The 55858-nt window shown below is 66.1% G+C and carries 54 protein-coding genes, 1 other RNA gene and 1 pseudogene (2 of these 56 only partly in view); 36 read left to right on the top strand and 20 right to left on the bottom strand.

Annotated elements, in window-relative coordinates:
- Both F7R26_RS03020 and F7R26_RS03015 read right to left on the bottom strand, forming a co-directional pair.
- Positions 1-455, bottom strand: partial view of a serine/threonine protein kinase gene (locus tag F7R26_RS03020; RefSeq protein WP_193692122.1) — the start only. Its footprint begins 607 nt before the window's first position; only the first 455 of its 1062 coding nucleotides appear in the window; the start codon lies at positions 453-455; its stop codon lies off the left edge, out of view.
- Between the two features lie 33 nt (positions 456-488).
- A complete protein-coding gene (locus F7R26_RS03015) occupies positions 489-2156 on the bottom strand; it encodes a DEAD/DEAH box helicase (protein ID WP_193692121.1) in 1668 nt (555 codons plus the stop codon).
- Positions 2157-2464: 308 nt separating this feature from the next.
- Between F7R26_RS03015 and F7R26_RS03010 the strand changes: the two genes are divergently transcribed.
- The 16 genes and pseudogenes from F7R26_RS03010 (at position 2465) to F7R26_RS02935 (ending at position 19938) form a co-directional block, all read left to right on the top strand.
- The gene (locus tag F7R26_RS03010) at positions 2465-4153 is read left to right on the top strand and encodes a ClcB-like voltage-gated chloride channel protein (RefSeq protein ID WP_150993545.1); all 1689 of its coding nucleotides are present in this window, start codon (positions 2465-2467) and stop codon (positions 4151-4153) included.
- Positions 4154-4277: 124 nt separating this feature from the next.
- On the top strand, positions 4278-4658 hold the full coding sequence (locus F7R26_RS03005; RefSeq protein ID WP_150993543.1) for a hypothetical protein: 381 nt from the start codon (positions 4278-4280) through the stop codon (positions 4656-4658).
- Positions 4659-4752: 94 nt separating this feature from the next.
- Complete coding sequence (miaB, locus tag F7R26_RS03000; RefSeq protein WP_150993541.1) at positions 4753-6105, top strand: tRNA (N6-isopentenyl adenosine(37)-C2)-methylthiotransferase MiaB; 1353 nt, start codon at positions 4753-4755, stop codon at positions 6103-6105.
- A gap of 40 nt (positions 6106-6145) precedes the next feature.
- Positions 6146-7141, top strand: coding sequence for a PhoH family protein (locus F7R26_RS02995; protein WP_043343789.1), 996 nt, complete (start codon positions 6146-6148; stop codon positions 7139-7141).
- Between the two features lie 14 nt (positions 7142-7155).
- On the top strand, positions 7156-7908 hold the full coding sequence (gene ybeY / locus F7R26_RS02990) for an rRNA maturation RNase YbeY (RefSeq protein ID WP_416351297.1): 753 nt from the start codon (positions 7156-7158) through the stop codon (positions 7906-7908).
- A 209-nt stretch (positions 7909-8117) separates the two neighbouring features.
- Complete coding sequence (locus F7R26_RS02985; RefSeq protein ID WP_150993652.1) at positions 8118-9080, top strand: IS5 family transposase; 963 nt, start codon at positions 8118-8120, stop codon at positions 9078-9080.
- 444 nt (positions 9081-9524) lie between these two features.
- Complete coding sequence (locus F7R26_RS02980; RefSeq protein WP_150988072.1) at positions 9525-10397, top strand: HlyC/CorC family transporter; 873 nt, start codon at positions 9525-9527, stop codon at positions 10395-10397.
- Entirely contained in the window at positions 10394-12001 is a 1608-nt protein-coding gene (lnt, locus tag F7R26_RS02975) for an apolipoprotein N-acyltransferase (protein WP_150988069.1), read from the top strand. Before F7R26_RS02980 ends, lnt begins: the two co-directional genes overlap by 4 nt.
- Before the next feature lie 480 nt (positions 12002-12481).
- On the top strand, positions 12482-13432 hold the full coding sequence (glyQ, locus tag F7R26_RS02970; protein WP_150988066.1) for a glycine--tRNA ligase subunit alpha: 951 nt from the start codon (positions 12482-12484) through the stop codon (positions 13430-13432).
- Positions 13429-14076 carry a hypothetical protein gene (locus F7R26_RS02965; RefSeq protein WP_150988063.1) on the top strand — a complete coding sequence of 216 codons (648 nt, stop codon included), beginning with the start codon at positions 13429-13431 and terminating at the stop codon, positions 14074-14076. The genes glyQ and F7R26_RS02965 overlap by 4 nt, the downstream gene beginning before the upstream one ends.
- A gap of 36 nt (positions 14077-14112) precedes the next feature.
- Positions 14113-16245, top strand: coding sequence for a glycine--tRNA ligase subunit beta (gene glyS, locus F7R26_RS02960; RefSeq protein ID WP_150988060.1), 2133 nt, complete (start codon positions 14113-14115; stop codon positions 16243-16245).
- An 11-nt stretch (positions 16246-16256) separates the two neighbouring features.
- Positions 16257-16853: pseudogene (gene gmhB, locus F7R26_RS02955) on the top strand (D-glycero-beta-D-manno-heptose 1,7-bisphosphate 7-phosphatase); the annotation flags it as partial.
- A 17-nt stretch (positions 16854-16870) separates the two neighbouring features.
- Positions 16871-17623, top strand: coding sequence for a lysophospholipid acyltransferase family protein (locus tag F7R26_RS02950; RefSeq protein ID WP_150988057.1), 753 nt, complete (start codon positions 16871-16873; stop codon positions 17621-17623).
- Positions 17620-18504, top strand: a complete 885-nt coding sequence (locus tag F7R26_RS02945) for a M48 family metallopeptidase (protein ID WP_170301931.1) — start codon at positions 17620-17622, stop codon at positions 18502-18504. Before F7R26_RS02950 ends, F7R26_RS02945 begins: the two co-directional genes overlap by 4 nt.
- Before the next feature lie 116 nt (positions 18505-18620).
- Positions 18621-19028 carry a lactoylglutathione lyase gene (gene gloA, locus F7R26_RS02940; RefSeq protein ID WP_006162781.1) on the top strand — a complete coding sequence of 136 codons (408 nt, stop codon included), beginning with the start codon at positions 18621-18623 and terminating at the stop codon, positions 19026-19028.
- A gap of 55 nt (positions 19029-19083) precedes the next feature.
- Positions 19084-19938, top strand: coding sequence for a DMT family transporter (locus F7R26_RS02935; protein ID WP_150988087.1), 855 nt, complete (start codon positions 19084-19086; stop codon positions 19936-19938).
- A gap of 746 nt (positions 19939-20684) precedes the next feature.
- Here F7R26_RS02935 and trpS read toward each other — a convergent pair.
- The 5 genes from trpS to F7R26_RS02910 all read right to left on the bottom strand — a co-directional run bounded on the left by trpS (position 20685) and on the right by F7R26_RS02910 (position 27684).
- Positions 20685-21707 (bottom strand): tryptophan--tRNA ligase, encoded by a 1023-nt coding sequence (gene trpS, locus F7R26_RS02930; RefSeq protein ID WP_150988054.1) that lies wholly within the window; start codon positions 21705-21707, stop codon positions 20685-20687.
- A gap of 161 nt (positions 21708-21868) precedes the next feature.
- Complete coding sequence (gene rsmA / locus F7R26_RS02925; RefSeq protein ID WP_150988051.1) at positions 21869-22690, bottom strand: 16S rRNA (adenine(1518)-N(6)/adenine(1519)-N(6))-dimethyltransferase RsmA; 822 nt, start codon at positions 22688-22690, stop codon at positions 21869-21871.
- Between the two features lie 20 nt (positions 22691-22710).
- Positions 22711-23760, bottom strand: coding sequence for a 4-hydroxythreonine-4-phosphate dehydrogenase PdxA (gene pdxA, locus F7R26_RS02920; RefSeq protein WP_150988048.1), 1050 nt, complete (start codon positions 23758-23760; stop codon positions 22711-22713).
- Positions 23761-23778: 18 nt separating this feature from the next.
- The gene (locus tag F7R26_RS02915; protein WP_150988085.1) at positions 23779-25269 is read right to left on the bottom strand and encodes a peptidylprolyl isomerase; all 1491 of its coding nucleotides are present in this window, start codon (positions 25267-25269) and stop codon (positions 23779-23781) included.
- A gap of 9 nt (positions 25270-25278) precedes the next feature.
- Positions 25279-27684 carry an LPS-assembly protein LptD gene (locus F7R26_RS02910; protein ID WP_150988045.1) on the bottom strand — a complete coding sequence of 802 codons (2406 nt, stop codon included), beginning with the start codon at positions 27682-27684 and terminating at the stop codon, positions 25279-25281.
- A gap of 156 nt (positions 27685-27840) precedes the next feature.
- On the opposite strand from F7R26_RS02910, the gene F7R26_RS02905 reads away from it, so the two are divergent.
- From F7R26_RS02905 to F7R26_RS02830, 16 genes are all read left to right on the top strand, one after another.
- Positions 27841-28875: an aminoglycoside phosphotransferase family protein gene (locus F7R26_RS02905; RefSeq protein ID WP_150988042.1), complete on the top strand. Its 1035-nt coding sequence runs from the start codon at positions 27841-27843 to the stop codon at positions 28873-28875.
- 31 nt (positions 28876-28906) lie between these two features.
- Positions 28907-29659, top strand: a complete 753-nt coding sequence (locus F7R26_RS02900; RefSeq protein ID WP_150988039.1) for an AzlC family ABC transporter permease — start codon at positions 28907-28909, stop codon at positions 29657-29659.
- Entirely contained in the window at positions 29656-29994 is a 339-nt protein-coding gene (locus tag F7R26_RS02895; protein WP_043343742.1) for an AzlD domain-containing protein, read from the top strand. The genes F7R26_RS02900 and F7R26_RS02895 overlap by 4 nt, the downstream gene beginning before the upstream one ends.
- Positions 29995-30011: 17 nt before the next feature.
- Positions 30012-30752, top strand: a complete 741-nt coding sequence (gene murU / locus F7R26_RS02890) for an N-acetylmuramate alpha-1-phosphate uridylyltransferase MurU (protein WP_150988036.1) — start codon at positions 30012-30014, stop codon at positions 30750-30752.
- Positions 30753-30833: 81 nt separating this feature from the next.
- Entirely contained in the window at positions 30834-32216 is a 1383-nt protein-coding gene (locus F7R26_RS02885) for an aminopeptidase P N-terminal domain-containing protein (RefSeq protein WP_150988034.1), read from the top strand.
- A complete protein-coding gene (locus tag F7R26_RS02880) occupies positions 32213-32722 on the top strand; it encodes a hypothetical protein (RefSeq protein WP_241754408.1) in 510 nt (169 codons plus the stop codon). Before F7R26_RS02885 ends, F7R26_RS02880 begins: the two co-directional genes overlap by 4 nt.
- Positions 32703-33950 carry a UbiH/UbiF/VisC/COQ6 family ubiquinone biosynthesis hydroxylase gene (locus F7R26_RS02875; protein WP_150988030.1) on the top strand — a complete coding sequence of 416 codons (1248 nt, stop codon included), beginning with the start codon at positions 32703-32705 and terminating at the stop codon, positions 33948-33950. The genes F7R26_RS02880 and F7R26_RS02875 overlap by 20 nt, the downstream gene beginning before the upstream one ends.
- A 229-nt stretch (positions 33951-34179) precedes the next feature.
- Positions 34180-35274, top strand: coding sequence for a tRNA dihydrouridine synthase DusB (dusB, locus tag F7R26_RS02870; protein WP_150988027.1), 1095 nt, complete (start codon positions 34180-34182; stop codon positions 35272-35274).
- Positions 35271-35504: a Fis family transcriptional regulator gene (locus tag F7R26_RS02865; RefSeq protein ID WP_006156396.1), complete on the top strand. Its 234-nt coding sequence runs from the start codon at positions 35271-35273 to the stop codon at positions 35502-35504. The genes dusB and F7R26_RS02865 overlap by 4 nt, the downstream gene beginning before the upstream one ends.
- 17 nt (positions 35505-35521) lie before the next feature.
- Positions 35522-37096, top strand: coding sequence for a bifunctional phosphoribosylaminoimidazolecarboxamide formyltransferase/IMP cyclohydrolase (gene purH / locus F7R26_RS02860; RefSeq protein ID WP_150988024.1), 1575 nt, complete (start codon positions 35522-35524; stop codon positions 37094-37096).
- Positions 37097-37610: 514 nt separating this feature from the next.
- Positions 37611-38156 carry a crossover junction endodeoxyribonuclease RuvC gene (gene ruvC, locus F7R26_RS02855; RefSeq protein WP_150988021.1) on the top strand — a complete coding sequence of 182 codons (546 nt, stop codon included), beginning with the start codon at positions 37611-37613 and terminating at the stop codon, positions 38154-38156.
- 78 nt (positions 38157-38234) lie between these two features.
- The gene (locus F7R26_RS02850) at positions 38235-39434 is read left to right on the top strand and encodes a glycerophosphodiester phosphodiesterase (protein WP_193692120.1); all 1200 of its coding nucleotides are present in this window, start codon (positions 38235-38237) and stop codon (positions 39432-39434) included.
- A 165-nt stretch (positions 39435-39599) separates the two neighbouring features.
- Complete coding sequence (ruvA, locus tag F7R26_RS02845; RefSeq protein ID WP_150988018.1) at positions 39600-40181, top strand: Holliday junction branch migration protein RuvA; 582 nt, start codon at positions 39600-39602, stop codon at positions 40179-40181.
- 127 nt (positions 40182-40308) lie between these two features.
- Positions 40309-41364, top strand: a complete 1056-nt coding sequence (ruvB, locus tag F7R26_RS02840) for a Holliday junction branch migration DNA helicase RuvB (RefSeq protein ID WP_043343714.1) — start codon at positions 40309-40311, stop codon at positions 41362-41364.
- A gap of 189 nt (positions 41365-41553) precedes the next feature.
- Positions 41554-42138 carry a BPSL1445 family SYLF domain-containing lipoprotein gene (locus tag F7R26_RS02835; protein ID WP_150988016.1) on the top strand — a complete coding sequence of 195 codons (585 nt, stop codon included), beginning with the start codon at positions 41554-41556 and terminating at the stop codon, positions 42136-42138.
- A 128-nt stretch (positions 42139-42266) separates the two neighbouring features.
- A complete protein-coding gene (locus F7R26_RS02830) occupies positions 42267-42992 on the top strand; it encodes a queuosine precursor transporter (RefSeq protein WP_150988014.1) in 726 nt (241 codons plus the stop codon).
- A 26-nt stretch (positions 42993-43018) separates the two neighbouring features.
- On the opposite strand, the gene F7R26_RS02825 is transcribed toward F7R26_RS02830, so the two are convergent.
- From F7R26_RS02825 to tyrS, 5 genes are all read right to left on the bottom strand, one after another.
- On the bottom strand, positions 43019-43693 hold the full coding sequence (locus tag F7R26_RS02825) for a histidine phosphatase family protein (protein WP_150988011.1): 675 nt from the start codon (positions 43691-43693) through the stop codon (positions 43019-43021).
- A gap of 89 nt (positions 43694-43782) precedes the next feature.
- Positions 43783-44442, bottom strand: coding sequence for a YbhB/YbcL family Raf kinase inhibitor-like protein (locus tag F7R26_RS02820; RefSeq protein WP_150988008.1), 660 nt, complete (start codon positions 44440-44442; stop codon positions 43783-43785).
- 47 nt (positions 44443-44489) lie between these two features.
- A complete protein-coding gene (locus F7R26_RS02815) occupies positions 44490-44657 on the bottom strand; it encodes a hypothetical protein (protein ID WP_170301930.1) in 168 nt (55 codons plus the stop codon).
- 6 nt (positions 44658-44663) lie between these two features.
- Positions 44664-45185 (bottom strand): D-aminoacyl-tRNA deacylase, encoded by a 522-nt coding sequence (gene dtd, locus F7R26_RS02810; protein WP_150988005.1) that lies wholly within the window; start codon positions 45183-45185, stop codon positions 44664-44666.
- Positions 45186-45204: 19 nt separating this feature from the next.
- Positions 45205-46446 (bottom strand): tyrosine--tRNA ligase, encoded by a 1242-nt coding sequence (gene tyrS / locus F7R26_RS02805; protein WP_150988003.1) that lies wholly within the window; start codon positions 46444-46446, stop codon positions 45205-45207.
- A 228-nt stretch (positions 46447-46674) separates the two neighbouring features.
- Between tyrS and F7R26_RS02800 the strand changes: the two genes are divergently transcribed.
- Positions 46675-48054 (top strand): M23 family metallopeptidase, encoded by a 1380-nt coding sequence (locus F7R26_RS02800; RefSeq protein ID WP_150988000.1) that lies wholly within the window; start codon positions 46675-46677, stop codon positions 48052-48054.
- Positions 48055-48073: 19 nt separating this feature from the next.
- Positions 48074-49216, top strand: coding sequence for an anhydro-N-acetylmuramic acid kinase (locus F7R26_RS02795; protein ID WP_150987997.1), 1143 nt, complete (start codon positions 48074-48076; stop codon positions 49214-49216).
- Positions 49217-49232: 16 nt separating this feature from the next.
- Here F7R26_RS02795 and F7R26_RS02790 read toward each other — a convergent pair whose 3' ends face one another.
- Entirely contained in the window at positions 49233-50147 is a 915-nt protein-coding gene (locus F7R26_RS02790) for a LysR family transcriptional regulator (protein ID WP_150987994.1), read from the bottom strand.
- A 92-nt stretch (positions 50148-50239) separates the two neighbouring features.
- Between F7R26_RS02790 and F7R26_RS02785 the strand changes: the two genes are divergently transcribed.
- Entirely contained in the window at positions 50240-51031 is a 792-nt protein-coding gene (locus F7R26_RS02785; protein ID WP_150987991.1) for a phytanoyl-CoA dioxygenase family protein, read from the top strand.
- Positions 51032-51107: 76 nt separating this feature from the next.
- Here the strand turns inward: F7R26_RS02785 and erpA are convergent, their stop codons facing one another.
- The 5 genes from erpA to rplM all read right to left on the bottom strand — a co-directional run bounded on the left by erpA (position 51108) and on the right by rplM (position 53887).
- A complete protein-coding gene (gene erpA / locus F7R26_RS02780) occupies positions 51108-51476 on the bottom strand; it encodes an iron-sulfur cluster insertion protein ErpA (RefSeq protein ID WP_150987988.1) in 369 nt (122 codons plus the stop codon).
- Positions 51477-51586: 110 nt separating this feature from the next.
- A complete protein-coding gene (locus tag F7R26_RS02775; RefSeq protein WP_150987984.1) occupies positions 51587-52000 on the bottom strand; it encodes a bactofilin family protein in 414 nt (137 codons plus the stop codon).
- A 34-nt stretch (positions 52001-52034) separates the two neighbouring features.
- A complete protein-coding gene (locus F7R26_RS02770; RefSeq protein ID WP_150987981.1) occupies positions 52035-52784 on the bottom strand; it encodes a DUF6776 family protein in 750 nt (249 codons plus the stop codon).
- A 270-nt stretch (positions 52785-53054) separates the two neighbouring features.
- Complete coding sequence (rpsI, locus tag F7R26_RS02765; RefSeq protein ID WP_006156414.1) at positions 53055-53447, bottom strand: 30S ribosomal protein S9; 393 nt, start codon at positions 53445-53447, stop codon at positions 53055-53057.
- 11 nt (positions 53448-53458) lie between these two features.
- A complete protein-coding gene (rplM, locus tag F7R26_RS02760) occupies positions 53459-53887 on the bottom strand; it encodes a 50S ribosomal protein L13 (RefSeq protein WP_006156415.1) in 429 nt (142 codons plus the stop codon).
- A 765-nt stretch (positions 53888-54652) separates the two neighbouring features.
- Between rplM and F7R26_RS02755 the strand changes: the two genes are divergently transcribed.
- Positions 54653-55075, top strand: coding sequence for an OsmC family protein (locus F7R26_RS02755; protein ID WP_150987978.1), 423 nt, complete (start codon positions 54653-54655; stop codon positions 55073-55075).
- An 82-nt stretch (positions 55076-55157) separates the two neighbouring features.
- On the opposite strand, the gene rnpB is transcribed toward F7R26_RS02755, so the two are convergent.
- Positions 55158-55499: RNase P RNA component class A (rnpB, locus tag F7R26_RS02750), an RNA gene on the bottom strand.
- A gap of 43 nt (positions 55500-55542) precedes the next feature.
- Positions 55543-55858, bottom strand: the end of a protein-coding gene (locus F7R26_RS02745; protein ID WP_150987975.1) for a DUF3025 domain-containing protein. 545 nt of this gene lie beyond the right edge of the window; 316 of the gene's 861 nt are visible here — the last part of the coding sequence; its start codon lies beyond the right edge, outside the window; it ends in the stop codon at positions 55543-55545.

Raw genomic sequence — 55858 nt, 5'->3', positions numbered from 1 at the left:
AGCGCATGGATGCGGCCGATGAAACGGCCGAGCCAGGTCAGGGTATCGGCACGATCCAGCTCCGGCTCGCGCCCGCCGCAGCGGGGAAACACCGCGAAGCGAAAACCCGCGTGCGCCAGCAGCGTGGCACCGTCGCGCGCGATGGCCGGCACCGCCGGAATCTCGGCGTCGGCCAGTTGCCGCACGAAAGCATGCTCTTCCAGGATGGCGGCGTCGCTCCAGCGGCCGGGGCGGTAGAACTTGACCACCACCGGCGCGCTGCCTTCGATCCCCACCTGCCAGACCCGGTTCTCATAGCTATTGAGCGCCAGCAGGCGGCCATCCGGCTCGAAACCGGCCGCCTCCATCGCATCCAGCATCAAGTCCGGCGTGAGGCTGGCGTAGGGCACGCCATCGCCATCGGCGGGCGTGCCGCCGTCGCCGGGCACCTGAAGGTCAAACCCTGAACTGGACATGGCGCGTGGCAGCCGTTGGGGAACGTTATGGAGTTAGCGCGTGGGCTTGGCGCGCTGGCCGCCCAGCAGCGCGGCTTGCGGCGCCGGACGGCGGCCGCGTGCCGCCGGATCCTGCCCGGTGCGCGGCCGCGCGACATGGGTATCGGCACCGGCGCGGTTGCCGTTGACATCGCCATTGCGATCGCGGTTGCCATTGCCAGCGGCACGGTTGCCGTTAGCCTCGCCAGTGCGGTTGCCATTGGCCTGACCGTTACGCGGGTTGCCTTGCCCGGCCGAAGCCGGCCGTCCGCTGCCCTGCGCCGGGCGCTGGCCCGGTGCCTGCGGCGCGCGGCGCTGGCCTTGCCCATCGGCAGCGGCCGGAGCCTGGCCGCGGCCTTGCGGCGCGCGTGCCGGACGTTGCTGGCGCTCGCCAGCGTCCGCGGCCGGTGCACGGCCGCGCGGCTGGCCGCCGGCGGGCGCCTGGCTGCGGCCACGGCCACCACCATTGCCCTGGCCCTGGCCCTGGCCGCGTGCCTGCCGGCCCTTCTGGATCGGCTCGGCCGGAATGCTCGGATCGACCTCGAAGCCCGGCAGGATGGTTTGCTCGATCTGGCGCTTGATCAGCCGCTCGATATCGCGCATCAGCGAGATTTCATCCACGCAGACCAGCGAGATTGCCTCGCCCTCGGCGCCGGCGCGGCCGGTACGGCCGATACGGTGCACGTAGTCTTCGGGCACGTTGGGGAGGTCGTAGTTGACCACGTGGGGCAGTTGGTCGATGTCGATGCCGCGCGCGGCGATATCGGTCGCCACCAGCAGGCGCAGCGTGCCGGCCTTGAACTCGGTCAGCGCGCGCGTGCGGGCTGACTGGCTCTTGTTGCCGTGGATCGCCAATGCCGACAGGCCGTCCTTGTCGAGCTGCTCGGCCAGGCGGTTGGCGCCGTGCTTGGTGCGGGTGAACACCAGCACCTGGTGCCAGTCGTTCTCGCGCACCAGGTGGGCCAGCAGTTCGCGCTTGCGCTCGCGGTCCACCGGGTAGACGCGCTGCGCCACGGTTTCGGCCGTGGTATTGCGGCGCGCCACTTCAATGGAAGCGGGGTTGTCCAGCAGTCGGTCGGCCAGGCCACGGATCTCGTCGGAGAAGGTGGCCGAGAACAGCAGGTTCTGGCGCTTCGGCGGCAAGACGTTGAGGATCTTGCGGATGTCGTGGATGAAGCCCATGTCGAGCATGCGGTCGGCTTCGTCCAGCACCAGCATTTCCACGTGCGACAGGTCGATGGTGCGCTGGGACAGGTGATCGAGCAGGCGGCCGGGCGTGGCCACCACGATATCGACACCGCGCTTGAGCTGTTCGATCTGCGGGTTGATGCCCACGCCGCCGAACATCACCATGGAGCGCAGCTTGAGGTACTTGCCGTAGTTACGGACGCTTTCTTCCACCTGCGCGGCCAGTTCGCGGGTCGGGGTCAGGACAAGTGCGCGCACCGGCAGGCGCTGTCCACGCGCGGGTTCGCGGCCGGCCGAGGATTCGGACAGCAGTTGCAGCAGCGGCAGCGTGAAGCCGGCCGTCTTGCCGGTGCCGGTCTGTGCGCCGGCAAGCAGGTCGCCCCCTTTCAGGATGGCGGGAATCGCCTGCGCTTGAATCGGAGTCGGCGTGGTATAGCCCTGTTCGGCCACGGCACGCATAAGCTTGTCGGACAAGCCAAGTTCGGAAAAAGACATGAATTGACGCTTCGGCCGCCCTTTGCGCATGTGGTGCGCCAATCGCGGGGGCGACGTGAGTGAGAAAACCGAAAACCGGAAATACCGACCGGCGAAGCGAGGCGACTGCCCCCGCTTCTTTAGGAGGAAAGACCGCTAGTGTACCAGCCTGGCGCTTTTGCGCGCGCGCGGCGCCCCGAGGGACGCGCGCGCCGCTGCGCTATGATGGCGGCCATCCCCCGCCTGGCCCCTGCCTGGGTGAGCCCACGCACCGCGCGGGCGCGCGCCAGCCCGGCCCAGCCCATCCCAGCCCCCCGGATGCCGACACGATGCGGTTCAGGTTCATCGAAGACCAGGAAGTCACCCTCTTTACTGCCATCCCGGTAGGGATTGCCGCGGCCATCGTCACCACCCTGTTCAAGGAGGCGCTCGACGCTAGCGGCTACGTGATGTTTGGCACGCATGCCGATATCGTCACGGTATTCGCGGGCCTCGCCCTGATCTGGCGGGTGGCGATCCCGACGCTTGGCGGCGTGATCGCGGGCTTGCTGCTGACGGCGGCGGCCAAGCTCAATGCCGCGCAGCCAGGCGTCTCCGACTATATGGAAGCCGTTGCCAGCGGCACCGGACGCCTGCCGGTGCGCATCACCTTGCTGCGCGCGCTGTCTTCGTTCTGCTCCATCGTCACCGGCAGCTCGGTGGGCAAGGAAGGCGCGATGATCCAGCTCGCGGCCCTGTGCGGATCGGTGTTTCCGTCCGCGCGCGGCGGCAGCGGGCCGGACGGCGACACCAACCTGCGGCGCATGCTCACGGCTTGCGCGGCCGCCGCCGGGCTGGCCTCGGTGTATCACACGCCGCTGTCGGCGGCGGTCTTCGTGGCCGAGGTGGTCTTCGGCGCAGTGGCAGTGCAGCGCCTGATGCCGCTGTTCCTGGCTTCCGTGGCGGGCACCGTGGTCAGCCAGTTACATGGCGGCCTGCAGCCGCTCTATCCCGGCCTGACCGTGCCCGCCGACCTGCTGCATCCGCCCATGCTGCTGGCGGCGGTCTTGCTCGGCGTGCTGGCCGGCGTGTCCGGCGCCCTCTTCATGCGCGCCTCCAGCCTGGCCAAGGGCGCCTTTGCCCGGGTGCCGGGCGGCCTGGTGCCGCGCCTGGCGCTGGGCGGTGCCATGGTGGGCGTGCTGGCAATCTGGGTGCCCGAGGTGGTCGGCAACGGCTACTACACCATCCAGTCGATCTTGCAGGCGCACCCCTTGAGCGTATCGCTGGCGGCAGTGTTGCTGGCCAAGCTGCTGGCCACCGTGCTCAGCATGGGCTCGGGCGCGGTGGGCGGCGTGTTTACGCCTTCGCTGTTCGTCGGCGCCGCGCTCGGGCAGTTGCTGGCTCCCGCCGTGCCGGGTGGCAGCGGCGCGCCGCTGCTGCCGCTGGTGGGCATGGCCGCCTTCCTGGCCGCCACCAGCCAGGCGCCGCTGATGTCGGTGCTGATGGTGTTCGAGATGACGCTGGCGCCGGCGCTGCTGCTGCCGGGCATGATCGGCGCGGCGGCGGCCTACTACACCGCATCGCGCTGCCAGACCTTGTCCTTGTACAGCGTGGTGGCAGAGCGCACCCAGGCATCCGCCGCCGCGGAACGCGCGCGGGCCCAGACGCTGGCCGGGCTGTGCGACGCCACCGACACCGTCATCGGCCCCGAGGCCACGCTGGAGCAGGCCAGCGACAAGTTCGCCGAGACCGGCACGCGCTATCTTTATCTGGTTGGGCCGGATGGCTGCCTGCTGGGCGCGCTGTCGATCCATGCGGTGCATCGCGCACTACGCGAGCAGCCGGACGCGGGCCTGCTGGCACTGTGCGAGCGCGATTTCCCCACCCTGACGCCGGAGTCGCGGCTGCCCGACGCGCTGCGGCTGTTCACCCACCACGCGCTCAACCGGATCCCGCTGATCCGCGACACGGCCGGGCGCGAACTGATGGGCACGGTCTCCAAGCAGCGTGTGCTGCAGGAAGCATCCGGGCTGTTCTAGCGCCGCGCAGCCGGCGGGCGACCGGGTAGAATATCAGGTTGCCCGGCCCGCGCCGCCGGGGAGTAGACCCGAAGCGCTTTCGTTTTCCGCTTTCGTTTTCCGAACCGTTTCCGCCGGAGCCTCCATGCCAGCCAACCGCGCCGCGCGCCCTGCCCTTTTCGCTTTGGTCCGGGCCACCTTGCTAGCTGCATCGCTTGTTTTGCCCGCCGCGCTGCTGCCGGCAACGGCGTATGCGCAGCAGGCGTTGCGCGTGATCCCCGCGGACGCGGCCAAGGCCAAGCTGGTGCTCGCCGCGCCGTCGCCCAGCGCGCCACAGTCGGCCACGCTGGACGGCAAGACCGTTGGCGTGGCGCCGGGCCTGCGGCTGTTCGGCACGGACAATCAGTTGCTGCCCATCGGGGTGGTGGCCGGCCAGAAGCTGCCGGTACGGTTCAAGCTTGACCTCTACGGCCAGTTGCTGACGGCCTGGGTGCTGACCGAGCAGGAACAAAAAGCAGCGCAATAGTCGTAGTCCGGGGCGCGGCGACGCGCCGAGGCCCGGATGCCTTTCGTCCCCATCAAACCCTGATGCCCCCAGGTCAACCACTGAGATCGGCACCATGAAAAAAGTCTTCGTCAAAACCTACGGCTGTCAGATGAACGAGTACGACTCGGACAAGATGGTCGATATGCTCCATGCCACCCAGGGCATGGAGAAGACAGACACGCTGGAAGAAGCGGACGTCATCCTCTTCAACACCTGCTCCGTGCGCGAGAAGGCGCAAGAGAAAGTGTTCTCCGAACTGGGCCGCCTGAAGGCACTCAAGGCCGTCAAGCCGGACCTGGTGATCGGCGTGGGCGGCTGCGTGGCGAGCCAGGAAGGCGCCGCCATCGTCAAGCGCGCGCCCTATGTCGACGTGGTGTTCGGCCCGCAGACGCTGCACCGCCTGCCTGACATGATCAACCGCCGCCAGCAGACCGGCCACTCGCAGGTGGACATTTCCTTTCCCGAAATCGAAAAGTTCGACCACCTGCCGCCGGCACGCGTGGAAGGCCCGAGCGCCTTTGTCTCCATCATGGAAGGCTGCTCCAAGTACTGCAGCTACTGCGTGGTGCCCTACACCCGTGGCGAGGAAGTCTCCCGCCCGTTCGAGGACGTACTGGCGGAAGTCGCCGGGCTGGCCGGGCAAGGCGTGCGCGAAGTCACGTTGCTGGGCCAGAACGTCAACGCGTATCGCGGCGCCATGGGCGGCACCAGCGAGATCGCCGACTTCGCGCTGCTGATCGAATACGTGGCCGAGATCCCCGGCATCGAGCGCATCCGCTACACCACCAGCCACCCGAAGGAATTCACGCCGCGCCTGATCGAGATGTACGAGCGCTGCCCGAAGCTGGTCAACCACCTGCACCTGCCGGTGCAGCACGCTTCAGACCGCATCCTGATGGCGATGAAGCGCGGCTACAGCGTGCTGGAATACAAGAGCATCATCCGCAAGTTGCGCGCGCTGCGCCCGGACATGTCGCTGTCATCCGACTTCATCATCGGCTTCCCCGGCGAGACCGAGGCGGACTTCGACAAGCTGATGGCGATGATCGAGGAGATCGGCTACGACACTTCGTTCTCGTTTATCTTCAGCCCGCGCCCCGGCACGCCGGCGGCCAACCTGGCCGACGACACGCCGCACGAGGTCAAGCTGCGGCGCCTGCAGCATCTGCAGGCCACCATCGAGGAAAACGTGCAGCGCATCAGCAAAGGCATGGTCGGCTCGGTGCAGCGCATCCTGGTGGAAGGCCCGGCACGCAAGGATCCGACCGAGCTGCACGGCCGCACCGAGAACAACCGCGTGGTGAACTTCGCGCTGCCCGGCGTGCCCCAGGCCAGGCGCGAGCGCATGGTCGGCGAAATGATGGACGTGGCCATTACCGAAGCCTTCCCGCATTCGCTGCGCGGCGAAATCGTCGTGCGCCAGTAACCCGCGCCCGATGCAGCCTGTTGCAGCCACTCGTACCCAGATGAAAATCCCTTCAGCCGAATTCGTCGCCCCCAAGGACGACAACGCCCGCCTGCAGAACCTGTGCGGGCCGCTTGACGAGAACCTGCGCCAGATCGAACAGGCGCTCGACGTCACCATCCAGCGCCGCGGCCATCGCATGACCGTGCGCGGCGCCTACGCCCGCGACGCCGCGGCGGCCCTTGAGCGCTTCTACAACAACGCCCGCACCGCCCTGTCGATCGACGACGTGCAGCTCGGCCTGGTCGAGGCACGCCAAGTCGCCGCGCACGGCGGCTATGTGCCCGACGGCGCGAGCGCGGATACCGGCAGCGACGATGACGAATCCCCCGTGCTGCACACGCGCCGCGCGGGCCTGCACGGGCGCACGCCCATGCAGCGCGACTACCTGCGCAACGTGCTGGCGCACGACCTGACTCTGGGCATCGGGCCGGCCGGCACCGGCAAGACCTATCTGGCGGTGGCCTGCGCCGTGGACGCGCTCGAGCGCGACTCGGTCAAGCGCATCGTGCTGACGCGTCCGGCGGTGGAAGCCGGCGAGCGCCTGGGCTTCCTGCCCGGCGACCTGGCCCAGAAGATCGATCCTTACCTGCGGCCGCTGTACGACGCGCTCTACGACCTGCTCGGCTTCGACCGCACGCAGAAGATGTTCGAGCGCCAGATGATCGAGGTCGCGCCGCTGGCCTATATGCGTGGCCGCACGTTGAACCATGCCTTCATCATCCTGGACGAGGCGCAGAACACCACGCCCGAGCAGATGAAGATGTTCCTGACCCGGATCGGCTTTGGCTCCAAGGCGGTCATCACCGGCGACACCACCCAGATCGACCTGCCACGCGGGCAGAAGAGCGGGCTGGTGGAAGCCCAGCACGTGCTGCGTGAAGTGCGCGGCGTGGCCATGACCCGCTTTACCAGCACCGACGTGGTGCGACACCCGCTGGTGGCGCGCATCGTCGATGCCTATGACGAATATCACGCTCAACACCGAGACGCTTAATCCAACGCCCAATCGTGAACGCAAAGTCCTCCTCCCCCGCCAGCCTGATCCTGTTCGACGCCGAAGGCCGCGCGCGCAAGACCCAGGCACACGCCCTGCGCGTGCAGCTGCCTGACGGCCGCAGCATCACCGTGGACCTGTCGCAAGCCGCCGACGGCGTAGTCGCGCTGCTGGCCGAGCACACCGACGACCGCCAGCAGGCCGGCCTGCTGGTGCGCCCGGACAACCACGACGCCTTGTCGGTCGCCGTTACCGCCACGCCTGCGGTCACCACCACCGGCACACCCGCCACGCCGCCATCCCTGGAACTGGCATTGCAATATGGCGAAGGCATCAAGGGGCAGCGCGGCCTGCCGACCCAGCGCAAGGTCCAGACCTGGGCCAAGTCCGCGCTGTACGCCGATGCCACGCTGACCATCCGCTTCGTCGGCGAGGAAGAAGGCCGCAGCCTGAACCGCAGCTACCGCGGCAAGGACTACGCGACCAACGTGCTGACCTTCGCCTATGCCGAGCACGAGTCCGACCCGGTCAGCGGCGACATCGTCCTGTGTTGCCCGGTAGTGGAACAGGAAGCCCGCGAGCAGAAAAAGTCGCTTGAAGCACACTACGCCCACCTGATCGTGCACGGCGTCCTGCATGCGCAAGGCTACGAGCACGAGGAAGATGGCGAAGCGGAAGAAATGGAAGCCATCGAGACGGAAACGCTGCAAGCCCTAGGCTACCCGGACCCGTACCTGGCCAACGGCAGCACCAAAATCAAAGACTAGGTGTAGCAGTGTGACCCGCCCCCGGCGAACACCCCAGCGCGATGCGAAGCGAGCCGTGAAGGTGTACCAGGCCGTATGGGGCGCCTCGGGATTCGGCGAAAAGAGCGGAAAAGAGGGACCCATGTCTGAGTATCGCCTTAAGGATTCTCTGCAAAACGTGTCAGCGAGTGGCGCTTCCCCTACGTTGCACTAGTCAGGAGGAAGCTGCCATGAAGCAAGGAGAATTGGGATTGAACCTGTCGACAAAGCGCACGCGTAAGCGCGAGTTCTTGGATGAGATGAGTCAGGTGGTCCCCTGGGCAGACCTGGTTGCCCTGATCGAACCCCATTGCCCCAAGAAGAAGACCGGACGCCCACCATTTCCGGTCGGGACGATGTTGCGCGTTCACTTCCTGCAGCAGTGGTTCGGCCTGTCAGATCCGGCCATGGAAGAAGCGCTTCATGATGTGCCGCTCTATCGCGAGTTCGCTGGCCTGGACGGCGCCATGGCGCGGTTGCCAGACGAAAGCACGATCTTGAGATTTCGTCACTTGCTGGAGCGGCACGACTTGGCTGCCCAGATATTGACGGTCGTGAACGGGATGCTGGCAGGCAAAGGCCTGATGTTGAAAGCGGGAACGGTGGTCGATGCCACATTGATCAGTGCACCGACCTCGACGAAGAACAGCAGTGGAGAGCGTGATCCTGAGATGCACTCCACGCGTAAGGGCAAGCAGTATTACTTCGGCATGAAGGCGCATATTGGCGTGGATGCGGATTCCGGACTGGTGCACACCGTGATCGGCACGGCTGCCCATGTGAGTGAGATCAGCCAAGCACACAGCTTGCTGCATGGCAATGAAACAGATGTCTTTGGCGATGCCGGCTTCGTTGGCGTGCACAAGCGGCCCGAGGCTGCACCGGGGGTGAGGTGGCACGTGAGCATGCTGCCCGGCAAGCGCCGCAGACTCGATCTCAGCGATCGTGCTCAAGCGATGCTCAATGAGATCGAATCGATCAAAGCGAAGATCCGGGGGAAGGTGGAACATCCATTCCGGGTGCTGAAGCAGCAGTTCGGCATGGCCAAGGTCCGTTACCGAGGTCTCGCGAAGAACACGGCACAACTGAAGACGCTGTTTGCACTAAGCAATCTCTGGATGGCTCGCAGAGCGCTGCTTGCGTACGGCGTGTGACGCCGATTGAGGGGCCGAATGGCCTCCCAACCGGGTAGAGAACGGGATTGCGCTGACGCAACCAGCCGGAGAGCCGCGGAGATCCAAACCGCGACGGTGTCGATAAGACGCCCGGGTCACGAAACTGAGTTTTTCAGGCGATCCTTAAGGCGATGCGAGTTTGGGTCCCGGCCGCTCTTTTCGTCGAATCCCGAGGAGGTAGTCGCCCCATCCGGCGCGCCTTTTTTGCCTACTTTCTTGGCCGTTGGCAAGACAAGAAAGTAGGTCGCCGCCCCACAGGGGTGGTGAAACCGAAGTTGCAGTTAAGCAGTTGACGTCAAGCCAGCGCAAGCCAGTTTTCCTGTCGCAGTTGCCATTCCAAACCCCACCAAACCTCCCCCATCACAGCCCCCAAACCCTTTTAGTGTATCCTTCAACCGATATCCACCCCGCGCTCGTCGCGCCATGAACGACCCTTATCCCAGTTCGAAGTCAGCCGACCGTCCCCGATCCCTGCTCGAACGGCTCTCGGATTTCATCTCTCCGGAGCCCGACTCCCGTGCCGAATTGCTTGAGGTGCTCCAGGATGCGCATGCGCGCAACCTGATCGACGCCGACTCGCTTTCCATGATCGAAGGCGTGTTCCAGGTATCCGAACTCACCGCGCGCGACATCATGGTCCCCCGTGGCCAGATGGACACCGTCAATATCGCCGATGCGCCGGAGAGCTTCATTCCCTTCATGCGGCAGACAGCGCACTCGCGCTTTCCGGTCTATGAAGGCAGCCGCGACAACATCATCGGCATCCTGCTCGCCAAGGACCTCTTGCGGTATTACACCGATGAAGAGTTCGACCTGCGCGAGACCTTGCGCCCGGCGGTGTTCATTCCCGAGTCCAAGCGCCTCAATATCCTGTTGCGCGACTTCCGCATCAACCGCAACCACATCGCCATGGTGGTGGACGAGTACGGCGGCGTCGCCGGCCTGGTCACCATCGAGGACGTGCTGGAGCAGATCGTGGGCGACATCGAGGATGAGTTCGACCTCGACGAAGACCACGACAACATCGTGCAGCTGCCCGATGGCAGCTGGCGCGTGCATGGACTGACCGAAATCGAGCAGTTCAACGAAACCTTTGGCACGCAATTCTCGGATCACGACGTCGATACCGTGGGCGGCTTGCTGAGCAACCACCTGGGTCACGTGCCGCATCGTGGCGAAGTGGTGGTGTTGCCGCCGATGCGCTTCGAGGTCCTGCGTGCCGACGCCCGCCAGGCGCACCTGATGCTGGTGCGCCGCGAGGCACCGCTCACCCCACCCGACATGGACGGCGCATGAAGCGCCTTGTCCAGGCATGGTCCGGCGCCGCCAGCGCCGGACGCGACGACGCGCGCGGCGTGAGCCTGCCCCGCCTGCTGCTGGCTGCCGTGCTGGGCGTGGCCCATACCCAGGCCTACGCGCCGCACACCTGGTGGTGGCTGCAACTACTGGCGCTGGCGGGGCTGGTGGCACTGGTCGCCGATGCGCCGCGCACCCGTGGCGCGGCCGCCACCGGCTATGCATTCGGCCTCGGCTGGTTCCTCTCCGGCATCTGGTGGCTCTATATCAGCATGCACGTCTATGGCGAGATGCCGGCGTGGATGGCGATGCTTGCCGTGCTGCTGTTCGGTGCCTTCCTCTCGCTCTATCCGGCACTGGCCGCCGCCACGTGGCACTGGCTGACTGCCCGCCGTACGCGGACAACCTCATTGGCACGGCTCGCGCCACTCGCCTTTGGGGCAGCCTGGGGGCTGTCGGAATGGCTGCGCGGCGTGGTCTTCACCGGCTTTCCGTGGCTGTCCAGCGGCTACGCCCATACCGATGGCCCGCTGGCCGGCTTCGCGCCGCTGGTGGGCGTCTATGGCATCGGCGCGCTGGCCGCGACCGTGGCCGCCTTGCTGGTGACCGCGGTGCGTGGCTTTGGCCGTGGTCGCGATGCGCACGCCAACCCGCATGGCATGCGGGCCGGCGCGATCGCCCTGGCGGCCGCCGTGGCGCTGCCGCTGGCCGGCGCCGCGCTGGTGCCGATCGCCTGGACCACGCCTGCCGGCAAGCCCATTTCGGTGCGGCTGCTGCAAGGCAACGTGGCGCAGGACATCAAGTTCGAGCCGGTCGGCGTGCAGCGCTCGCTTGAGCTCTATCGTGACCTGATCACCGCCGCCCCGGCCGATCTGGTCGTGACGCCGGAGACGGCGTTCCCGGTGATCTTGCAGGACCTGCCGGTGGACATCGCCATCGCGGTGCGCGACTTCACCGTGGCTAGCGGCACCACCGTGCTGTTCGGCGCCGCCGGCGCGGATTCACCGGTCGATTTCACCAACAGCGTCTTTGGCCTGGGCCCGCTGACCGAACGGCTGTACCGCTACAACAAGCACCACCTGGTGCCGTTCGGCGAGTTCATTCCCTTCGGCTTTCATTGGTTCGTCAACATGATGAAGATGCCGCTGGGGGATTTCCGCCGCGGCGGGCTGGACCAGGCGCCGCTGCCCGTGCGCGGCATCCTGGTGGCGCCCAATATCTGCTACGAGGATCTGTTCGGCGAAGAAATCGCCGAGACCCTGCGCAGCCAGAAGGTGCCGGCCAATATCCTGGCCAACGTGACCAACCTGGCGTGGTTCGGCGACACCATCGCGCTAGACCAGCATCTGCAGATCTCGCGCATGCGCGCACTGGAAACGCGCCGGCCGATGCTGCGCTCGACCAATACCGGCATGACAGCCGTAGTGACGCCGGACGGCGTGGTGGCGGGACAACTGCCGACCTTCACCGTCGGCACGCTTACCGCCAATGTGCAGGGCACGCAGGGTTTCACCCCTTACGTGCGTTGGGGCAATGTACCGGCGCTGGCGGCATGCCTGCTGGTGCTGGCGCTGGCGGCCTGGCACCGCCGCCGGCAGGGCTGACGATAGCCCGGGCCGGCCTGCGCCGGCCCCATCGCGAGGCCTGTCGTCAGGTCGACGCCGCTACGGCCGAGACCAGGGCGGCGGCAATCATCACTGCAATGGCGACGAGATAAGGCTTGCGAGAAAGTAGCGACATGACCGGTGTCCCCGTAACTGGATTGATTCAAACGGTTGCGGCTGTTATGCACAGCTCTGCCTAATACTGTATACAAAAACACTAACGACCAGTATCCGGCAGGCCTTTAGCACCCTTCGGTGTTTACCCGATTCGTTGCAAAACGCCGACACCCCATGCCAGCCCCGCGGGCGGGATTGGACGCCCTGACGCATGCAAGGGGCGTGCCGATGGCTGGCGGCGGCAAAAAAACCGATAGAATTCAGGGTTTGGCACGATCTTCGTGAGGCGCCGCGGCAACTTTGCCGCCTCGCCGTCCGCCCTTGCTTGCTGGCCTGCGTGCAGGCCCTTACTAGTCTTCGCCTATGCTGACCTTCCAACAAATGATCCTCACCCTGCAGGCCTACTGGGACCGGCAGGGTTGTGCACTCTTGCAACCTATCGATCTGGAGGTCGGCGCCGGCACCTCGCACGTGCACACCTTCCTGCGCGCGATCGGCCCGGAACCGTGGCGAGCCGCCTATGTGCAGCCGTCGCGCCGCCCCAAGGACGGGCGCTATGGCGAGAACCCCAACCGCCTGCAGCACTACTACCAGTACCAGGTGGTACTCAAGCCGGCACCCGAGAACATCCTGGAGCTATACCTTGGCTCGCTGGAAGCGCTGGGCCTGGACCTGAAGCAAAACGACATCCGCTTCGTCGAGGACGACTGGGAGAACCCCACCCTCGGCGCCTGGGGCCTGGGCTGGGAAGTCTGGCTCAACGGCATGGAAGTCACTCAATTCACCTACTTCCAGCAGGTTGGCGGCATCGACTGCAAGCCCATTACCGGCGAGATCACCTACGGCATCGAGCGCCTGGCGATGTACCTGCAGAAGGTCGAGAACATCTATGACCTGGTGTGGACCGAGTGGGAAGAAAACGGCAAGACGCGCCGCCTGACCTACGGCGACGTCTATCACCAGAACGAAGTGGAGCAATCCACCTACAACTTCGAGCAGAGCAACACCGAGATCCTGTTCCGCCACTTCGCCGAGTACGAGTCCGAGGCCAAGCGCCTGATGGGTGCCGCCGAAGCCACGCAACAGGACGCACCGGCCGAAGCCGCCAAGCGCCTGGCGCTGCCGGCCTACGAGCAACTGCTCAAGGCCGCACACACCTTCAACCTGCTGGATGCGCGCGGCGCGATCTCGGTCACCGAGCGCGCGGCCTACATCGGCCGCATCCGCAACCTGTCGCGGCTGGTGGCCCAGGCCTACTACGACTCGCGCGAGTCGCTGGGCTTCCCGATGTGCGAGCGCGAGGCCGCCGCATGACCCGCGCAGCGCGCAGCGCGCTATGCCGAGGCGCTGCCCTGGCACTGCTGGCCTTGGGGGCGCAGGGTGCCGCCCAGGCCACCGCGCCGATGCCGAGCCCGCAGGTGCTGTACCTGCCGGCCGACCTGTCCAATGTGTGCGAGGCCAATCCGCAGGCCCTGCAGCAGGCGATCGACCGGCACTGGCATGGCGCTTTCGGCCCGAACAACTCGCTGGACCAATGGACCCAGCTGGTGCGCACGTTCTCGTGCGATCTCTCGGGCTCCAAGGACCTGGGCTGGCACCGCGTGCCCCTGCGCGCCTATGAAAGCGCGATCCGCTACCCGCTCTCGTGGATTGAGACCGAGACGGTCAACGGGCGGGTGCGCAGGCAGATCAAGACGTATTACTCGGCCGCGCAGCTGCCGCCCAGGATCGACTTCTGGGTGAGCGGCCGCATCGACGAGATCCGCTACGACAAGCGGCTGCGCCGCCTCGATGCCCGCTTCTTCGCGCCCCGTCCCGCCCCCGGCGGCCGTGGCGGCAGCGCAAGCAACGGCACCAGCGCAGACACGCAGTGCGTAGCAACCACACTGCAATTCCGCCAGCAAAACGGCCTGTGGCTGTTGTCCGGCGTAGAACCTACTATTGCACCGCGCTGCTAGAACGCAGCGCGTGCCACAACTTGTTGGAAACGATTCATGTCGCAACTCCTGACCGATTCGAACGATACGCTGCTGATCGAGCTGCTCACCGAAGAGCTGCCGCCCAAGGCGCTGGCACGCTTGGGCGACGCCTTCGCGCAGGGCCTCTTCGCCGGCCTCTCCGAGCGTGGCCTGGTAGGTGACGGCGCCGCCGTGACCGCGTTCGCCACGCCGCGCCGGCTGGCTGCGCTGGTCACCAAAGTGCGCCGTAACGCGCCCGATCGCGAGCAGCGCGAGAAAGTGCTGCCACTGACCGTCGCGCTGGACGCCAGCGGCCAGCCCACCGCCCCGCTGGCCAAGAAACTGGCCGCCCTGGCTAAATCGGTGGGCGTCGAGGCGATCGACTGGCAAACCCTGGAGCGCGCCTCCGACGGCAAGGCCGACGCCTTCTTCTACTGCTACACCGCGCGCGGCGCCGAACTGGGCGCCGGGCTGCAGGCAGCGCTGGACGACACCATCGCCAAGCTGCCCATCCCCAAGGTGATGAGCTACCAGCGCCCGGACGGCAGCACGGTGCATTTCGTGCGCCCCGCGCACGGTTTGATCGCACTGCTTGGCACCGAGGTGGTGCCGCTCAGCGTGCTGGGGCTGCAGTCGGGCCGGACCACGCGCGGCCACCGCTTCCTCTCCAGCGGCGAGATCGAGATCCCGCATGCAGGCGAATACGCCGCCGTGCTGGCGTCGCAAGGCCACGTGCTGGCCAGCTACGCGGATCGCCGCGAACGCATCCGCACCGCGCTGCTGGAGCAGGCGGGCGCCGACCAGGTCGTGATGCCCGATGCGCTGCTCGACGAAGTCAACTCGCTGGTGGAATGGCCGGTGGTCTATCCTTGCCACTTCGAGGAGGTCTTCCTCGAAGTACCGCAGGAATGCCTGATCCTGACCATGCAGACCAACCAGAAATACTTCGCGCTGACCGATGCCGCCGGCCACCTGCGCAACCGCTTCCTGGTGGTTTCCAACCTGGCCACCGATACGCCGGAGTCCATCATCAGCGGCAACGAGCGCGTGGTGCGCCCGCGCCTGGCGGACGCCAAGTTCTTCTTCGACCAGGACCGCAAGAAGACCCTCGCCTCGCGCGTGCCGCAGCTGGCCAACGTGGTCTATCACAACAAGATCGGCACGCAACTCGACCGCGTGCAGCGCCTGCAGCAGATCGCCGGCCACATCGCCGACGCGCTGGCCGCAGCCGGCATTGCCGTGGAAAAGGCGGCCGCCATGCGTGGCGCCGAACTCGCCAAGGCCGACCTGCTGACCGATATGGTGGGCGAATTCCCGGAACTGCAAGGCACCATGGGCACGTACTACGCGCGCCATGACGACGAAGCGCAGAGCGTGGCGCTGGCCTGCTCAGAGCACTACCGCCCGCGCTTTGCCGGCGACGCCCTGCCGGGCAGCCCGGTGAGCCTGGCCGTGGCGCTGGCCGACAAACTGGAAACGCTGGTCGGCATCTGGGGCATCGGCCTGTCGCCCACCGGCGAGAAGGACCCGTTCGCGCTGCGCCGCCATGCGCTGGGCATCCTGCGCATGCTCGTCGAAACCCCGCTGCCACTGTCGATCGACGCGCTGCTGGAACTCACCCAGCAAGCCTTCGCCGGCATTGCCGCGGTCAAGCCCGCGCAAGCCGCGATTGCAGATTTCCTCTACGACCGCCTGCGCGGCTACCTGAAGGACAAGGGCTACACCACCCATGAGGTCGAAGCCGTGGTTAGCCTGCGCCCGCAACGCCTGGACGACATCCTGGCTCGCCTGGAAGCAGTGCGCACCTTTGCCGCCCTGCCCCAGGCCGAGGCGCTGGCCGCGGCCAACAAGCGCATCACCAACATCCTGCGCAAGAACACCGAGCCCGTAGGCACGGTGCAGCCGGCCCTGCTCCAGGAAGCCGCCGAAAGCGCGCTGCACAAGGCGGTGGAAAGCGTGCGTCCGCAAGTGGATGCCGCCTTCGCCAATGGCGACTTCGCCACCGCGCTGCGCGACCTGGCGCAGCTGCGCGAAGCGGTCGACCAGTTCTTCAACGATGTCATGGTGATGGCCGAAGACCCGCAGCTGCGCGCCAACCGGCTCGCGCTGCTGGCCTCGCTGCACGTGCTGGCCAATCGCGTGGCCGACATCTCCAAGCTGGCCGCGTAAGCGCCCAGGCACCACAACGGGAAGCCATCATGCCGCAGACACCGCCCAAGCTTGTCGTGCTCGATCGCGACGGGGTCGTCAACCTCGACAGCGACCAGTTCATCAAGACGCCGGACGAATGGATCCCCATCGATGGCAGCCTGGAAGCGATTGCAGCGCTCAACCAGGCCGGCTATCGCGTGGTGATCGTCAGCAACCAGTCCGGCATCGGCCGCGGCCTGTTCGAGATGAGCGCGCTCAACGCCATGCACGAGAAGATGCACAAGGCGCTGGCCAACCTGGGCGGGCGCGTCGACGCGGTCTTCTTCTGCCCGCATACGGCGGCCGACGGCTGCGATTGCCGCAAACCCAAGCCCGGCATGCTTGAGCAGCTGGCGGAGCGCTTCGGCGTCGAGCTCAAGGGCGTGCCGCTGGTGGGCGACTCCCTGCGCGACCTCGAAGCCGGGCTGGCGGTAGGCTGCGCCCCGCACCTGGTGCTGACCGGCAAAGGCCCCAAGACCGAGAAAAAAGGCGGCCTGCCGCCCGGCACGCTGATCCACGACGACCTGCGCGCCTTTGCGCGCTGGCTGCTCACCGGCGATGGCGCCCCGCGCCAGGCCGGCTCCTGAACCCAACTCCCGTACCGATGATTTTTCTCCGCTCCTTGCTGTTCGCGTTGTTCCTCCTGGTACTGACGCCGCCCTATGCCTGCGCGTGCTTCATCGTCTTTCCGTTCATGAACGCCGAGCGCCGCTACCGCTTCGTGCGCGGCTGGCCGCGGCTGGTGACCGGTGCGGCCGCGCTGATCTGCGGCATCCGCTACCGCTATGAAGGCCGCGAGCATTTCGATGCCATGCTCGACAAGCCGGTGGTGGTGCTGTCCAAGCACCAGTCGGCGTGGGAAACCGTAGCCTACCTGGCCACCATGCCCAAGCCGATGTGCTTCGTGTTCAAGCGTGAACTGCTGATGGTGCCCTTCTTCGGCTGGGCGCTGGGCATGCTCAAGATGGTGCACATCAACCGCAAGGAAGGCACCCGTGCCTTCGCCTCGGCGGTACGCCAGGGCCGTGAGCGGCTGGCCGAAGGGGCCTGGATCATCATGTTCCCGGAAGGCACGCGCACCCCGCCGGGCCTGGAGAAAACGCGCTACAAGAGCGGCGGCGCCCGCCTTGCTGTCGAGACCGGCGCATGGGTGATCCCGATGGCGGTCAACTCCGGCCGCCTGTGGCCGCGCAACTCGTTCCTCAAGTACCCGGGCTTGATCACGGTCTCCGTCGGCGCGCCGATTTCGTCGGCCAACAAGACGGCCGACCAGCTCAATCAAGAGGTTGAGGCGTGGATCGAACAAGATATGCGTAGAATCGACGCCGAGAGCTACCGGAGCAGAACGCCCGCATGAAATTGCTGCGCCCGACCCCCGACTCCCCCGGTTCCCAGATGGAGCTGCCGCTGTCCGACGCCCTCGCGGGCGAAGACAGGGCGCCCGGCATGGTGCCAGGCGGGTTGGCGCCGGCGCAGCCCAACTCCCCGACGGCGCAGCCCTGGCCCCAGCCGCAGCCCAATGCACGACGGCTGCTGGTGGGCGAGCGCGCCGTGCACTACACGCTCAAGCGCTCGTCGCGCCGTACCATCGGCTTCACCGTGGACGACCGCGGCCTGTCCATCACGGCGCCGCGCTGGGTCACGCTGGCCGACATCGAGTCGGCCATTCTGGAAAAACAGCGCTGGATCTTCAACAAGCTGGGGGAATGGCAGCACCGCGAAGCCCGCCGCGTGCTGCCCACCGTGCAATGGCGCGACGGCGCCAGCCTGCCCTTCCTGGGCAAGCCCATCACCCTGCAACTGGAGTCTCCCGCCGGCGTGCTGCTGTTCGATGCCGAGACCTGCATTCTTCATCTCGCGCTGCCCGTGCATGCCGACGAGCAGCAGATCAAGGATCGCGTGCAAGGGTGGCTGCAACACCAGGCACGGCGCCTGCTGGCGCAGCGGCTCGATATCTACGCGGAAAAGCTCGGCGTGCGCCATAGCGCGTTTTCGCTGACCTCCGCCGCCACGCGCTGGGGCAGTTGCACCGCCGACGGCAAGATCCGCCTGAACTGGCGTTTGATGCATTTTCCGCTGTCGATGATCGACTACGTGGCCGCCCATGAGCTGGCGCATCTCAAGGAGATGAACCACAGCCCGAGGTTCTGGGATACGGTGGCATCGATCTTTCCGGAGTTCCGTGATGCCCGCGCGCAATTGCGGGCCCATCCACCCGAGTTGCTGCCCACGTTCTAGGCTGGGCCTTTGATTTAAAACGGGGAAATGGCACACCTGGGCCAAGGCAAACCGATTACTGCCATCCCGTTTAGAATGATCGACCTATCCCAAAACAAGATCAGGGCTCTCCCAAAATGCGACTCCTCCACACCATGCTCCGCGTCGGCGACCTGCAACGCTCGATCGACTTCTACACCCGCATCCTCGGCATGCAGCTGCTGCGCGAGAGCGACAACACCGAATACAAGTACCGCCTAGCCTTCGTCGGCTACGGCCCGGAATCCGAAACCGCCGTGCTCGAGCTGACCTATAACTACGGCGTGGAAAAGTACGAGATGGGCACGGCCTACGGCCATATCGCACTGGAGACCGATAACGCGGCAGCCACCTGCGAGCGCATCCGCGCCGCCGGCGGCAACGTCGTGCGCGAGGCCGGCCCGGTCAAGGGCGGCACCACGGTGATCGCTTTCGTCGAAGACCCGGACGGCTACAAGATCGAGCTGATCGAGCGCAATTCCACGCGCGACGCCAGCCGTCCTTGAGGTGAGCGCGTCACTGCCAAGCCGGCGCCCGCTCGACGGCACGGCCGTCACGCTGATGGTGGTGCTGTGCGTGGCCTGGGGACTGCAGCAAGTGGTCATCAAGGCGACGGCGCCACTGATGGGCGCCGTGCTCCAGGCCGGCGTGCGCTCGGCGGTGGCAGCCGTGCTGGTGTTCGGCTTTGCCGCCTGGCGCCGCACGCCGCTGTGGCAACACGACGGCACGCTGGGCGCCGGGCTGCTGGCTGGCCTGCTGTTCGGCGCCGAGTTCTTCTGCATCTTCGTCGGGCTCGGCCACACCACGGCTTCGCGCATGGCGGTGTTCCTCTACACCGCGCCCATCTTTACCGCACTCGGCCTGCACCTGAGCGTCGCCGGCGAACGCCTGCGGCGTGGGCAATGGCTGGGCGTCGGGCTGGCCTTTTGCGGCATGGCACTGGCTTTTGCCGATGGCATCGCCACGCCGGCCGCGCATGGCGGCAGCACATTACTGGGCGATGCGCTCGGGATCCTGGCCGGCTTGCTCTGGGCCGCGACCACGGTGGTGGTACGCGCCAGCCGGCTGGCTTCGGCAGCGCCCAGCAAGACGCTGCTCTATCAACTCGCGGTGTCTGCGGTGATGCTGCTGTCCATGGCGCTTGCAGCCGGGCAGCATCTGCAGGCGCGCGTCGACGGCATGGTGATCGCCAGCCTGTTCTACCAGTCGGTGCTGATTGCGTTCGCCAGCTACCTGACGTGGTTCTGGCTATTGCGGCAGTACCTGGCTTCGCGCTTGTCGGTGTTTTCGTTTTTGACGCCGCTGTTCGGGGTGGCGTTTGGCGTGGTGCTGATGCATGACGCCGTGGGCATACGGTTTGCTGTTGCCGCGATGCTGGTGTTGGGGGGGATTGGGTTGGTGAATCGGCGGGAATAAAGGGGATGGGGGGATGTGGCTTGCAACTGCAACTACTAAATCAGCTTTAGATTCAATGGCTTAACTGAAAATTCAACTGCAGTTTCACCACCCCTGCGGGGCGGCGACCTACTTTCTTGTCTTGCCAAGAAAGTAGGCAAAGAAGGCGCGCCGGATGGGGCGACACCCCCTCGGGATTTCATGAAAAGAGCGGCCGGGACCCAAACTCGCATCGCCTTAAGGCGATACTCAGACATGGGTCCCTCTTCTCCGCTCTTTTCATGAAATCCCGAGGCGCCCCATACGGCCTTGGTACACCTCCACGGCTCGCTTCGCATCGCCATGGGTGTTTCCCGCCCCCAGGCGGGAAACACGGCTTACCCCAACGGGATCAAATTTCGATTCGGTGTAGCCGTGATTGCCGCCCCCAGGCGGCAATCACCCGCCCGCGATGCGAAGCGAGCCGTCAAGGTTTACCTAGCCCGTATGGGGCGCCTCGTCGGCAGGCAAAAAGAGCGGAAAAGAGGGGGCCATGTTTGAGTATCGCCTTAAGGCGATGCGAGTTTGGCCCCCGGCCGCTCTTTTTGCCTGCCGACGAGGAGGGAGTCGCCCCATCCGGGTCGCCTTCTTTGCCTACTTTCTTGGCGAGACAAGAAAGTAGGTCGCCTCCCCGCAGGGGAGGTGAAACGGCAGTTGAAGTTGAAGTTAAAGCTACCCTTGACGTTAAGCCGTTGCAACTGAAGCTTCAGCCCCCACCAACCCTACCCTCAAAATCTAAACGTCCCCAACGCCTCGCGTACCTCATCCAACGTAGCCTGCGTCACCAACCGTGCCTGCGCCGTCCCCTGCTTCAAAATATCAAACACAGAGGCCGGATCCTTGGCCAGCTCCTCGCGCCGCTCGCGAATCGGCGCCAGCAGCCCTTGCAGCACGCCATCGAGCCTGCGCTTGAGCACCATGTCGCCCAAGCCGCCGCGCCGATAGTGTGCCTTCAACTCAGCCACTTCATCGACCGCCTCATCGAACGCGTCGAGGTAGGTAAACACCACATTGCCTTCCACCTGGCCCGGATCGGACACCTTGAGGTGGTTGGCGTCGGTGTACATGCGCATGACCGCTTCCTTGACCTGCTCGGGCGATGCTGCCAGCGAGATCGCGTTGCCTTGCGACTTGCTCATCTTGGCCTTGCCGTCGACGCCGGGCAACCGGCCAAAGCGCGGGATCAGCGCGGCGGCTTCCGGCAGCACTTCACGGCCAACCTGATGGTTGATTCGGCGCGCGATCTCGTTGGTCTGCTCGATCAGGGGGGCCTGGTCCTCGCCGACCGGCACCACGGTGGCCTTGAAGCCGGTGATGTCGGCAGCTTGCGAAGCCGGGTAGCACAGGAAGCCCGCCGGGATATCGCGGCCGAAGCCGCGCGCCTGGATCTCTTCCTTGATGGTCGGGTTGCGCTCAAGCCTGGCGACCGTGACGAAGTTCAGGTACATCAGGGTCAGCTCGGCCAGCGCGGGCAGGTGCGACTGCACGGTGATGGCGGTCTTGGCCGGGTCGATGCCGACCGCGAGGTAGTCGAGCGCCACCTCCAGCACGTTGCGCCTCACCTTGTCCGGATCGTGCGCATTGTCGGTCATGGCCTGGGTGTCGGCCAGCAACAGATACTGCTTGTGGGTATCCTGCAGCGCCACGCGGCTCTTGAGCGAGCCAACGTAGTGGCCCAGGTGAAGCTGGCCGGTGGGGCGGTCGCCGGTGAGGATGACCTTGCGCTGGGGCGCCTGCGTTTCGCTAGTCATGGCATTTCCTTGGGTAAGAGAAGCGCCGCGGTGCCGGTCAGCGCAGGCAGAATGCTGCCAACCGGGCTGCGGCGGCTGGAGTCGGGATCAGGGGATGACGACGTGCCGCTGCGTTCAGCAGCGCCACCAATGGGAACGAGAGCCGGTAGCGCGCATCAGCATCATGTAGCCGGGGTTTCAAGCTGGCGCGCCAGGCCAACGTACTCGGCCACGGGGACTTCCTCGGCGCGCCGCGCCAGGTCGAAGCCAAGCGCCTCAAAATCAACCTGGTCGCGCAGCATCGACAGTGTATTGCGCAGGACCTTGCGCCGCTGCGAGAACGCCGCGGCCACCACGTCGCCCAGCACCGTCAGGTTGCACGCGGGATACGGCGAGCGCAACTGGCCATCGGGCTGGCGCGGCCAGGGGATCATGCGCACCACGGCGGAGTCGACCTTGGGCGGCGGGTTGAACGAGGTCGGCGGCACGTCGAGCACATGCTCCATGTGATAGCGCACCTGCAGCATGATCGACAGCCGCCCGAAGGCTTTGCTGCCCGGCTCGGCCACCATGCGCTCGACCACTTCCTTTTGCAGCATGAAGTGCTGGTCGCGCACCTGGTCGGCAAACTCGGCCAGGTGGAACAGCAGCGGGCTGGAGATGTTGTAGGGCAGGTTGCCGACGATGCGCAGCGGCTTGCCGGCTTCGCACAGCTTGCCGAAATCGAAGGCCAGCGCGTCGCCGGCGTGGATCACCAGCCGCTCGCCGTAGCGGCGGCGCAGGCGCTCCACCAGGTCGCGGTCAAGCTCGACCACCTGCATCTGCGGCAAGCGTTCCAGCAGCGGCTGGGTCAGCGCGCCAAGGCCGGGGCCGATTTCGACCAGGGTGTCGCCTTGCTGCGGGTCGATGGCACTGACGATGCCGTGGATGATGCCGTCATCGACCAGGAAGTTCTGTCCGAATCGTTTGCGGGCCACATGGCCCTGGTGTACGTTGGAACGCATAGTTAGGTCTCGCTCGGGCGTCAGCGTGTTGCCACCAGCGGCGCGGCGCGCGGCCGGCCGTTGGCGTGGCCGGCCATGGCGATGGCGTTGCGGATCGCCTCGATCATGCTGCCGTGCTCGGCCTGGCCACTTGCGGCCAGGTCGAGCGCAGTGCCATGGTCGACCGAGGTGCGGATAAAAGGCAGCCCCAGCGTGATGTTCACGCCGTGGCCAAATGTGCCGTACTTGAGCGGGGCCAGGCCCTGGTCGTGGTACATCGCCAGCACGCAGTCGGCCCCATCGAGATGGCGGGGCTGGAACAGCGTGTCGGCCGGGTACGGGCCGCGGGCATCGATGCCCGCGTCCACGGCATGGGCCAGCGCGGGAATGATCACATCGATCTCCTCGTGGCCCATATGCCCGCTTTCGCCGGCATGCGGGTTCAGGCCGGTCACCAGGATACGCGGCCGGGCGATGCCGAAATGCCGGCGCAGGTCGTGGTCGACGATGGCCAGCGTTTCTTCCAGCATGGACACGGTCAGCGCATCGGGCACCGCGCGCAATGGCAGGTGGGTGGTGGCCAGCGCCACGCGCAGCATGGCGTTGCCATGCGCGGGCTGCGGGCCGGCCAGCATCATCACCACGCGCGGCACGTCGGCGCGCTCGGCCAGGTATTCGGTGTGCCCGGTGAAGGGCACGCCGGCATCGTTGATGGTGCTCTTCTGCACGGGCGCGGTCACCATGCCGGCAAAACGCCGCGTGCCGCTGGGCCCGCCCATGCAGCCATCGATGGCGGCATCGAGCAAGGCGAGCACATAGCCGCCGTTGCGCGCATCGAGCCGGCCAGCATCGCAAGGCACGGCCAGAGGGATGTCGTCGCACACCACGCTGCCATCCGCAAGCCGGTGCGCCCAGGCTTGCGCGACACCCAGCGCGGCGGCGCGCGCCGCCAGCAGGCCCGCGTCGCCAAGCACGTGAAAACGCACCTGCGGATGCTCGCCGGCAAGTTGCAGCAAAGCGCCGACGGTAATGTCGGGGCCAATGCCGGCGGGTTCCCCGGTGGTGATGGCTAGCGCGAGCGGCTCGGACATGGTGGCGATGCGTTCCGGTTAGCGCTGGCGGTTGACGCGGTATTCCACGTAGGCGGCCTGGCGCAACTGGCGCTGCCAGTCTTCATACGCCGCACGCACCTTCTGCTCGCGAATCTCCGCGCGGGCAAAGTCGCGCTGCTTCTCCGGCGTGATCTCGGTCTCGCGGCGGTTGAGCACCTGGATCAGATGCACGCCAAACTGCGTGACGACGGGCTCGGACACTTCGCCCGGGCGCAGGCGGCTCATGGCCTGCTCGAACTCCGGCACCAGCTCGCCCGGCGATACCCAGCCGAGATCGCCGCCGTTCTGCGCCGACCCATCCTGGGAGAAGCGCTTGGCCGCGTCGGCGAAGTCGCCGCCGTGGGTGATCCGGTCGCGCAGCGTGGCCAGCTGGCGGCGTGCCTCGGCCTCTGGCATGTTGGGGCCGGTGCGGATCAGGATATGGCGCACCTGGGTCTGCGTGATGCGATCGCTGGCCGCCGGGTTCGACGCTGCCGGCGGCGCGGTACGCTTGGCCACCAGCTTGAGCACATGGAACCCGTTGGCGCTCTCGATGACCTGGGGCGCCACGCCGCCAGGCTGCAGGTCAAGCACGGCATTGGCAAACAGCGCCGGCAGCCGGCCGATTTCACGGAAGCCGAGCGAGCCGCCCTGAGCGGCCTCAGGGCCGTCGGAGCCCTGCGCCAGCTGGGCGAAATCCGCACCGCCCTGGGCCTGCTTGAGCAAGCCTTCGGCCTTGGCGCGCAAGGTGGCCTTCTGCGCTTCGGAGGCATCCTCAGGCACACGCACCAGGATCTGGGCCACGTTGTATTCGGTGGGGCCGGTGGCGGCCGCGCCCGATACGCCGTTCGCCGCGAGATAGTTGTCGATCTCGCCGTCGTAGACCTGGATCTTGGAGTCGACTTCGCGCTCGCGCAGGCGAATCACCTGGACCTGCTTGCGCAGCTCGTCGCGGTACTTGGTCCAGGTCATGCCGGTGCGCTCGACCTGGCTGCGCAGGTCGGTCGCATTGATGTGGTTTTGCTGCGCGACCGACTCAATGGCGCGATCGACTTCCTGGTCGGTCACCTTGATGCCGGCATCCTGCGCCGCCTGCGTCTGCACCCGCTCCATCACCAGCCGCTCGAGCACTTCGCCCAGCAGGTCGGCGCGCGCCGGCACCGGCCGGTTGGCCTGGCGCAACTGCGATTCGATCTCGTCGGCGCGGTCCAGCAATTCGCGCCGCGTGATCACGCTGTTGTTGACGATCGCCACCACCTCGTCCACCAGTTGCGAGCGCTGCGCGCTGGTACCCGGCTGCGTCACGCCCAGGCGCGGCTGGCTGGGCGAAGCGGCAGCGCTGTCACCGGCCTGGGGCAGGAAGATGCCGGTAGCCTTCTGCCCGGGCGCCTTCAGCTGTGCCGAAGCCGGCAGCGCGAAGGCGGCCAGCAGTGCGGTCAACAGCAGGCTTTGCCAGCCGGTCAGGCGGGAAGACATCGAGGGGCGCGCGTTGAATTCTTGACGTTTCATCATGGTCCGTCATTCATAGTGGTCGAGCTGGGATGGGATAACAGGCTTGGCGAGGACGGGCTCATAACCCGGCACGTTCAGCCGCAGCACATCCAGCGGATTGGAACCGATCTTGGACAACCCGCGGAACTCCACCTGGAAGAAGATGCGTCCGGTGTAGCCCTGCGTGGTATTGCGGAAGCGCTGGTAGACCACACGGCCGACCCAGCAATCCGCTGCGTATTCGAAGCCGGCCAGCGCGTCGACCAGCTGGCTTGCGCTCAGGTCGAATGCGACCCGGCCGATGCCGTAGGTGCGCTGTGTCAGCGGCCACTGGCTCGACACCTCGAACTGGTCGATGGCGGTATTGTCCGTCACTGAGGTGGGGCGCCGGTAGCGATAGCCGATATTCAGCGTCTTGCGCGCCTCGGGCCGCCACGAGAAAGCGATATTCGAGTAGATCACCCGATCGCTGTCCGGGTTGTACTGCACGCCAGCATCAAGGTAGTAGCCCTTGAACATCTGGATCGTGGTCGCTGCCAGCAAATCAGAATAGCCTGCCTTGGCTGGATCGGTGCCATTGAGCTGCACCCGCTGGCCTGTGAAGTCAAAGCGCTGCGCAATTGTGCCGCGGAAACGTTCGATGCCGCTGCTAGCCTCGATCAGGCGCGTGGTCACGCCGCCAGTCAGCTTGTTGTTGTCGGCAATGCGATCATAGCCCGTGAACGGATTCTCGCTGAAAATCTGGCCATAGCCAAAGTCCGACTGCACCGTGTCAAAGATCGGGAACTGGCTCTGGTCGCGGAACGGCGTGTAGACATAAAAAAGGCGCGGCTCCAGCGTCTGCACGTAATTGACGCCGAACAGCCGGCTTACGGTCGGCGCCTCGCGCTCGAACGTCATGCCCGAATCCACGCTCACGGTCGGCAAGGCCCGGTTCAGCGTATTGGGCGTGCCCGCGGTGTTGGTGGAGGACTCCATCTGATACTGCGTGGCATTGAACGTCGCCTTGGGCGTGACGAACCAGCCTGGCCGGATGATCGGATAGCTGATCGACGGCTGGATGAAGACACGTTCACCCTGCGGCAGTTGCGTACCTGTCGTGCCCAGAGGAATGCGGAAGCGCGTGTAGTCGGCTTCCACCTGGATATCGAAGCCACCCAGGTCATAGCGCGTGTACTTGCCATTGAGCTGAGGCACACGCTCATACGAAGGCTGGCTAGGCGCGAGCGTCTGGAATTTCTGCACCCGCGCCAGCAGGGCAAAATCCTGCCAGTTGTAGGTGACGCCGCCTTCCTGCGTGTACTGGCGCAGCGTCGCCTGTGTCACCGAGCGGGTCAGGTCGTCGGGATACTGGGCGTCCGACACCTTGTTCAGGTTAACGTACGCATTCAGTCCCGGCGCTATGTTCTGGGCATGCTGGATCGAATACGCCCAGCGGTTGGTCTTGGTCTTCTGGTCGTCCGGCAGGAATTCGCCGCGGATACGCCCGGAATAGCCGCTGCCGATATAGCGGTAGTCGGTGCCAAGCTGCACCCCGCGCGAACTCAGCACCCGCGGGAAGATCGTCAGGTCCCGGTTGGGCGCGATATTGAAGTAATACGGGACCGTGAGGTCCATGCCCGAGCGCGAACTGTAGCCGAACAGCGGCGGTAGCACCCCACTGCGGCGCTCGCTGTTCAGGGGGAAGCTGAACACCGGTGCCGCCATGATCGGCACGTCGAAAAAGCGCAGCACGCCGCCATAGGCGGTGCCCACCTGGCGGTCGCTGTCGATATCGAGCTCGCGCGCGCTGAAATACCAGTCCGCGTTGTCCGGCGAACAGGTCGTGTAGGTGGCGCGCTTGATCGTGCTGAGGTTCTTGTCGATGAAATCGATGCGCTCGGCCTTGCCCGAGCCGCCGGTCTGCTGGAAATAGTAGTCCGGGGACAGCATGTAGCCTTCGTTGGCCTCGACCCGCAGCCGGGCTTCCGGCCCGACCGAGAGCGATCCATCGCGGGCGACGCGGGCATTGCCGTGGACAAAGGCCTCGTCGCTGTCCTGGTCGTAGGTAAGCTTGTCGCCCTTGACCACGCCGCCATTGCGGCGCAGCTCGGCGTTGCCCTCGAGCTCCACGCCACGCTGGTTATAGCCGGTCATGCGATCGCCCGAGACAAAGGTGGGCGGGTTGTCGTCCGGCTCGGCCGTCTTGGTCTTGGCCGTGCCCGGCTCGGCCAGGCGCGGCACCAGTTCGCCGGCTACCGGCGGGGCCTCGGGTGCCGCCTCGACCGTCGGCTCGGCCACCGGCAGGTCGGGAATGGCGGAGCTTACGGCCTGCGCGTGCGCACCCACCGACCAGCCGGCCATGGCCAACACGAGCGGGCGCAAAGCGCTGCCGGGAAGTCGTGCCGGTGTCTTGCTAGCCTTCTGGTTCGGTGATCGTCGTTGTTCGGTCATGCGAGCGGGTCATGAGTCAGAGCGGCGGCGGCGGCCCAGCAACCGCCAGCCACCGCCGAAGCAGGCTGTCGGGCTGTAGGAGGCCCGCCTGGGAGCCGCCCCGGGGCCCGGGTCTGGTCGGGTATTATACGGGGCATCCTATTCTCCCTTTCCGGCATGGCAGCACATCCTCTCGACCCGCGTCTCGACCAGCTCAAAGTCTGGGTGTCCGGACTCGGTCCGGCCTGGTCCGTTAACCCTGACTCCTGTACCCCCGCTTCGGCCGACGCCAGCTTCCGGCGGTACTTCCGGGCCAGCACCAGCCACCCCGACCATCCGAGCGTGATCGTGATGGATGCGCCTCCCGCGCAGGAGGACTGCCGCCCCTTCATCCATGTCGCGGAACTGTTCGGCGCCGCCGGCGTGACCGTTCCAAAGGTACTGGCGCAGAACCTCGAGCAAGGCTTCCTGCTGCTCAGCGACCTGGGCAACACCACGTATCTGTCCCGGCTGGACGCGGCCAGCGCGCGCGGCCTCTATGGCGATGCCGCCGCCGCGCTTGTGAAGATCCAGCTCGCGACCCGCCCCGGCACCCTGCCCGCCTACGACCGCGCGCTGCTGCAGCGCGAAGTCGACCTGTTCCCGCAGTGGTACGTGGCCCGGCACCTGGGCGTGAAACTGACGCCCGAACAGGAATCCGGGCTGGCCGAAGTGATGCAGACGCTGCTGGCCAACAACCTGGCCCAGCCACAGGTGTATGTCCATCGCGACTATCACTCGCGCAACCTGATGGTGCTTGAGGGCGAGGCCAATCCCGGCATCCTGGATTTCCAGGACGCGGTTATCGGTCCCATTACCTATGATGCGGTGTCGCTGTGGCGCGATGCCTATATTGAATGGGACGAGCAGGAGCAGCTCGACTGGCTGATTCGCTACTGGGAGCGCGCGCGCAAGGCCGGGCTGCCGGTGGCGCCGGACTTTGGCGACTTCTACCGGGATTTCGAGTGGATGGGCCTGCAGCGCCACCTCAAGGTGCTTGGCATCTTTGCCCGCCTGTACCATCGCGACGGCAAGGAAGGCTACCTGGCCAACCTGCCGCTGGTGCTCAAGTACGCACGCCAGGTGGCGGGCCGCTACATCGAGCTGCGCAGGCTGGTACGGCTGTTCGACGCCCTCGACGGCGTCGAGCGCCCGGTCGGCTACACGTTCTGATGCCGGCGCAAGCCATGCCGGGCGCACAGCCATGACATCCGGCGGCGATCCCACGGTCACGCTCACCCGCGGCGGCGAGTGGTGGGCAGGCGTGCGGGCGCTGGCGCCGATGCTGCTCGGCGTGGCACCGTTCGGCCTGATCTATGGCGTGCTGGCGGTCAACGCCGGCATGCCCGCCTGGCTGGCCTGCGCCATGAGCGCGATCGTGTTCGGCGGCGCCTCGCAGATGATCCTGACGCAACTGTGGGCGGCGGGCACGCCGGCGGTGCTGATCGCCGTGACGGTCGCCATGGTCAACCTGCGCCATGCGCTGTACTCGGCCACCATGGCCCCGGCGCTGGCACACCTGCCGGGCCGCTGGAAGGCACTCATCTCCTACCTGCTGACCGACGAGGCCTTCGCCGCCATGACGCGGCGCCTCAGCGACGACGACGAACACAAGCGCTACCGCCACTGGTTCTTCTTTGGCGCCGGCTTCGCGCTGTGGGCCAGCTGGCAGGTCGCGACGCTGGCGGGTGTGCTGGTTGGCGCCCAGATTCCGCGCGACTGGCCGCTCGATTTCTTCCTGCCGCTCACCTTCATCGCCATCATCGTGCCCGGCATCAAGCACCGCTCGCACGCCGCGGCGGCGCTGGCGGCCACGGCGCTGGCGGTGGCCTGCTACGGCATGCCGCACAAGCTTGGCCTGATGGTCGCGGCGCTGGGCGGAATCGCCGCGGGCATGCTGCTGCTTGGCAAGGACCGCAGGCAGCGCAAGCCGGCCGCGACGGAGCCCGCCGCATGAGCCAGCTGACCCTGCTGCTGGTGTTTATCGGCGCCGGCCTCGCCACCTTCCTGATCCGCCTGTCCTTCATTGCCGTGGAAGGCCGGGTGCGGCTGCCGTCGTGGTTCCGCACCGCGCTGCAGTTCGTGCCGGCGGCCATGCTGTCGGCGTTGATCGCGCCCGACCTGCTGATGCGCGATGGGCACGTCGACATCGGTCCCGGCAATGCGCGCCTGGTAGCCGGGCTGGTGGCCATTGTCATCGCCGCCAGGACGCGCAGCATTGGCTGGACCATCGCTGGCGGCATGGGCACCCTGATCGCGCTGACATACCTGCTGAACCACGCGCTGAAATAAGCGCCGGAGACCCTGCATTGAAAGCCATGATTTTTGCAGCCGGGCGCGGCGAGCGCATGCGCCCGCTGACCGATGCCCATCCGAAGCCGCTGCTGCCGGTGGGCGGCAAGCCGCTGATCGTCTGGAAGATCGAGGCGCTGGCGCGCGCCGGCTTCAAGGACATCGTGATCAACCACGCCTGGCTTGGCGAGCAGATTGAGCAGGCGCTCGGTGATGGCAACCGCTTCGGCGTGCGCCTGGCGTACTCGGCCGAGCCCAGCGCACTGGAAACCGCCGGCGGCATCGCCAAGGCGCTGCCGCTGCTGTCGGCCGCACCCGAGCGCGGCGAGATCTTCCTGGCGGTATCCGGCGACATCTTCACCGATTACGACTTCCGCGCCCTGCTGCCGCGCGCGCGCGCCATGGCCGGCGCACCCGAGCCACGCATGCACCTGGTGATGGTGCCCAATCCGCCGTTCCATCCGGACGGCGATTTTGCGCTCGGCGCCGACGGCCTGTTGTTACCCAGCCCCACGGCGACGGCGCCGAGCCTGACCTTCGGCAATATCGGCCTGTACGACACCCGGCTGTTTACCGCCATCGCGCCCGGCCAGAAAGTTGCCATGACGCCCTACTACCGCGCCGCCGTGGCAGCCGGGCTGGCCAGCGGCGAGCGCTTCGACGGCGCCTGGGAGAACGTCGGCACGCCGGCCCAGCTGGCGGCCCTCGATGCCCTGGTGCTAGCGCGAGCCGGCACCGCTTGCGCACCCTTGCCCTGAACGGGCCCGGCCAGTCCAGCCCCGCGCCGGCAATCCGGCGGCGTTAGAATCGCCCTATTCCCCATCCACGTGGCCCAACACATGTCCGCACCCGACTCCGCCCTCCTTCTCGCCTGTCGCGACCGGCGCGCCCGCGTGCTGCAGCAATTGCGCGCCGCCGGCGGCGGCGTGGCGATCCTGCCCACCGCGCCGGAAGCCATGCGCAACCGCGATAGCGACTATCCCTATCGCCACGACAGCTATTTCTATTACCTGACCGGCTTTACCGAGCCAGAGGCCGTGCTGGTCCTGGTGGCGCAAGCGGGCGGCGCCGAACGCAGCATCCTGTTCTGCCGCCCCAAGCACGAGGAGCGCGAGATCTGGGATGGCTTCCGCTATGGCCCGGAAGGCGCACAGGCGGCCTTCGGCTTCGACGAGGCACATTCGGTCGAGGAAATCGACGCGGTGCTGCCCTCGCTGCTGGCCAACCACGCCGTGGTGGCCTACCCGCTGGCCGCCAACACCCGCACCGACATGCAGGTGCGGCGCTGGCTCGAAACGGTGCGCATGCAAGGCCGTGCCGGCGTGACCGCGCCATCGACGGCGATCGATATCCGCACCATCCTCGACGAGATGCGCTTGTTCAAGGACGCCGGCGAGATCGCCACCATGCGCCGCGCCGCCGAGATCTCGGCCCAGGCCCATGTGCGCGCCATGCGCGCTTCGCGCGAGGGCCTGCGCGAATACCACCTGGAAGCCGAGCTGCTCTACGAATTCCGCCGCCACGGTGCGCAAAGCGTCGCCTACAACTCGATCGTCGCCACCGGCCCCAATGCCTGCGTGCTGCACTACCGTGCCGGCCCCGCCGAGCTGCGCGACGGCGACCTGTGCCTGATCGACGCCGGCTGCGAACTCGATGGCTACGCGTCCGACATCACCCGCACCTTCCCCGTCTCCGGCCGCTTCTCGCCAGCCCAGCGCGAGCTGTACGACCTGGTGCTGGCCGCGCAGGAAGCCGCCATCGCCGAGACCCGCCCCGGCGTGCCCTACAACGTGCCGCACGACGCCGCCACGCGGGTGCTGGCGCAAGGCATGCTTGATACCGGCCTGCTCGACGCGAACCGTTGCGGCGGCCTGGACGAGGTACTCGCCAGCGGCAGCTACCGCCAGTTCTACATGCACCGCACCGGCCACTGGCTGGGCATGGACGTGCATGACGTGGGCGAGTACCGCGTGCCCGGCGCCGCGCCGGCCGAGGGCGAACGCGCCTGGCGTCCGCTCGCGCCCGGCATGGTGCTGACGGTGGAGCCCGGCATCTACGTGCGCCCGGCACCGGAAGTGCCGGAGCGCTTCTGGCATATCGGCATCCGCATCGAAGACGATGCGGTTGTCACCGAGGGCGGCTGCGAGCTGATGACGCGCGGCGTGCCGGTCAAGGCGGACGAAATCGAGGCGCTGATGCGCGACGCGGGAGGTACACGATGATCAGTTGGCTACGCAAGATACTTCCGAGCGGCGAGCGCCCACAGACCAGCCGCGCACGCGCCGTCGATCCCGCGCAACCGTTCGTGGTCAACCTCTACGATGACCGCCTGGTCGTGCATCGCCCCGATGGCCAGCGCGAAGAACTCGAATGGGACGTGATCGAACGCGTGGTGGTGCGGGTCTCGAACCGCGAGCCATGGGCCGGGAAGGCCTGGCTGATCCTGGTGGGAGACCCCAAGGCCGACGGCACGCCCCGGGGCTGCGTGGTACCGCTCGACGCGGCTAACCATGCGGCGCTGGTGGAACGCCTGCAGGCATTTCCCGGCTTCAACCAGCAGAAGCTGGACAACGCCCTGAGCGACGCGGCGGCGGGCAAGCACCGCACCGACGCCAATTGCTGGAAACGCGGCGCACTGCCGGTGGACTCCGGCGCCATGGGCGATGCGAGCAACGATAGCAACCCCGTCGCCCAGCCAGGCAGCGCGCATGAGCCCGGCAAGCACTGAAGCCTGCGCGGACACGGATATCGCCATCGTCGGCGCAGGGCCGGTCGGCCTAGCGCTGGCCTGCCTGTTGCTGCGCAAGAGTCCGTGGCGCCTGACCTTGATCGACGCCGCCACGCCGGCGCGCGCATCCCGCGATCCGCGCGCCATCGCGCTGTCCTACGGCAGCCGCCAGCTGCTCGAGCAGATCGGCGCGTGGCCCCGCGCGGTCACCCCGATCGAGCATATCCATGTGTCGCAACGCGGGCGGTTCGGCCATGTCAAGCTCCACAGCCACGACTACGACGTACCCGCGCTGGGCTATGTGGTGCGCTACGGCGAATTGTGCGAGGCACTCGAGCGTGCGCTGGCCCAGGCCGTCCAGGCCAGCCCCGCCCCCGCTGGCGAACGCCTGATACGGGTCTACGAAACGCGCATCGATCACCTGGAGCAATCTGGCCCCGATACGGCTGCAGCCAGCCTGGTGCGCCTTTCCGGCCATGGGCATGACCAGCTGCCCGCCGCCTTCGGCGCGCGCCTGGTGGTGCAGGCCGAAGGCGGCCTGTTCCACCAGCAGTCCACCCGCGCGCAGCGTGGCGTGCAGGGCCGGAAATACCGGCGTGACTATGGGCAGACCGCCATCGTGGCCCACGTGGCCTGCTCGCGCCCGCAGCCCGGCTGGGCCTGGGAGCGCTTTACCGAGGAGGGGCCGCTGGCGCTGCTGCCGCATGAAGAGCACGGCACGCCCGGCTACGCCCTGGTCTGGTGCTGCCCGCCGGAACAAGCGGCCCGCCGGCTCGCGCTGCCCGACGGCGAGTTCCTTGCCGAACTGGAACAAGCCTTCGGCCCGCGCATGGGCCGCTTCACCGGCATTGGCAAGCGCCATGCCTTCCCGCTCGGGCTGAACGCGGCGCCCGTCACCGTGCAGGGCCGCGTGGTAGCGGTCGGCAATGCGGCGCAGACGCTACATCCGGTAGCCGGCCAGGGCCTCAACCTCGGCCTGCGCGACGCCTTTGCCCTGGCGCTCGCGCTGCGTGCCGACTGCAGCCCGCAGGCCTTGCAGGCGTTTGCGGCGCAACAAAAGCTGGATCGGGCCGTCACCATCGGCGTGACCGACCTGCTGCCGCGCGTGTTTGGCGTCTCCTACCCGCTCGCTGCCCACGCGCGTGGGGCGTCCCTGGCGGCGCTCGCTTGCCTGGGGCCGCTCAAGGACGCGCTGGCGCGCCAGATGATGTACGGCATGCGCCGCTAAAGGCTGCCAAGGGCCGCCGGCGGCCCCGTTGTCAACATGGTTTGCAAGCCAGCCCGGTGCAATATTTGCTCAAATCTTGAGCAACCCGGGTCGTTTGGCGGTAAAATCCTGCCCTCACACATGCCCACTGAATGGCGCCGAGCACTGTTTCGGCAGGGCATGCCATTTTCATTTTTGTCTAGTTGCGGGGCCGCCTTGCGGCCCCTCGTCAGTCGCTACAGTCGCTATCGTGCAAATCGGACCGCACCAACTCCGCAACAACCTGTTCGTCGCGCCCATGGCCGGTGTGACGGACCGGCCATTCCGCCAGCTGTGCAAACGGCTGGGCGCGGGCTATGCGGTGTCCGAAATGGTCGCCTCCAACGCACAGCTGTGGAAGAGCGAGAAGACCATGCGGCGCGCCAACCACACGGGCGAAGTCGAACCCATCGCGGTGCAGATCGCCGGCGCCGAGCCGGCCATGATGGCGGAGGCTGCACGCCACAACGTGGAGCGCGGCGCGCAGATCATCGACATCAACATGGGCTGCCCGGCCAAGAAGGTGTGCAATGTGGCCGCCGGCTCGGCGCTGCTGCAAAACGAGCCGCTGGTTGTGCGCATCGTCCAGGCGGTGGTCGCCGCCGTGGCCGAGGTCGATCCGCGCGTGCCCGTCACGCTCAAGATCCGTACCGGCTGGGACCGCCAGAACCGCAATGCGCTTCGCATCGCGCGCATGGTGGAAGACGCCGGCATCAGCATGCTCACCGTGCATGGGCGCACGCGCGCCGACCTGTACAAGGGCGAAGCCGAGTACGAGACCATTGCCGCGGTCAAGGCAGCGCTGTCCATCCCCGTGGTCGCCAACGGCGACGTCACCACACCGCAAAAAGCCAAGCATGTGCTGGCCGTGACCGGCGCCGACGCCATCATGATCGGCCGCGCGGCGCAGGGCCGGCCCTGGCTGTTCCGCGAGATCGAGCACTACCTGGCCACCGGCGAGCTGCTGCCGTCGCCGGAAGTGGCCGAGATCCGCGCCATCATGAACGCGCACCTGGAAGACCACTACGACTTCTACGGCGAGTTCACCGGCGTGCGCACCGCGCGCAAGCACATTGCCTGGTACACGCGCGGCCTGGCCGGCGCCAACCTGTTCCGCCACCGCATGAACACGCTGGACAGCACCACGGCCCAGCTCGCCGCGGTCAACGAATACTTCGATGAGCAGGCGCTGCTGTCCGAGCGCCTGGTCTATGTGGAAGACGGCGCGGACGGCACGGATGATGCCGACGACGAGAAACGCAACAAGTCGAACAACAACAATAACGGGGAGTTGCTTGCCGCATGAGCCGCAACGCTATCGACCAGTGCATCCGGGACAGCCTGGGTGCCTACTTTCGCGACCTGGACGGTGAAGAGCCGTCGAATATGTACAACATGGTGCTCGAAGCCGTGGAACGGCCACTGCTGGAAGCAGTGATGGCGCGCGCCGAGCGCAACCAGTCGCTCGCGGCAGCCTACCTGGGCATCAATCGCAATACGCTGCGCAAGAAGTTGCAGCAGCACGGTTTACTTTGAAGCGTCTCCCCATAGCCATGATCAAGCAAGCCCTCCTCTCCGTATCCGACAAGACCGGCATCGTCGAATTTGCCCGCGAGCTCAACTCGCTCGGCGTCGCGCTGCTCTCCACCGGCGGCACCGCCAAGCTGCTGGCCGATGCCGGCCTGCCCGTCACGGAGGTGGCCGACTACACCGGTTTCCCCGAAATGCTCGATGGCCGCGTCAAGACCCTGCACCCGAAAGTGCACGGCGGCATCCTGGCCCGCCGCGACCTGCCCGAGCACATGGCGGCGCTCGCCGAGCACAACATCCCCACCATCGACCTGCTGGTCGTGAACCTGTACCCGTTCCAGCAAACCGTGGCCAAGGATGACTGCTCGCTGCCGGACGCCATCGAGAACATCGACATCGGTGGCCCCACCATGCTGCGCTCGGCCGCCAAGAACCACCGCGACGTCACCGTCATCGTGGACCCGGCCGACTACGCGCCGGTGCTGGAAGAAATGCGCGCCAACGCCAACAGCGTCGGCTATGACACCAACTTCCGCCTGGCCACCAAGGTGTTCGCCCACACCGCGCAGTACGACGGCGCCATCACCAACTACCTGACCAGCCTCGGCGCGGACAAGGCGCACCAGACCCGCAGCGCCTACCCGCAGACGCTGAACCTGGCCTTCGAGAAGGTGCAGGAAATGCGCTATGGCGAGAACCCGCACCAGTCGGCCGCCTTCTACCGCGACCTGAAAGCCTCCGACGGCGCGCTGGCCAACTACACGCAGTTGCAAGGCAAGGAACTGTCGTACAACAACATCGCCGACGCCGACGCGGCATGGGAATGCGTCAAGACCTTCGGCGCTGCCACCGGCGCGGCCTGCGTGATCATCAAGCACGCCAACCCGTGCGGCGTGGCAGTCGGCGCCAACGCGCTGGAAGCCTACGAAAAAGCCCTCAAGACCGACTCGACCTCGGCCTTCGGCGGCATCATCGCCTTCAACGTCGAGCTGGACGAAGCCGCCGCCCAGGCCGTGGCCAAGCAGTTCGTCGAAGTGCTGATCGCCCCGTCGTTCAGCGCCGGCGCGCGCGCCGTGTTTGCCGCCAAGCAGAACGTGCGCCTGCTGGAAATCCCGCTGGGCAACGGCCTCAACCCGTATGACTTCAAGCGCGTCGGCGGCGGCCTGCTGGTGCAAAGCCCCGACGCCAGGAACGTCCAGCGTGACGAACTGCGCGTGGTGACCAAGCGCCAGCCCACGCCCAAGGAAATGGACGACCTGATGTTCGCCTGGCGCGTGGCCAAGTTCGTCAAGTCTAACGCCATCGTGTTCTGTGGCGGCGGCATGACGCTAGGCGTCGGCGCCGGCCAGATGAGCCGCGTGGACTCGGCCCGCATCGCCAGCATCAAGGCGCAGAACGCCGGCCTCACGCTGGCGGGCTCGGCCGTGGCATCGGACGCCTTCTTCCCGTTCCGCGACGGCCTGGACGTAGTGGTGGACGCAGGCGCCACCTGCGTCATCCAGCCGGGCGGCTCGATGCGCGACGACGAAGTGATCGCCGCCGCCGACGAGCGCAATATCGCGATGGTGTTGACCGGCGTGCGCCACTTCCGTCATTGAGGTCCGGGCCGGGCATTTGAGCGCATCGCGGCATCGCGGCATCGCGGCATCGCGGCATAGCAAGCGCCCGCCCTCTCCCCCGGCCCCTCTCCCACAAGTGGGAGAGGGGAGCCAACCAACGGCAAGATCAACCGATCGGTGTAGCCGTGATTCCCGCTCGAAGGGCGGGAATCACCCCAACGCGATGCGAAGCGAGCCGTCAAGGTGTGCCAAGGCCGTATGGGGCGCCTCGGGCTTCGGCGAAAAGAGCGGAAAAGAGGGACCCATGTCTGAGTATCGCCTTAAGGCGATGCGAGTTTGGGTCCCGGCCGCTCTTTTCGCCGAAGCCCGAGGGGGTAGTCGCCCCATCCGGCGCGCCTTCTTTGCCTACTTTCTTGGCAAGACAAGAAAGTAGGTCGCCGCCCCGCAGGGGTGGTGAAACTGCAGTTGCTTTTGACAATAGGCAATTGCAGCCACCCCCACCCTCCCAACGTTACAATCCCCCATCACCCATCAAAAGCCGAGCCCGACCCCCATGCGTATCCTCGGCATCGACCCCGGCCTCCGTACCACCGGCTTCGGCGTGCTGGAAAAGCACGGCAACAAGCTAACCTACATCGCCTCCGGCACCATCAAGAGCGACGGCGACAGCGGCCTGCCTGCCAGGCTGAAAACCCTCTTCGACGGCATCAGCGAAGTCACCCGCACCTACGCGCCCGATTGCGCCGCAATCGAGAAGGTATTCGTCAACGTCAACCCGCAATCCACGCTGTTGCTTGGCCAGGCCCGCGGCGCGGCGATCTGCGGGCTGGTCACGCATGGCCTGCCGGTGTTCGAGTACACGGCACTTCAGTTGAAGGTGGCGGTGGTCGGCTACGGCCGTGCCAACAAGGAACAGGTGCAGGAAATGGTGATGCGCCTGTTGAGCCTGACGGGACGTCCCAGTTCCGACGCGGCGGATGCCCTGGGCATGGCAATCTGCCATGCCAATGGCAGCAACACGCTCACCGCCCTGACCGGGCTGGCCCCGGAACTGGTGCGCAAGGGCATGCGGGTACGCCGCGGGCGGCTGATCGGCTGAGCGAGCCCAGGCAGCCAAGCCGCCGCTGGCACCTTCAAGTCTCCTACAATCGAGCGATCGCCCGTCAAAGGATGCCGCATGCTCCGCTCGCCTCGCGCGTTCCGCGCCTTGAATCCGCCCCGCTCCGCACGCTTGCCGGCGCTGTTGTCCGCGCTGGCTGCCGCGGTTCTCGCCGGCTGCGCCGCGCCGCCGCCCGTGGCCACTGCCCCGGCAGCAGCCCCGGCAGCCCCGGCCCCTGGCCCGGCCCCGGCCGTGCCCAAGGCGCTGGTGATCGGGCATCGCGGCGCGAGTGCGCTGCGCCCTGAGCACACGCTGGCGTCCTACCAACGCGCCATCGACGACGGTGCCGACGTGGTGGAACCCGACCTGGTGATGACGCGCGATGGCGTGCTGGTGGCCCGGCACGAGAACGAGATCGGCACCACGACCAACGTGGCGGAGCTGCCCCAGTTCGCCAGCCGCAAGCGCATCAAGGTGATCGACGGCGAACGCCTGGATGGCTGGTTCACCGAAGATTTCACGCTGGCCGAGCTCAAGACGCTGCGCGCGCGCGAGCGTATCGCGCAGGTGCGCAAGGCCAATACCCAGTACAACGACAAGTTCGAGATCCCCACCTTCGACGAAATCATCGATCTGGTGGCCAAGGCATCGCAACGCAGCGGCCGCGTGATCGGCCTGTACCCGGAAACCAAGCATCCGAGCTATTTCCGCGGCATCGGCCTGCCGCTGGAGGAGAAGCTGGTGGCCACGCTGCAAGCCCATGCGTACACGCGCAGCGCGCCGGTGTTCGTGCAGTCGTTCGAGACCGGCAACTTGCGCGAGATGCGCCAGCGTCTGGCCCAGGGCATGCCTAATGTGAAGCTGATCCAATTGATGGGCGGCGCGAAGAGCCGGCCTGCCGACTGGCGCCTGGCCGGCGACACCCGCACCTACGCCGACATGATGACGCCGATCGGGTTGCGCGAAGTGGCCAGCTACGCCAGCGGCATCGGCCCGGAGAAGTCCAGCGTCGTGCCCCGTGACGTCAATGGCAACCTCGGCACGCCGACCGCGCTGGTGCGCAACGCGCATGCGGCTGGCTTGCTGGTCCATCCCTATACCTTCCGTCCTGAGAACACCTTCCTGCCGCGCAACCTGCGCACCGGCGGCGACGATGCCACGCGCAGCCCCAGCGGCATGGTGCGCGAGGTGCAAGCCTTCCTCGCCGCTGGCATCGACGGCTTTTTCACCGATGATCCCGCGCTGGGACGCCAGGCGGTGGACACGCTGGGCCAATAGCAGATAACAGATAGTCGATAGCCAAATGGCCCGGCCGCGCCGGCACACCGTACGCTGGGCTACACTGGCGGCCTTCGCGATGGCGGGCCTTTCCCCGCGCTGGCCGCCGCCGCACTCCCTTCCCATCCCGGCGCGCGCGCCGAAATTCGCTGCAGACACTAGACCATGATCGGACGCATCGCCGGCACCCTCATCGAGAAGAATCCCCCGCACCTGCTGGTCGATTGCCACGGCGTCGGCTACGAGATCGACGTGCCGATGAGCACCTTCTACAACCTGCCCGCCGTCGGCCATCCCGTCACCCTGCTGACCCAGCAGATCGTGCGCGAGGACGCGCACCTGCTGTACGGCTTTGGCAGCGCCACCGAGCGCAACACCTTCCGCGAGCTGATCAAGATCACCGGCATCGGCGCGCGCATGGCACTGGCGGTGCTCTCCGGCATGTCGGTCAGCGAACTGGCGCAGGCCATCACGCTGCAGGAAGCCGGACGGCTGACGCGCGTGCCGGGCATCGGCAAGAAGACCGCCGAGCGCCTGCTGCTCGAACTCAAAGGCAAGCTGGGCGCCGAGCTTGGGGCAGCGCCCGGCAGCACGCCGGTGCACGACAACGCCGTCGACATCCTCAACGCGCTGCTTGCGCTCGGCTACTCGGAGAAAGAGGCAGCGCTGGCGATCAAGCAGGTGCCTGCCGGCACCGGCGTGTCCGACGGCATCAAGATGGCGCTGAAATCACTCTCCAAGGGTTGACCCGGCCGGATCACGGGCAGGCCAAGGACGCTCCCGGCGCTGAGCCTGCGCGGCGTGCGCAGGACTCGCGCGGCCGGCGCCACGCCCGGAAGGGCTACAATCCAACCACTTTGCCCGCATCCGTAACATGATCGAAACCGACAAGCTAGCCACCGAGCGGGGCGCCGATCGCGTGATCGCCCCCACCGCCGTTTCCCCGAACGAGGAGGCCTTCGAGCGGGCGCTGCGTCCCAAGCTGCTCGACGAATACGTCGGCCAGGAAAAAGTGCGCGGCCAGCTAGACATCTTCATGCACGCCGCGCGCAACCGGCGCGAAGCGCTCGATCACGTGCTGCTGTTCGGGCCGCCGGGGCTGGGCAAGACCACGCTGGCGCACATCATCGCCCGCGAAATGGGCGTCAACCTGCGCCAGACCTCCGGCCCGGTGCTGGAACGCCCGGGCGACCTGGCGGCACTGCTGACCAACCTGGAAGCCAACGACGTCCTGTTCATCGACGAAATCCACCGGTTGTCCCCGGTCGTCGAGGAAATCCTGTACCCCGCGCTCGAGGATTACCAGATCGACATCATGATCGGCGAAGGCCCGGCCGCACGCTCGGTCAAGCTGGACCTGCAACCCTTCACGCTGGTCGGCGCCACGACCCGCGCGGGCATGCTGACCAACCCGCTGCGCGACCGCTTCGGCATCGTGGCGCGGCTGGAGTTCTACACCGCCGAGGAACTATCGCGCATCGTCACGCGCTCCGCCCAGTTGCTGGGTGCCCGCATCGACCCGCTAGGCGCGCTGGAAATCGCACGCCGCGCGCGCGGCACACCACGGATCGCCAACCGGCTGCTGCGCCGCGTGCGCGACTTTGCGGAAGTCAAAGGAGACGGAAACATCACGCGCACCATCGCGGACGCCGCGCTCGCCATGCTCGACGTGGACGCGGTCGGCTTCGACCTGATGGACCGCAAACTGCTTGAAGCCATCCTGCTCAAGTTCAGCGGCGGCCCGGTGGGCGTGGATAACCTGGCCGCTGCCATCGGCGAGGAGCGCGACACCATCGAAGACGTGCTCGAGCCCTTCCTGATCCAGCAGGGCTACCTGCAGCGCACGCCGCGGGGCCGCATGGCCACGGCCGCCGCCTACCGGCACTTCGGGCTGGCGGCGCCCGGCGAGAGCGATTCGGCCCCGGCCTGAGCGGCATCAAAACCCGCGCATCGAAACCCGCATTAAGTAGTTTCGAGGCCCGCAGACAATTCTTTTGTCGTGCATTGCTGGCTGCTTGCTCCTTGTACACAATGACTTAGCCCCGACCGCCAAGGCAAGGCGACAACTGACGGCAGATGCCCGACGGCCGGCTAACTGATCCCTGACAGGAGAGAGCACATGAATCGACGCCACTTTGTCACCCGGCTGGCGGGCTCGGGCCTGGTCGTGGCCACCGCGTTCGCGGCTGGCTGCACCACCACCGGCACCAATGCGCCAACCGACGCGGCGGCCAAGAAGCAAGAAATCGACGCGGGTGCCGACGGGGCGCTCAACCGGCTGTTCTCAACCGTCGACAGCTCGCGCGAGCTGGCCTCGCGCGCCCAGGGCATCCTCGTGTTCCCGCGAGTGCTGTCGGCAGGGCTGGTGGTCGGCGGCGAATACGGCGAGGGCGTGTTGCGCTCCAAGGGCGCATCGGTGGGCTACTACCGCACCACCTCGGCCTCAATCGGCGCGACCGCCGGCGGCCAGTCCAAATCCGTGGTGCTGATGTTCATGACGCCCGACGCTTACAACAAGTTCGTCAACAGCAGCGGCTGGACGGTCGGTGCGGATGCCGGCGTGGCGCTCGCCAAGGTCGGTGCCAACGGCAAACTCGATACGATCACCGGCCAGCAGCCGGTGATCGGCTTCGTGCAGACCAATGCCGGGCTGATGTTCGATGTGTCGCTGGACGGCTCCAAGATCAGCAAGTTGAACATCTAGCCGCAGCCCGCGCAGGCAGCCCTGGCCCGGGGCGACCCGGCCAGGGCGCGCGCTCGTCTACAGTGTGGCGGGGCAAGTTGGCGGCGCGGCTGGCATAATCGCCCAAAAATCGCCCCTGGAACACCCCGATGACCACGTCAAGCGCCACGTCCGCCTACAGCGGGCGCGTCTATCGTTACTACGATCTCGTGATGGTGGCTTTCGTCACGGTCCTGCTGTGCTCCAACCTGATCGGCGCGGCCAAGGCGGCCCAGGTCACACTGCCGGTGATCGGCCCGGTGACCTTCGGCGCGGGCGTGCTGTTCTTCCCGATTTCGTACATTTTTGGGGACGTGCTGACCGAGGTCTACGGCTACGGGCGTGATCGCCGCGTGGTCTGGGCCGGATTCGCGGCGCTGGCGTTCGCCACCTTCATGAGCCTCGTGGTGCTGAAGATGCCGGTGGCGCCCTTCATGAGCGATTACCAAAAGAGCCTGGAAGACGTCTTCGGCAACACCTGGCGCATCGCGCTAGGCTCGCTGATCGCGTTCTGCTGCGGCAGCTTCACCAACAGCTATGTGCTGGCCAAGATGAAGCTGTGGACCAACGGCCGCTGGCTGTGGACCCGCACCATTGGCTCCACGCTGGCCGGCGAGCTGGTCGATTCCTCGCTGTTCTATGTGATCGCCTTCTACGGCATCTGGCCGCTGGAGAAAGTGATCCAGGTCGCCATTGCCCAGTACATCCTCAAGACCACATGGGAAGTGGTGATGACGCCGGTCACCTACAAAGTGGTGAACTTCCTCAAGCGCGCCGAGCGCGAAGATTACTACGACCGCAATACCGATTTCACGCCCTTCCGCCTGCGGGTGTAAGACGCGCCCGGCGCGGCCAGTGCGGCTCAGGGCACCCTGCGGTCGACTTCGTCGAGGGTCAGCGCTTCCAGGTGGCCCACGTCCGCCCACTGCATGACCGTGAGCCGCACGCTGTCACAGCGCAGCCGGTTGATGCTGGCATTGAGCAGTTCGTGCCGGCGCGGCGCCTCCAGCGTCATGTCGTTGGCTTCGCGGTACAGGCAGTCCAGCACGCCGCCATGCGCCACCAGGGCGATGCGCTCGCCGGGATGGCGGCGCCCGAGCGCCAGCGCGGCTTCCACCGCGCGCTCATGAAACGCCAGCAAGGACTCGCCGCCATCGGGCGCATAGTCGGGAACCCGCGCTTGCCACCTGGCGAAATCCTCGGGCAGCTGCTCGGCCACTTCCGCGTAGGTCATGCCTTCGAGCGCGCCGTAGCAGCGCTCGCGCAAGCGGGGATCGGGTTGCACCGCCAGGCCGAGCGCCTCGGCCAGCGGCGCCGCCGTCTGCATCGCGCGCGCGAGGTCGCTGGCGTAGACCGCATCGATCGGCTCGACCGCCAGCGCCTGGGCCAGGGCATCGGCCTGCGCCACGCCGGTGGCGTTGAGCGGAATGTCGAGCTGGCCTTGCAGGCGCCGCTCGCGGTTCCATGCGGTCTCGCCGTGGCGGATCAGGATCAGGTGGGTGAAGGCCAGCGAATGCGGCCCGGGCAATTGCGACATGCCGTTTCCTTTAGGCGATTTAGGCGGCGCTACGCTGTGCTGCCGTAGCGCCCCTGGCGCGCAGCGCTTGCGCGCCGCGCGGCCGGTGCTTACTTCGCCGGCTGGCCGGCAAGCTTAGGATTGAGGGTATAGGTGCCGGTGTAGGCTGCCTGCGCCAGCACGTGGCCCTGGATGGCCTCGCGCACCATGGCGCCGGTAAAGGTGCCCTCTAGCGGCAGGCGGTCCAGGTCGAGCGCGTAGACGGTAAACACGTAGTGGTGCACCAGGCTGTCGTTCCACGGCGGGCAAGGGCCGTCGTAACCATAGTAGTCGCCCTTCATGTCCGGGTCGCCGGCGAACCAGCCGGTGTAGTCGTTCAGGCCGTGGCGCAGCCCGCCTGCCGCGGCCGTGCCGCCCGTGGCCTCGGGCCCCGGCTTGCCGCGCGCGATCACGCCATCGCTGTGGGTGCCCGCGGAGATGGTGCGCAGCCCCATCGGAATATCCACCAGCACCCAGTGAAAGAAATCCACGCGCGGCAGCGAGGCGGGCACTTCGCGGCCTTCCTGGTTGACGTCGTCGCCACGGCTGGGCACATCCGGATCGTGGCAGATCAGGACGAAGGAGCGCGTCTCGGCCGGCGCCTCGTCCCAGTGCAGGTCGGGATTGCGGTTGCTCGACAGCGTCACGTGGGTGGCGGGATCGATCGCACCGAAAGCGAACTCGATCGGAATCGGCCCGTTGTCGCTGAATGCGTTGCTCCAGAGCTTCATGTTTCTCTCCTTGCTGGGTTGCGCCGCGCGCTGCGCGGCATACGGGATCAGGCCAGGGCCGGTCCCGGCGGTGACGTGCGGCGGCGGTAGCTGAGCTGCAGCAGGCCGTCGTCGAAGGCTTGGTGCGCCGCCAGTTGCCAGTCCACGCTGCCATCCGGCAAAGCGTTCATGCCGTCGAGGCTGGTGGCGATGTAGAAGGCGATTGTCTGGGTCATGTCCGGTCAGGCCGTCGCCGCATCAGCGGCTGGCCTGGGCTGGGCTGGCTGGGAGGAGGCCGACGGCGCGGCCGGCGGCACGCGCAGCCAGAAGGTGACCGGACCGTCGTTGACCAGGCTGACCTGCATCATCGCGCCGAACTCGCCGGTCTGCACCTCGCCGTGCGCGGCGCGCGCACGCGCCACGAAATGGTTGTACAAGCGCTCGCCATCGGCGGGCGCCGCGGCCGGGGTGAAACTGGGCCGCGTGCCGCTGTTGGTATCGGCGGCCAGCGTGAACTGCGACACCACCAGCAGGCCACCGTGCGTGCCGCGGCCATCGATGTCCTGCACGGGCAGGTTCATCTTGCCGGCCTCATCAGAGAACACACGGTAGGCCAGCAGCTTGGCGAGCAGGCGTTCGGCCTGCGCTTCGGTGTCGCCGCGCTCGGCGCAGACCAGCGCCAGCAGCCCGGCGCCGATCTCGCCGGTGGTGCGGCCATCGACAGTGACGCGGGCCTGGGCGACCCGCTGGATCAACGCAATCATGAGCCGTTCCTGCCCGGCTTCAAGCCAGCGTCACGCGTGCGAAGCGGCGCTTGCCCACCTGCACGACATAGCTGCCGGCCTCGACCTTCAGCCCCTTGTCGCTGACGACGGTGCCGTCGATCTTGACACCGCCCTGCTCGATATTGCGGTTGGCTTCCGACGTGGACGGCACCAGGTTGGCCTGCTTGAGCAACTGCCCGATGCCCAGCGGCGCGCCGGAAAGGCTGACCTCGGGGATTTCGTCGGGCACGCCGCCGCGCGCGCGGTGGTTGAAATCCTCGAGCGCGCGGTCGGCGTCGGCTGCGCTGTGGAAGCGCGTGACGATCTCCTGGCCGAGCATCACCTTGCAGTCGCGCGGATTACGGCCCAGCGAGATCTCCTGCTTCATCAGGTCGATCTCGCTCATGGGGCGGAACGACAGCAGCTCGAAGTACTTCCACATCAGGTCGTCAGAGATGCTCATCAGCTTGCCGAACATCTCGCTCGGGGCTTCGGTCACGCCGATGTAGTTGCCCTTGGACTTGGACATCTTCTCCACGCCATCCAGGCCCACCAGCAGCGGCATGGTCAGGATGCACTGCTGCTCCTGGCCGTATTCCTTCTGCAGCTCCCGGCCCACCAGCAGGTTGAACTTCTGGTCGGTGCCGCCCAGTTCCAGGTCGGCCTTGAGCGCGACGGAGTCGTAGCCCTGCATGAGCGGGTAAAGGAACTCATGCACCGAAATCGGAATCCCAGTGCGGAAGCGTTTGGTGAAGTCGTCGCGCTCCATCATCCGCGCCACGGTGTACTTGGCCGCCAATTGGATCATGCCGCGCGCGCCCAGCGGATCGCACCACTCGCTGTTGTAGCGGATCTCGGTCTTGGCCGGATCGAGCACGAGGCTGGCCTGGCTGTAGTAGGTCTGGGCGTTGGCCTCGATCTGCTCGCGCGTGAGCGGAGGACGCGTGGCGTTGCGCCCGGACGGATCGCCGATGGTGGAGGTGAAATCGCCGATCAGGAAGATGACCTGGTGGCCCAGGTCTTGCAACTGACGCATCTTGTTGAGCACCACCGTGTGGCCGATATGGATATCGGGCGCGGTCGGGTCCAGCCCCAGCTTGATGCGCAGCGGCACGCCGGTGGCTTCGCTGCGCGCGAGCTTGGCCAGCCATTCGGATTCGACCAGCAGTTCGTCGCAACCGCGCTTGGACACCTCCAGGGCGTGCATCACTGTGGGCGTGAGGGGGTAGGAAGTGGCAGCGCCGGAGGAAACTTCAGTCATGACGTAAGTCTTTGAAAAACATGAGAATTCAGACCGCGGCACAAAACGGCTTGCGGCCGGTTTTGGTATAATCCGCGCTTCTTGTGCAAACGGGAATGCTCCCGTGGGCCAACCGCCATTCTAGGCGGCAAACCAATATGGCAGGCGCCGCACCTCCGGGGAGGAAGGCAGACGAAGCAAAAAATCGTCGCGGCAACGCAGCCCGAAACAAAGAGTGAATTTTACGTGATGTGGTCCAGACTCCGCGAAGTTTTCGCGCGGGAGCTGGTGGTTCTGGTCGATCCTACCAATGCCCTGCACGCCCGTCGGCGCAAGCAGTTGACAGCAGCGGTGGGTACGGTGTTCACGCTGGGCATGGCAGCCGCCATGGGCGTGGCCCCCCGTAGTGCCTTCGACGACCCCCAGGCTCCGCGTGTCCGGGAGGCGATACGCCTGCCCGATCTGCGCACGCAACTCGAACAGCTTACCGAAACCGACGCCACCTATGTGCGCGAAGAGCGCATGCAGCGCGGCGACACCATTGCCAGCCTGCTCAAGCGGCTTGGCGTGGACGACCCCGATGCGCAGGACTTTATCCGGCGCAACACCACCGCGCGCGGCCTGTTCGACCTCAATCCCGGCCAGACGGTGCAGGCCGAGGTCGACGAGAACAACCTGCTGGTGTCGTTGCAAGCCAACCTCGGCGGTGACGCAAACGCCTCTCGCGAACTGGTGATCGAACGCGCGGGCGACCCTGCCGATCCGGTCTACAAGGCCCGCGTGCAGTCGGTGAAGAACGAGCTGCACTATGAGATGCTGTCCGGCGCCATTGCCTCGGGTGGCTTCTTCAAGGCCATGGACGCGGCCAATGTGCCCGACGAGATCGTCCAGCAAATGCTCTCGATCTTCTCCGGCGTGATCGATTTCCACCATGACATCACCAGCGGAGACCGCTTTCGCATCGTCTACGAAGCGGGCTTTCGCGACGGCGCGTTCGTGCGCAACGGGCGCGTGATGGCGGTCGAGCTGATCAACCACAACCAGTTGCACCAGGCGCTCTGGTACGCACCGGAAGGCAGCAAGCAGGGCGCGTACTACACCTTTGACGGGCGCAGCATGAAGCGGCCGTTCCTGCGCTCGCCGGTGGAGTTCTCGCGCGTGTCGTCGGGCTTCGGCGGGCGTGACCATCCGCTGCACCACCACTGGGCGCAGCACAAGGGCGTGGACTTTGCCGCACCCACGGGCACCAAGGTGATGGCCACCGGCGACGGCGAAGTCGAGTTTGTCGGTCAGCAGAACGGCTACGGCAACATCGTCATCCTCAAGCACCATAGCGGCTACTCCACCTACTACGCGCACCTGTCAGGCTTTGCCACGATGAAGCGCGGGCAGCATGTGTCGCAAGGCGAGGTCATAGGCTACGTCGGCCAGACCGGCTGGGCCACTGGCCCGCACCTGCACTACGAGTTCCGCGTCAACGATGTGCCGCTGAACCCGCTAGCCATCGCCGCGCTCGACACGCCCGCGCTGTCCGGCCCGGCGCGCCAGCAGTTCCTGAGCTATACCAGCGAGATGCTCAGCCGCATCAACGCGCTGCGTACCTACAACGTGGCTTCGGCCAGCAATTGATCCATCAAGCCCGCCCAGCATGCCAACTTCGTCCCCAGACTGCTTTATCGGCATCATGTCCGGCACCAGCATGGACGGCGCGGACGGCGTGCTGGTCGATTTCTCGGGGCCACGGCCCACGGTGCTGGCGGCAGCCTTCCAGCCCTTCCCGGCAGAGCTGCGCGACGCGTTCAGCGCGCTGCAGCAGCCCGGCGATGATGAAATCCACCGCGAGGCGCTGGCCGCCAACGGGCTGGCGCGCGTCTATGCGGCTTGCGTGGCAACCCTGCTGCGCGATGCCGGGCTGGCGCCGGACGCCATCGCGGCAATCGGTGCGCACGGCCAGACCGTGCGCCATCGGCCCGGCTTGTACGACGGCATCGGCTATACCCGGCAGAGCCAGCAACCCGCGCTGCTGGCCGAGTTGACGGGCATCGACGTGGTGGCGGATTTCCGCAGCCGCGACGTGGCGGCCGGCGGCCAGGGCGCACCCTTGGTACCGGCGGTGCACCAGGCGCTGTTCGGCGACGCCGAGCAGACGCGGGTGGCCTGCAATATCGGCGGGATCTCCAATATCAGCGTGCTGCCCGCCGCCAGCGCAGGCGGCGCGGCGCGGCCGGTCACCGGCTTTGACTGCGGTCCGGGCAACGTACTGCTCGATTACTGGATCGACCGGCATCACGGCCTGGCCTACGACGCCGGCGGCGCCTGGGGCGCCAGCGGCAAGGTCGACCAGGCGCTGCTGGCGCGCCTGCTGGCCGAGCCTTATTTCAGCGTGGCCCCGCCCAAGAGCACGGGCCGCGACCTGTTCCATCCCGCCTGGCTGGAAAATCATCTTTCCCAGCACGGCACGGCACTCGACCCCGCCGACGTGCAGGCCACGCTGGCCGCGCTGACCGCCGGGGCCATCGCCCGCGATGTCAGCCAGCACGCGCCCGACGCGGCGCGGCTGATCGTGTGCGGCGGCGGCGCCCGCAACCACCTGGTGATGGCATTGCTGGCGCAGGCGCTGCCCGCTGTCGCGGTGCAAAGCTCGGACGAACTGGGCGTTCCCGTATCGCAGGTGGAGGGCATCGCTTTCGCCTGGCTGGCGCGGCAGATGCTGCGCGGGGCACCTGGCAATGTGCCTACCGTCACCGGCGCGGCCGGCCCGCGTGTCTTGGGCGCGCTCTACCCTCGATAACCACGCTTCGCCACCCTCACGCCGGCTCGGCGTGGCCTGCCTCGCAAACCCACTGGATAAACGCTTGCGCAACGGGCGACGGCCGCATGGCCGGCGAACGCGCCAGCACCACGCGCTGCGGCGCCACGGCCTCGCGCAGTGGCAAGCAAACGATGGGCTGCCCGTCATAGCTGTGGTCGCCTGCCGGACGCGTGCATGAGAGCGCCACGCCATAGCCGTGCGCCACCAGGCCGCGCTGCATCTCGAAGGTCTGCGTGTACTGGTGCAACTGCGGGCGCAAGCCGTGCGCCCAGAACAGCGAGAGGAAGTACTCACGTGTTTGCGCGATATCCTCCAGGATCAGCCGTTCGCCGGCCAGGTCTTGCAGGCTCACGCTTGGCTGGACGGCCAGCGCATGGCCGGGGTGCAGCAGGGCGTACGGCGCAAGCCGGGCAAGTACCCAGCGTGCAATGCGCTGGTCAAAGCCGAGATCGTAGGTCAGCGCCAGTTCCGCCTTGCCGGCAGCGAGCGTGCGATGCACCGTGGCCAGGTCGGCCTCGAACAGCGTCACGGCAACATGCGGATGCAGCCGCCGGAAGCCGGCCAGCAGCCGCGGTGCGAAGTAGGCGCCAAGATCCTGGAAGCACGTTAGCGACAGTTGCCCGCTAAGGCCGCGAGCCTGTGCCTGGTCCACGCCGTCGGTTGCCAGGCCGGCGGCCAGCGCCAGGATGTCGCGAGCGCGGCCCAGCAGGCGCTGGCCAGCCGGCGTCAGCTCCAGCCCGCGGCTGACCTGGCGGCGAAACAGGGTCTCGCCCAGCGTTTGCTCGAGCTGCGCCACGGCCTGCGACACGGAAGGCTGCGATACGTGGCGCGCGCGGGCAGCCGCGCTGATGCTGCCATGCTCGGCGGCCGCGACAAAGTACTCGAGCTGGCGGAAGGAGAATCCAATCATGATTTCCTATACTACAGCATAGGAAATATATTCTTTTCCTATTGCCACCTTGCCCCGATACTCGTCCCAAGCCAGCCATCCATGGGACCCTCATGCACATCACCGCAGCCGAAATCGAGACCTACCAGCGCGACGGCGCCCTGGTATTGCGCGGCGCCTTCACCGATTGGGTGACGCCGCTGCGCGAAGGATTCGAGCAGAATCTCGCGAAGCCGGGCCCTTTTGCCATCGAGAACGTCGGCAGCGGTGAGCGCGGCCGCTTTTTCGAGGATTACTGCAACTGGGAGCGCATCCAGCCGTTCGCCGACTTCATCCGCCGCTCACCGGCCGCAGCCATCGCCGGCCACATCATGCAAGCCGAGGCCGTCCAGGTGTTCCACGAGCACATCCTGGTCAAGGAACCGGGCACGGCAAAGCCCACGCCGTGGCACCAGGACCTGCCCTACTACTGCGTGGATGGCCTGCAGACCGCGAGCTACTGGATCCCACTGGACCCAGTCACCACCGCCAATACCTTGCGCGTGGTGCTGGGCTCGCACCGCTGGCCCAAACTGGTCAGGCCCAAGCGCTGGGCCAGCAATGAGAATTTCTATGCTGGCAGCGACCAGTTCATGGAAATGCCGGACGTGGACGACGGCAGCCACGCAATCCTGATACCGGAACTGGAGCCGGGCGATGCCGTGGTGTTCGACTTCCGCACGGTACATGGTGCCGCGGGCAATACCGGCACGGAACGGCGCCGCGCCTTCTCGGCACGTTTCCTGGGCGATGACGTGCGCTATCTGGAGCGGCCTGGCCGCACCTCGCCGCCCTTCCCCGGAATCGGCCTGGCCAGCGGCGAGCGGATGCGCGAGGACTGGTTCCCGGTGGTCTGGCGCCGGTAGGCATAAAAAAAGCGCACCTAAGTGCGCTTCTTTATTGCCGCGTGTCCTGTCGGAAGCCGCGACGCCCTTGCGAGCCTTATACCGAGAACGAAGAGCCGCAACCGCAGGTCGTGCTTGCGTTGGGGTTCTTGATCACGAATTGCGCGCCGTTGATGTCTTCCTTGTAATCGATCTCGGCGCCCACCAGATACTGGTAGCTCATCGAATCGATCAACAGCGTGACGCCATTCTTGTCCAGCGTGGTGTCGTCCTCGTTCACCTCTTCGTCAAAGGTGAAGCCATACTGGAAGCCGGAACAGCCGCCGCCCTGCACGAACACGCGCAGTTTCAGCTCGGCATTGCCCTCTTCCTCGATCAACTGCTTGACCTTGTCGGCAGCGCTGTCAGTAAAGACGAACGGGGCCGGCATGTCCTCGGTAACGGGTGCCTCTGCGACTGCGTTCATGGGGTTCTCCTATGTAGATACGCCTGTATTTTAAGCGCTCCGGGAAGATCGTGCCGAAACCCCGTGAATTCAAGGGGTTCTGTTGATGCAACCAGGCCGCGGGTGCCGTATCAGGCGGATTCTTGCGTGCCGGATGCCAGAACCAGGTTGGGCAGCGCCTTGGGCTGCGCACTGCCGAGCGGCACGAGGCGGCCCTCCACCAATGCCCCCTGGTGCATTTCCAGCGCGGCGTAGTGCACCTCGCCCTGCACGCGGGCGTGCGGCTGCAGCTCCAGCAGCTCGGTCGCGTGCACGGGCCCGGTGACCGTGCCGTTGAGAATCAGGTGCCCGACCCGGACTTCGCCCTCGACCACGCCTTTTTCGCTGATGACCAGCATGCTCGCCTGGTCGGCAGCCGCCGTCACGTTGCCGCGTACCCGGCCATCCAGGCGCAGGCCACCCGAAAACGTCAGGTCGCCCTGGATCACGCTGTGCTGGCCAATCAGGGTATCGATCGACAAGCCTTTCTTCTTGGAAAACAACATAGGTCCCTTTTTCCGTTGCTGGCCCAGCGCACCCTTACGGCATGGCCGTCTGGGTCGCGCGCAACTGACCGTTTTGCAAAATTCGTACCGTGACCGCCCGCACCGTGGCGCCGGCAGGCAGCGCAAAGGCACTTTCGATCCGCTGGTAGTGCGTGACCCGCAGGCCAGGCAACAAACCGGCGCCATTTTCCGGCAGGCTCAGGGTGACCGGCTTGCCATCCCGCAACAGCGAAACGACTAACTGTAACTCACCGCGGAACTCCGGCAAGGATGAAAAAGCCTTGGATCCACCCTGCATTATCAGCAATCGATAGTGCATCTTCAGCGGGTCGGCTTCATCAAGACCCACGCGAAAACTCCGCACATGGATGCCTGACGTATTGCCGCTGGCCGGGAGCAGACCCTCAAAAAATGCCAGGTCTTCCTTGAGCTGGGCGACCTCGCCTTCCGCCGTCTTCAACTGCCCGGCCAGCGCCTCCTGGGCGCTGCGGGCCATCTGCAACTGCGCCTCGGCGGTGTTGGCCACCGCCTGCAAGCGCTCTTGCTGAGCCGTCATCGCCGCCACCTGCTCGCGCAGCGCCTTGTTCTCCGCCGTCCTGTCCGGCGCACCAGCCAACCGCCGGCCAGCGTCATACGCCCAATGCGCGGCGACCACCACCACCACGAGCACGACAACGAACACCGCGGCGGCGCCCAGCACACGCAGCGGCCACGGCAGATGCGAACGCACCGCCAGGCTCCCGGATAACGAGCCCCGGCGCGGGCGCAGCACGCGATACTTCATGCGCCGCGGACGCCCGGCACCGGCAGGCGGGCGCGGTGCGGGTCGGCAGGCCATCGCATCCAATGCATCATGGTCGGGTTCTCCGGGCGGCAAGAGCAGGGATTGTATCCGGGGAGATGCAAAGTATTTGTAAAACGTGGTAATAGCCTGCCGTTGCGCACCATTGCAAGCACCTTTACGTGCGCTAGCGGCGAAAAAAAACCGCACGGCGAACCGTGCGGTTTTTTCTGAACGGCCAGATCCGGTTGACCCGGACCTGCCGAACACACATTAACGCTTCGAGAATTGCTTCCGACGACGCGCCTTGTGGAAACCGACCTTCTTACGTTCCACTTCACGCGCATCGCGCGTGACGAAACCGGCCTTGGACAGCGACGGCTTCAGGGTGGCATCGTAGTCGATCAGTGCACGGGTGATGCCGTGGCGCACTGCGCCGGCTTGACCCGTTTCACCGCCGCCAGTGACGTTGACCTTGATGTCGAAGGTCTGTGCGTTGGCAGTCAGTTCGAGCGGCTGGCGCACGATCATCAGCGAGGTTTCGCGAGCGAAATACTCATTGATGGGCTTGCCATTGACGATGATATCGCCCTTGCCCGACTTGATGAAGACCCGAGCCACTGCGCTCTTGCGGCGGCCAGTACCGTAATTCCAATTTCCGATCATGGATGGCCCCCTTAGATTTCCAGCGCTTTAGGCTGCTGCGCTTCATGCGGATGCTCGGCTTCGGCGTAAACCTTCAGCTTCTTGATCATCGCATAGCCCAGCGGGCCCTTCGGCAACATGCCCTTCACAGCTTTTTCCAGGGCGCGGCCCGGGAAACGTTGCTGCATCTTACCGAACGTCGTTTCGTAAATGCCGCCCGGGTAACCCGAGTGACGATAGTACTTCTTGTCGGTTTCTTTGGTACCCGTGACACGCAGCTTGCCTGCGTTGACGATGATGATGTAATCACCCGTGTCGACGTGCGGAGTAAATTCCGGCTTGTGCTTGCCGCGCAGTCGGCGTGCCACTTCGCTGGCAACACGGCCGAGGACTTTGTCCGTCGCGTCAATCACGTACCAGTCGCGCTTAACCTCTGCAGGCTTTGCGGAAAAGGTCTTCATGATTTTTCCTGAGACTTGTAGAACCTGCCCGAAACATTGACTTTACGTCGTCGGCCGACCCTTAGGATCTGACCTTCCTGCTTGTATGTGCAGGCTCTCCCTGAATTCCTTCCCGCGGGCATGACGGAAAAGCCTACGAGTATACTGCGGACTGAGGCTGGAGCACAAGGAAAGTTAGGGAAGAACGCCAAGATGGTGCCGCTCCGTGTGCTGCTCGCCATCCAGAATGGATGCAAACAGCATAAAAGCAAGCCATGAAGCACTTCGCGCCAGGATGTGCATGCGGTCTGGGGGGCGCAGAATAAAAAAAACCCAAGCTATTGAGCTTGGGTTTGAATCCACCAAAGGAGGAGGGTGGAGGAGACACCGGGAGATCGACGGGGCTGGATCGTGGTGCGGGCCGGCGAATGTGGCTGAAACCATCCGATTCGCTTTCGCACTCTGCGCCGTGTTGTGCGCCGTCGTTCAATGGTTCAAATTATACATGAGCGCTCTCCCAGCGCAAGGAAATTTGCAGTGCGAAATGACATTCCGTATTGTGAAAAATTATCAAGAGACGCAGGAAGATTTTTTATATAATAAAATCAACAACTTAACAATGTGCCGCGCTGTCACGGTACTGTCATCTTAGAAGAAAGCTTCAGTTTCCGGGAAAAATGTCGAGTTACGGCGCTTCTAGCCAAGTGGCCTATACTCAAAAAGCAAGCTTTGAAATCGCGTGTTCATGATCGAATACGCACTCACTAGAACGCAGGATCGAACAAAATGGAATGCAAAGTAACTTGGATGGGCACCGACGGCATGAGCTTCGTGGCCGAGACGGGCAGCGGCCATATCGTGGCGATGGACGGTGCACCCGAGGGCGGCGGCCACAACCTGGCCCCGCGTCCGATGGAAATGGTTCTGCTGGGCACCGGCGGCTGCACCGCCTATGACGTGGTGCTGATCCTGAAAAAGAGCCGGCAGGATGTGCGCGGCTGCAGCGTGAAGCTGCAAGCGGAGCGCGCCAGCGAAGACCCGAAGGTTTTCACCAAGATCAACTTCCATTTCACGGTGAGCGGGCGCAACCTGAACCCCGGCGCGGTCGAGCGTGCCATCCACCTGTCGCACGACAAGTATTGCTCGGCCTCGATCATGCTGGCCAAGACGGCGGAAATCACGCACACGATGGAAATTGTGGAGGTTTAGGTGCCTGGCGCCTACCCAGTCCCGGGGGAGCCGGCGGTGGCGCCTCCAATTGGGATGGGTGCGCGCCACACTAAAGAATCAGAAGCAAAGCAGGCCGATAAGCCGGATTCTGTGCGCGCCGGCTTCCTTGCGGTTGCCGGCACGTGACAATCATTCCTCTAGGCCGGTCGTTACCGACCGGCTCAAGCTCCCTACCCGCAGGCTCAGCGGGCCGCCTCAATGCCTGCCTATTTGGGATTGCTCCAGGTGGAGGTTACCGCGTTTCACCCTTCCCATCGGGCGAACCCGATGGCAAGACTCGTCTCTGTGGCCCTATTCCGCACGTTGCCGTGGATGGCTATTAGCCAACACCCTGCCCTATGGAGTCCGGACTTTCCTCCCCTTGCACCACGAGGGTGCAAGCAGCGATTGTCTGGCCTGCTTTGCGGCCCGCAGTCTAACACCGTTTGGCCACGAACCGGCCACCCTCATGCGGCCTGCGCGCGGCGCCCGGGACGAAACACCGTGGTATCCGCGTAGTAGGCCGGATCGCGATTGGCTTCGCACCAGCCGGGAATGCCCAGCACCGGCAACGGCGCAAAGCGGCCGCTGTGCAGCTCGGCCGCTTCGAGCGAGGCGCACACGGCGTCGTCGAGCGAGCCGGGGAGCGCGGCGCCTGCAGCCGGCGGGATGGCCAGCGGCCATGCATGTGCGGTCAGGGCCTTATAGGGCCGCACCAGCTTCTCCAGCAGGGCGTGGCCGAAGGGCACCACGCTGCAGCGGGCGGTGCTGTCACGGCTGCCG

This window comes from Cupriavidus basilensis, from assembly GCF_008801925.2.
Taxonomy (GTDB): Bacteria; Pseudomonadota; Gammaproteobacteria; order Burkholderiales; family Burkholderiaceae; genus Cupriavidus; species Cupriavidus basilensis.
This window is presented reverse-complemented; position numbering and strand designations above follow the sequence as displayed.

Excerpts from the sequence above, each read along its gene's own strand:
- F7R26_RS02965 (WP_150988063.1), top strand. The coding sequence starts at position 13,429 with ATGACCCGCGCAGCGCGCAGCGCGCTATGCCGAGGCGCTGCCCTGGCA.
- F7R26_RS02865 (WP_006156396.1), top strand. The coding sequence starts at position 35,271 with ATGAGCCGCAACGCTATCGACCAGTGCATCCGGGACAGCCTGGGTGCC.
- dtd (WP_150988005.1), bottom strand. The coding sequence starts at position 45,185 with ATGATTGCGTTGATCCAGCGGGTCGCCCAGGCCCGCGTCACTGTCGAT.
- ruvA (WP_150988018.1), top strand. The coding sequence starts at position 39,600 with ATGATCGGACGCATCGCCGGCACCCTCATCGAGAAGAATCCCCCGCAC.
- F7R26_RS02875 (WP_150988030.1), top strand. The coding sequence starts at position 32,703 with ATGAGCCCGGCAAGCACTGAAGCCTGCGCGGACACGGATATCGCCATC.
- F7R26_RS02915 (WP_150988085.1), bottom strand. The coding sequence starts at position 25,269 with ATGAAACGTCAAGAATTCAACGCGCGCCCCTCGATGTCTTCCCGCCTG.
- F7R26_RS03015 (WP_193692121.1), bottom strand. The coding sequence starts at position 2,156 with ATGTCTTTTTCCGAACTTGGCTTGTCCGACAAGCTTATGCGTGCCGTG.
- F7R26_RS02850 (WP_193692120.1), top strand. The coding sequence starts at position 38,235 with ATGCTCCGCTCGCCTCGCGCGTTCCGCGCCTTGAATCCGCCCCGCTCC.
- F7R26_RS02815 (WP_170301930.1), bottom strand. The coding sequence starts at position 44,657 with ATGACCCAGACAATCGCCTTCTACATCGCCACCAGCCTCGACGGCATG.
- F7R26_RS02905 (WP_150988042.1), top strand. The coding sequence starts at position 27,841 with ATGGCAGCACATCCTCTCGACCCGCGTCTCGACCAGCTCAAAGTCTGG.
- F7R26_RS02945 (WP_170301931.1), top strand. The coding sequence starts at position 17,620 with ATGAAATTGCTGCGCCCGACCCCCGACTCCCCCGGTTCCCAGATGGAG.
- erpA (WP_150987988.1), bottom strand. The coding sequence starts at position 51,476 with ATGAACGCAGTCGCAGAGGCACCCGTTACCGAGGACATGCCGGCCCCG.
- glyQ (WP_150988066.1), top strand. The coding sequence starts at position 12,482 with ATGCTGACCTTCCAACAAATGATCCTCACCCTGCAGGCCTACTGGGAC.
- trpS (WP_150988054.1), bottom strand. The coding sequence starts at position 21,707 with ATGACTAGCGAAACGCAGGCGCCCCAGCGCAAGGTCATCCTCACCGGC.
- F7R26_RS03010 (WP_150993545.1), top strand. The coding sequence starts at position 2,465 with ATGCGGTTCAGGTTCATCGAAGACCAGGAAGTCACCCTCTTTACTGCC.
- ruvC (WP_150988021.1), top strand. The coding sequence starts at position 37,611 with ATGCGTATCCTCGGCATCGACCCCGGCCTCCGTACCACCGGCTTCGGC.
- F7R26_RS02880 (WP_241754408.1), top strand. The coding sequence starts at position 32,213 with ATGATCAGTTGGCTACGCAAGATACTTCCGAGCGGCGAGCGCCCACAG.
- F7R26_RS02935 (WP_150988087.1), top strand. The coding sequence starts at position 19,084 with ATGGTGGTGCTGTGCGTGGCCTGGGGACTGCAGCAAGTGGTCATCAAG.
- F7R26_RS03005 (WP_150993543.1), top strand. The coding sequence starts at position 4,278 with ATGCCAGCCAACCGCGCCGCGCGCCCTGCCCTTTTCGCTTTGGTCCGG.
- F7R26_RS02900 (WP_150988039.1), top strand. The coding sequence starts at position 28,907 with ATGACATCCGGCGGCGATCCCACGGTCACGCTCACCCGCGGCGGCGAG.
- tyrS (WP_150988003.1), bottom strand. The coding sequence starts at position 46,446 with ATGACTGAAGTTTCCTCCGGCGCTGCCACTTCCTACCCCCTCACGCCC.
- F7R26_RS02800 (WP_150988000.1), top strand. The coding sequence starts at position 46,675 with ATGTGGTCCAGACTCCGCGAAGTTTTCGCGCGGGAGCTGGTGGTTCTG.
- ruvB (WP_043343714.1), top strand. The coding sequence starts at position 40,309 with ATGATCGAAACCGACAAGCTAGCCACCGAGCGGGGCGCCGATCGCGTG.
- pdxA (WP_150988048.1), bottom strand. The coding sequence starts at position 23,760 with ATGTCCGAGCCGCTCGCGCTAGCCATCACCACCGGGGAACCCGCCGGC.
- F7R26_RS02790 (WP_150987994.1), bottom strand. The coding sequence starts at position 50,147 with ATGATTGGATTCTCCTTCCGCCAGCTCGAGTACTTTGTCGCGGCCGCC.
- F7R26_RS02995 (WP_043343789.1), top strand. The coding sequence starts at position 6,146 with ATGAAAATCCCTTCAGCCGAATTCGTCGCCCCCAAGGACGACAACGCC.
- F7R26_RS02830 (WP_150988014.1), top strand. The coding sequence starts at position 42,267 with ATGACCACGTCAAGCGCCACGTCCGCCTACAGCGGGCGCGTCTATCGT.
- F7R26_RS02885 (WP_150988034.1), top strand. The coding sequence starts at position 30,834 with ATGTCCGCACCCGACTCCGCCCTCCTTCTCGCCTGTCGCGACCGGCGC.
- F7R26_RS02980 (WP_150988072.1), top strand. The coding sequence starts at position 9,525 with ATGAACGACCCTTATCCCAGTTCGAAGTCAGCCGACCGTCCCCGATCC.
- F7R26_RS02770 (WP_150987981.1), bottom strand. The coding sequence starts at position 52,784 with ATGAAGTATCGCGTGCTGCGCCCGCGCCGGGGCTCGTTATCCGGGAGC.
- miaB (WP_150993541.1), top strand. The coding sequence starts at position 4,753 with ATGAAAAAAGTCTTCGTCAAAACCTACGGCTGTCAGATGAACGAGTAC.
- F7R26_RS02775 (WP_150987984.1), bottom strand. The coding sequence starts at position 52,000 with ATGTTGTTTTCCAAGAAGAAAGGCTTGTCGATCGATACCCTGATTGGC.
- purH (WP_150988024.1), top strand. The coding sequence starts at position 35,522 with ATGATCAAGCAAGCCCTCCTCTCCGTATCCGACAAGACCGGCATCGTC.
- rplM (WP_006156415.1), bottom strand. The coding sequence starts at position 53,887 with ATGAAGACCTTTTCCGCAAAGCCTGCAGAGGTTAAGCGCGACTGGTAC.
- rpsI (WP_006156414.1), bottom strand. The coding sequence starts at position 53,447 with ATGATCGGAAATTGGAATTACGGTACTGGCCGCCGCAAGAGCGCAGTG.
- F7R26_RS02795 (WP_150987997.1), top strand. The coding sequence starts at position 48,074 with ATGCCAACTTCGTCCCCAGACTGCTTTATCGGCATCATGTCCGGCACC.
- F7R26_RS02835 (WP_150988016.1), top strand. The coding sequence starts at position 41,554 with ATGAATCGACGCCACTTTGTCACCCGGCTGGCGGGCTCGGGCCTGGTC.
- gloA (WP_006162781.1), top strand. The coding sequence starts at position 18,621 with ATGCGACTCCTCCACACCATGCTCCGCGTCGGCGACCTGCAACGCTCG.
- F7R26_RS02820 (WP_150988008.1), bottom strand. The coding sequence starts at position 44,442 with ATGAAGCTCTGGAGCAACGCATTCAGCGACAACGGGCCGATTCCGATC.
- rsmA (WP_150988051.1), bottom strand. The coding sequence starts at position 22,690 with ATGCGTTCCAACGTACACCAGGGCCATGTGGCCCGCAAACGATTCGGA.
- glyS (WP_150988060.1), top strand. The coding sequence starts at position 14,113 with ATGTCGCAACTCCTGACCGATTCGAACGATACGCTGCTGATCGAGCTG.
- lnt (WP_150988069.1), top strand. The coding sequence starts at position 10,394 with ATGAAGCGCCTTGTCCAGGCATGGTCCGGCGCCGCCAGCGCCGGACGC.
- F7R26_RS02950 (WP_150988057.1), top strand. The coding sequence starts at position 16,871 with ATGATTTTTCTCCGCTCCTTGCTGTTCGCGTTGTTCCTCCTGGTACTG.
- F7R26_RS02895 (WP_043343742.1), top strand. The coding sequence starts at position 29,656 with ATGAGCCAGCTGACCCTGCTGCTGGTGTTTATCGGCGCCGGCCTCGCC.
- F7R26_RS02755 (WP_150987978.1), top strand. The coding sequence starts at position 54,653 with ATGGAATGCAAAGTAACTTGGATGGGCACCGACGGCATGAGCTTCGTG.
- F7R26_RS02825 (WP_150988011.1), bottom strand. The coding sequence starts at position 43,693 with ATGTCGCAATTGCCCGGGCCGCATTCGCTGGCCTTCACCCACCTGATC.
- F7R26_RS02985 (WP_150993652.1), top strand. The coding sequence starts at position 8,118 with ATGAAGCAAGGAGAATTGGGATTGAACCTGTCGACAAAGCGCACGCGT.
- F7R26_RS02910 (WP_150988045.1), bottom strand. The coding sequence starts at position 27,684 with ATGACCGAACAACGACGATCACCGAACCAGAAGGCTAGCAAGACACCG.
- F7R26_RS02785 (WP_150987991.1), top strand. The coding sequence starts at position 50,240 with ATGCACATCACCGCAGCCGAAATCGAGACCTACCAGCGCGACGGCGCC.